This window comes from Xanthomonas sp. F1, from assembly GCF_014199855.1.
Genome location: NZ_JACHOK010000007.1, coordinates 1 through 56,316, shown reverse-complemented (window position 1 = coordinate 56,316; position 56,316 = coordinate 1). Strand labels below are relative to the sequence as shown.

Below are 56,316 nucleotides of genomic sequence, written 5' to 3'. Positions count from 1 at the left end.
GCAAGGCGCAGGTGCAGGTGCGGCTGGAGGACGGCAGCACCTATCCGCACGCCGGCACCCTCGAATTCGTCGGCACCCAGGTCAACGCCGGTACCGGCAACGTCACCCTGCGCGCGGTGGTGCCCAACCCCGAGCACCTGCTGCTGCCGGGCATGTATCTACGCGCGGTGCTGCCGATGGCCACTGACCAGGGCGCGGTGCTGGTGCCGCAGCAGGCGGTGACCCGCGACAGCAAGGGCGAGCCGGTCGTGAAGCTGCTCGACGCACACAACAAGGTGGTGGAGCGGCACATCCGCACCGGCGAGGCGATCGGCCACGACTGGCTGGTGGAATCCGGGCTCAAGTCGGGCGAGCGCCTGATCGTGGTCAACGGCAGCCGCGCCGAACTCGGCAAGCCGGCGCAGCCGTATCCGCTCACCGCCGCCCAGCTCGATGCCGCGCCGGCGCTGCCGGGCGACGACGCCCAGGCCGACTGAGGGCTCCCGCATGTCGCGCTTCTTCGTCAACCACCCGGTGGTGGCCTGGGTCATGGCCATCGTCATCGTCCTGATCGGCATGCTGGCCATTCATGGCCTGCCGGTCGAACGCTACCCGCACATGGCGCCGCCCACCATCACCGTGCGCGCCACCTACACCGGCGCCTCGGCGCAGACGGTGGAGAACACCGTCACCCAGCTGATCGAGCAGTCGCAGCAGAGCCTGGACCACCTGCTGTACATGACCTCCACCAGCGCCTCGGACGGTAGCGCGCAGGTCAATCTGGTGTTCGAGACCGGCACCAACGCCGACACCGCGCAGGTGCAGGTGCAGAACCAGTTGCAGTCGGTGATGTCGGTGTTGCCGCAGGCGGTGCAGCAGAACGGCCTGGTCATCACCAAGTCCAGCGGCTCGCTGTTCGAGGTGGTGGCGTTCACCTCCGACGACGGCAGCATGGACAACTTCGATGTCGCCAACTACATGGAATCGAACATCGACGACCAGATCAGCCGCGTCAGCGGCGTCGGCAACATCCAGCCGCTGGGCTCGGAATACGCCATGCGCATCTGGCTGGACCCGGAGAAGCTGCGCAAGTACGCGCTGATGCCGTCGGACGTGGAGAACGCGCTGCAGTCGCAGAACACCGACGTGTCGGCCGGCGAGATCGGCGGCCAGCCGGCGCTGCGCGGGCAGCGCCTGGACGCCACCGTGACCACCCGCAGCCGCCTGCAGACCCCGGCGCAGTTCGGTGCGATCGTGCTCAAGAGCGACGCGAGCGGCGCCGCGGTGCACCTGTCGGACGTGGCCAGGATTGGCCTGGGCCCGGAGACCTACGACAGCATCACCCGTTTCAACGGCAAGCCCTCGGCCTCGCTGGGCATCGAGCTCAACTCCGACGCCAACGCGGTGGAAACCTCCAAGGCCATCGACCAGCGGCTGCAGGAACTCAAGCAGTACTGGCCGCACGGCTTCAACTACCACATTGCCTTCAGCACCACGCCGTTCGTCACCACCTCGATCAAGGAAGTGGTCATCACCCTGATCGAGGCGGTGTTGCTGGTGGTCGCGGTGATGTACCTGTTCCTGCAGAACTGGCGCGCCACGCTGATCCCGACCATCGCCGTGCCGGTGGTGCTGATGGGCACCTTCGGCGTGCTCGCCGCGTTCGGTTACTCGATCAACACCCTGACCATGTTCGCGATGGTGCTGGCGATCGGCCTGCTGGTCGACGACGCCATCGTGGTGGTGGAGAACGTGGAGCGGGTGATGGGCCAGGAGGGTTTGCCGCCGAAGGAGGCGACGCTGCGCTCGATGCAGCAAATCGGCGGCGCCCTGGTCGGCATCGTGCTGGTGCTGACCGCGGTGTTCGTGCCGATGGCGTTCTTCAACGGCGTCACCGGCGTGATCTACCGGCAATTCTCGATCACCATCGCCGCCTCGATGATCCTGTCGGTGCTGGTGGCGATGACCCTGACCCCGGCGCTGTGCGTGACCATCCTCAAGCCGCTGCACCAGGGTGAGGCGCCGATCGGCTCGCACGGCCGCCTGGGCTGGTTCTTCGTCTGGTTCAACACCCGCTTCCGGCACCTGTCCGAGCGCTACCGCACCCTGGTCGAGCGGGTGCTGGGCAAGCGCGCGCTGGGCCTGGTCGCCTATGCGCTGCTGATCGCGGTCACCGGCCTGCTGCTGTGGCGCCTGCCCGGCGCGTTCCTGCCCGACGAGGACGAGGGCATGCTCAACGTGCTGGTCAAGCTGCCGGCCGGCTCCACCCTGGAGCAGACCCTGGCGGTGACCGACCGGCTGACCAAGGCCGCGCTGAAGGATCCGGGCGTGCGCTCGGTGCTGTCCTCGGCCGGCTTCAGCGTCACCGGTGCCGGCCAGAACGTCGGCATGGCCTTTGTGCGCCTGAAGGACTGGGATGACCGCGACGACGACGCGGCGACCATCGCCGATCATCTGAACAAGGCGCTGGCCGACGTGCCCGACGCCGAGCTGTTCGTGACCTCGCCGCCGGCGATCACCGGCCTCGGCGACGCCTCCGGTTTCACCTTCGAACTGATGGACTACGAAGGCGCCGGCCACGCCGCCCTGGTCGCCGCGCGCGACAAGCTGCTGCGGCTGGCCCAGCACGATCCCAAGCTGATGAACGTGCGCTACGCCAGCCTGGAAGACGCGCCGGTGTACGCGGTCAAGATCGACGACGCCAAGGCGCAGGCGCTGGGCGTGGACCCGGGCGACATCAACGCCACGCTCAACAGCGCGCTCGGCGGCGACTTCGTCAACAATTTCATCTACAAGGGCCGCATCAAGAAGGTCTACGTGCAGGGCGATGCCGACGCACGCATGGCGCCGCAGGACCTGGACCGCTGGACGGTGCGCAACGGCGGCGGCGACATGGTGCCGATGTCGGCGTTCACCCGCTCGCACTGGACTAGCGCGCCGGCCGCGCTGGAGCGCTACAACGGCGTATCGGCAATGGAACTGACCGGCCAGGCGGTGCCGGGGGTCAGCTCCGGCGCGGCGATGGACGCGATGGCCGAACTGAGCAAGCAGTTGCCGCACGGTTTCGGCTACGCGTGGTCGGACATGGCCTACCAGGAGAAGCTGTCGGCCAACCAGGCGCCGGCGCTGTACGCGATCTCGCTGTTGTTCGTGTTCCTGTGCCTGGTGGCGCTGTACGAGAGCTGGTCGATCCCGTTCGCGGTGATGCTGGCGGTGCCGGTGGGCGTGTTCGGCGCCGTGCTGCTGATGACCTTGCGCGGCCTGGAGAACGACGTCTACTTCCAGGTGGGCCTGCTGACCACGGTGGGCCTGGCGGCGAAGAACGGCATCCTCATCGTCGAGTTCGCGCGCGATCTCGAGCACCGCGGCGAAAGCCTGCTCGCCGCCACCCTGCACGCGGTGCAGATGCGACTGCGGCCGATCCTGATGACCTCGCTGGCGTTCCTGCTCGGCGTGCTGCCGCTGGTGTTCAGCAAGGGTGCCGGCTCGGCCGCGCGCCACTCGCTGGGCACCGGCGTCACCGGTGGCACCCTGGCCTCGATCACCCTGGGCCTGTTCTTCGTGCCGCTGTTCTACGTGATCGTGCGCCGGATGTTCCCGGGGCCGGTGGTCGCCCACCCGGAGACGCAGGCATGAGCGCGCTGACCCGCATGAGCGTGGCAGTGGCCACGCTGCTGGCCCTGTCCGGCTGCACCCTGGCGCCGACCTACGTGCGCCCGACGGCGCCGGTGCCGGCCGACCTGGCGGCGGTCGATGGGGCGCCCGCAGTGGGCACCGCCGCCGATACGCTGGCGATGCCGGACTGGCAGCAGGTGTTCCTGGATCCACGGCTGCGCCAGACCATTGCGCTGGCGTTGCAGAACAACCGCGACCTGCGCGTGGCGGTGCTGTCCATCGACAAGGCGCGCGCGCAGTACCGCCTCCAGCGCGCCACGCAGTTGCCGTCGTTCGACGCCAACGCCAGCATGAGCCGCGGCCGCAGCAGCGCCGCCAGCAACGACGACGGCGTCTCCCAGGTCAGCACCAGCGACACCCTGCAGGTCGGGCTCAGCAGTTGGCAACTGGACCTGTTCGGACAACTGCGCAGCCTCAAGCAGGAAGCCCTGCAGAACTGGCTGTCCAGTGCGGAGAACCAGCGCAACGTGCGCCTGACCCTGGTCGCCCAGGTCGCCGCGGCATGGCTGACCGTGGGCGCGGACCAGGAACAACTGGATCTGGCGCAGCAGACCCTGGACAGCCAGACGCATACCCTGCAACTGACCGAGCGCCGGCACAGCATCGGCAGCGCGTCCGGGCTGGACCTGGCGCAGCAGCAGACCAGCGTGGAGTCGGCGCGCGTGGCCGTCGCCAGCGCCGCGACCCAGCTGGCGCAGGCGCGCGATGCGCTGCAACTGCTGGTGGGCGCTCCGGTGGACGCGGCGCTGCTGCCGACCGCGCAAGCCATGCAGGGCAGCGTCGCGCTGGCACCGCTGCCGACGCATCTGTCTTCGACGGTGTTGCTGCAGCGCCCGGACGTGCTTGCCGCCGAGCACAGCCTGCAGGCGGCCAATGCCGACATCGGCGCCGCGCGCGCGGCGTTCTTCCCGTCGCTGAGCCTGACGGCGTCCACCGGGCGCAGCAGCGATGCGCTGTCCACGCTGTTCTCCGCCGGCAGCCGCACCTGGTCGTTCGTGCCCAGCGTCACCGCGCCGATCTTCCACGCCGGCGCATTGAAGGCCTCGCTGGACGCCTCCAAGCTCGGCAAGGACATCGCCGTGGCGCAGTACGAGAAGGCGATCCAGTCGGCCTTCGCCGAAGTGGCCGACGCCCTGGCCACGCGCGACCACCTGCAGGCGCAGCTGACCGCGCAGCAGGCCCTGGTCGACGCCAGCCAGCGCAGCTACACCCTGGCCGACGCGCGCTACCGTGCCGGCCTGGACGGCCACCTGCCGGTGCTGGATGCGCAGCGTTCGCTGTTTGCCGCGCAGCAGGCGCTGATCGCGCTGCGCCTGCAGGACGCCAGCAACCGCGTCACCCTGTACCAGGTGCTCGGCGGCGGCGCCGATGCCCAGGCCCCGGCTCAGGCCGCTGCTTCGCCCTGAGCCAGCTTGACGCCGGCCTGAGGCGAGGGATGAGTCAGACCTGAGACGATCCTGAGCGAGCAGGAGCGTCGCCACCCGCGACGCTCTCCTGTGGGAGGGACTTCGGTCCCGACGCATCGCAGTTGGACGCTGTCCAACTGCCGGCCGAGGCGAGGTCCTGTGCGCCATCCCCATGGCATCCCGCGCGGCCAGCCACCGCGCTGTTTTCCTGGCTGAACCCGGCCGCACGCAACGGCATGCGACGCCCACTTGGCGCGGGAGGAGCTTCTTGTGGGAGGGACTTCAGTCCCGACGCGATGGACTCGGACGGCGCTCCACCCATCGACCCAGGCGCTGCCTTGCGCACCCCGCGGCACTCAACACGACCAGCCCGCGCCGCCCTCTTCATAGCTGAACGCGTCGGTACGCGCGGGCGGACGTCGTAGACAAATGCCGGACATCGCTGCGCCCTGGATCGTTCGTCGCACAGGCCGCAGGCCGGCCCAGATGCATCTTCGGGCACGCTGGCGACACCCTCGACACCGCACAGCGCGTCGGGCGTCGCGCCACGCTTGGGCCATAATCGCGGCGACTCACTCCAGGTATGCCGCACCCGATGAAGATCCCCCCGAGCCTGCAGCCGCTGATCGACGATGGCGTCATCGACGGCGTGCTGCGCCCGCTCAAGAGTGGCAAGGAGGCTGCGGTCTACGTGGTCCAGGCCGGCGACGACGTGCTCTGCGCCAAGGTCTACAAGGACATGGCGCAGCGCAGTTTCCAGGCGCGCGTGCAGTACCAGGAAGGGCGCAAGGTGCGCGGCAGTCGCCAGGCGCGCGCGATCGGCAAGGCCAGCAAGTTCGGCCGCCGCGAGCAGGAAGCGGCGTGGAAGGACACCGAGGCCAACACCCTGTACCAGTTGGTGGACGCCGGCGTGCACGTGCCGCAGCCGCGCGGCTATTTCCACGGCGTGTTGCTGATGGACCTGGTCACCGACGCCGACGGGCAGAGCGCGCCGCGGCTGAGCGAAGTCGAACTGGAACCGGCGCAGGCGCAGGCCTTCCACGCGCAGCTGGTCGGCGACGTGGTCAAGATGCTGTGCCTGGGCCTGGTCCACGGCGACCTGTCCGAATACAACGTGCTGGTCGGCGCCGACGGCCCGGTGGTGATCGACTTCCCGCAGGTGGTCAGCGCCGCCGGCAACAACGCCGCCCGCACCATGCTGCTGCGCGACGTGCACAACCTGCGCGATTGCCTGGGCCGCTTCGCGCCCGAACTCAACGCCACCCATTACGGCGAGGAGATGTGGGCGCTGTACGAGAAGGGCACGCTGCGCCCGGACAGCGCACTCAGCGGCCGCTTCGCCTTCGACACCCGCCGCGCCGACGTGCGCGCGGTGCGCGCCTCGATCGAGGACGCGCGGCAGGAAGCCATCATCCGCCAGCAGGGCCGCGAGGCCGCCGCGCAGGACGATTAGCTGGGGCCTCGAATAACGACGGAGTCCCACTGTAGGAGCGGCTTCAGTCGCGACAAGGCGGCACCGCGAATGCCCGGTCGCGGCGGAAGCCGCTCCTACCAGGGTCACGCCGTGTCCGGCTGCGCCGCGGTAACGCGGGTGATTGAGGTGCCCTGGTGTCGAGTACACCGCGTGGCGGTCATGCGTGTTTGTGTGCGGGAAGCGACGACGTGGACGCCCGGGCGACCGCATGCAGCATGACCGCTGCCGCCCGCAAAACGCCCCAGGGTGTCGGCGAGACTGCGCATACCTGCCGCTTCGCTCGATCAGCGCCTGTTCGATTGCACTGAACCCAGCATCGCCACGCGGTCGCAGGCGCACGCGATCACGCCTTCAGGGTGGGCCTGGAGAACGCGCCGCTGACGCGGAGCAGCTTTCTGAGGCCGGCCCCGCAACGCCAACGGACGCCCGCCAACTCCAACGCGGTGTATTGGGGAATGGGTACAGGACCTGGCGCGAAGCCGCGTTTGCGCAGGCCCATGTTGCGCTGCAATGCGGTGCAGCGGCATGTGCGACACCAGTCACCGCACGCTGCAAGCCGCACCAGGCCTTGCCACGCCTGCATCGGGCACGCCTCTACGCCGCGGCGGCCGGCCGTCTGCCGCTGACCCGTCAGGTGCCGTGATGAGCGTTCCATTTCGCTTATTTGCAGAAATGGTTATTGAAAATAACAATCTGGCCGACGCCGCTTGCGCAGCCGCCCCGGGAGGGCCACCCATGTATTTCGATCCAGACGTCGTCCGTTTCTTCGCCCTGGCGCAGCAGTCCGGGCAGCCGCCGATGGAGGAACTGCCCTTGCCCGAGGCGCGGGCGATGATGCGCGGCGTCGCCGCGCAGTTCGGTTTTCCGCGCGTGGAGATGGCCGAGGTCCGCGACCTGCAGGCACCGGGCCCGGCCGTGCCGATCCCCCTGCGCCTGTACCGTCCGCACGGCCTCGACGCAGGCCCGGCGCCGACCTGCCTCTACGCACACGGCGGCGGTGGCGTGGTCGGCGACCTCGACTCGCACGACGACGTGTGCCGGCAACTGGCCGCGCGCGCCGGCTGCCAAGTATTGGCGGTGGATTACCGGCTGGCGCCCGAGCATCCGGCGCCGGCCGGCATCGAGGACGTGATCGGCGTGCTGTACTGGTTGGCCGCGCACCCGGACGAGGTCGGCGCCGATCCGAAGCACCTGGCCGTCGCCGGCGACAGCATGGGCGGCGCCCTGGCGGCCAGCGCCGCGCTCGACGCACGCGATGCCGGCATCGCCCTGCGCTGCCAGATCCTGATCTATCCGCTCACCGACGTGCGCCCGGACAATCCTTTCCCGTCGCGCGTGCACAACGCCGGCATCCCGCCACTGACCGAAGCGGCGATGCGCTACTTCGATCGCCAACTGCTGCCGGACCCGTCGCTGGCGTCGGACTGGCGCATCTCGCCGGTGGTGGCGCCGGACGTGGCCGGCGTGGCCCCGGCGCTGGTGGTGCTGGCCGACCGCGACGCGCTGCACGACGAAGGCCTGCATTACGCGCAGCGCCTGCGCGAGGCGGGTGTGGAAACCCTGGTGCGTGTCCACCCCGGCATGATCCACGGCTTCATCAACATGGGCAGCGTGATGCGCGTGGCCGGCGAAACCATGGACCTGGCCGCGCTGCTGCTGCGCCAGCGCCTGCTGCCGGTGGCCGCACAGGACTGAGCGCCTCGCTGCAGCGCATACGCCTGCCTGCGATCGTTGCCCGCAGCCGCGCGCTGCCCTGACTGACGCAATGCACCCATCGCGTCGTAGGAGCGGCTTCAGCCGCGACGGGGCGTTGCCGATGCACCTCGGTCGCGGCTGAAGCCGCTCCTAAGCGTGCTGCGCTGTCGCGGGCTACGCCACCCGGCTGCGCCGCGCCCGTTCCAGGTGCACCAGCAGCAGCGAGATCGCCGCCGGGGTCATGCCGGGGATGCGCTGCGCCTGGCCCACGGTCTGTGGACGCACGCGCTCGAGCTTCTGCTGCACTTCGGCCGACAGCCCGCGCACCTGCGCGTAGTCGAAGGCGGCCGGGATCGGGGTGTCCTCGTGGCGCTGCTGGCGGGCGATCTCCTCGCGCTGGCGGTCCAGGTAGCCGGCGTACTTGATGCCGATCTCCACCTGCTCGGCCACCTGCGCGTCGGCCACGCCCGGGCCCAGCGACGGCACCCGCATCAGCGCAGCGTAGTCCAGCTCCGGGCGCTTGATCAGGTCCAGCACGGTGGTCTCGCGGCTCACCGCCACGCCCAGCGTGGCCGCGACCTCGCGGCCCAGCGCGTTGCCCGGCGTGGCCCACAGCGCGCGCAGGCGCTCGTTCTCGCGTGCCACCGCCTCCTGCTTGGCCTGGAAGCGCGCCCAGCGCGTTTCGTCGACGATGCCCAGGTCGTGGCCGATGCCGGTCAGGCGCGCGTCGGCGTTGTCCTCGCGCAGCTGCAGCCGGTACTCGGCGCGGCTGGTGAACATGCGGTACGGCTCGCTGGTGCCGTGGGTGATCAGGTCGTCGATCAGCACGCCGATGTAGGCCTGGTCGCGGCGCGGCGACCACGGTTCCAGCCCGTGCACCTGGCGCGCGGCGTTGAGGCCGGCGATCAGGCCCTGCGCGGCGGCTTCCTCGTAGCCGGTGGTGCCGTTGATCTGCCCGGCGAAGAACAGCCCGGGCATGGCCTTGGTCTCCAGCGAGGCCTTGAGCCCGCGCGGGTCGAAGAAGTCGTATTCGATGGCGTAGCCGGGGCGGGTGATGTGCGCGCGCTCGAAGCCGCGGATCGAGCGCACCAGCTCCAGCTGCACGTCGAACGGCAACGAGGTGGAGATGCCGTTGGGGTAGATCTCGACCACGTCCAGGCCTTCCGGCTCGACGAAGATCTGGTGGCTGGCCTTCTCGGCGAAGCGCACCACCTTGTCCTCGATCGAGGGACAGTAGCGCGGGCCGATGCCCTCGATCTGGCCGGTGTACAGCGGCGAGCGGTCCAGCGCGCCGCGGATGATGGCGTGGGTGCGTTCGGTGGTGTGGGTGATCCAGCACGAGATCTGGCGCGGATGCTCGGCGACCTCGCCCAGGAACGACATCACCGGCAGCGGATCGTCGCCCGGCTGTTCCTCCATCGCCGCGTAGTCCAGGCTGCGCCCGTCGATGCGCGGCGGGGTGCCGGTCTTGAGCCGGTCCACGCCGAAGCGGCCGTCGCGCAGCGCCTGCGCCAGCGCGGTGGCCGGCGGATCGCCGGCGCGGCCGCCGGCGTACTGGGTCTGGCCGATGTGGATCTTGCCGGCCAGGAAGGTGCCGGCGGTCAGCACCACTGCGGCGGCCTCGAAGCGCAGCCCGGTCTGGGTCAGCACGCCGCGCACGCGCTCGCCGTCCATGACCAGGTCGTCCACCGCCGCCTGGAACACGGTCAGGTTCGGCTGCGCCTCGACCAGGCGCCGGATCGCGCTGCGGTATAGGCTGCGATCGGCCTGGCAGCGGGTCGCGCGCACCGCCGGGCCCTTGGAGGCGTTGAGGGTGCGCCACTGGATGCCGGCCAGGTCCGCGGCGTGGGCCATCGCCCCGCCCAGCGCGTCGATCTCCTTGACCAGGTGGCCCTTGCCGATGCCGCCGATGGCCGGGTTGCAGCTCATCGCCCCCACCGTCTCCACGTTGTGGGTCAGCAGCAGGGTGCGGGCGCCGGCGCGCGCGGACGCCAGCGCCGCCTCGGTGCCGGCATGGCCGCCGCCGATCACGATCACGTCATGGCGGTAGAAGGAATCGCTCATCGGGGTCTCGTCGGCCGGCGCGGGGCCGGTGGCAGGGGGCGACACATGGGGTCGGCCAGGGTGTGAACAGGAATTTTAGCGGTTGCATCACAAATTGCAGATCCGGGCCTCAAGTTGGCACGCAATCTGCAGATATTCCTACTGCACCCAACGTGGCAATGCGTCAGGGGCGTATGACTGGAATTGGAACAGGGGCCAGTCACGCGCACGTTGGGGGAGCTGGGGGCCGGTAGTCGGGGGACTACCGGCCCTTTTTTATGCCCGTTTTTCGCCAGTCGCCGGCGCCAGGCCAGCAACGGCAAGGCCCCAACGCGAAAAGCCCCGGCGGACCGGGGCTTTTCGTGGTGAGGCGCCGACGCCCGACAGGGCCGGAACAGGGGGGATCCAGATTTCCCTGTCGGACATCGACATAGACGGTGGGGTCGACCCCTTCGGGTCATAAAGCGACGCAGGCGGTCACCCCGTAGGACGTAGAGTGCGTGCTGGGACAGGCGAACGCAAGCCCTTTCTCAGGGTTCGAGTGTGCGACGTGTCCCATTGCTGCGACCCATATTGCCGGGGCGCGGCGCCGGCGGGCGCTGCATCCCCTCTGGACGCTGCATCGCCGGCCGGGCCGGCTGCATCGACTGCGGTCGCGGCGCCGAGTTCAGCGCGTCCGGACGGCGCAGGCGGTCCATGTCGCGCCAGGGCGACGGCACCCGACCGCCCACGCTGGGCGGCGGCGGTGGGCGCGAACCGCCATCGTCCGGCCGCGGACGCGGCGGCGGGCGGTGGCGCGGGCCGTCGTAGCCACGGTAGTAGTAATACGGCACGCCGTAACCGTAGTAGCCGTAGTACGCCGGGCCATAGCCGTAGTACGGCACCGCGCCGTACGGCGAGTAGTACTCGGAGTAGCCCGCCGGGTAGCGGTATTCGACGGAGGGGGCGCCACGGTAGTAGCCACCCTCACCGCCTCCGGCGTAATCGTAGGTGGCACAGCCGCCCAGTGCGGCCAGCAGTCCAGCGGCGCAGATCAGGCGCAGTTTCATGGCGTTTGCCCTCCAGCAGGCTGGATCACAGGTTCGGTCCGTGGCATTGAATCCCCCCTTAACTTCATCGGCCGCACTTGAACGCTTAAGTTGCGCGCAACGGCGGCGAACCGGCGCACGTCGCGGACGCTGCACGTTGGCGACGATACGCTACCCTTTCGCGCATGGTCTCACGTTTTCTGCCCGAGTTCGGCGACGTCCTGGCGGCCGCCGCACGCATTGCCGCGCACGCGCGGCCGACCCCGGTGCTGCGTTCGCAGGCGCTGGATGCCGCCACCGGCGCGCAGCTGTATTTCAAGGCCGAACACCTCCAGCGTGGCGGCGCGTTCAAGTTCCGCGGTGCCTGCAACGCGGTGTGGGCGCTGGACCCGGCGCAAGCGGCCTGCGGGGTGGTCACGCATTCTTCGGGCAACCACGGCGCGGCGCTGGCCCAGGCCGCGCGCACCCGTGGCATCGGTTGCCATGTGGTGGTGCCGGAAGGCGCGGTCGCCGCCAAGCTCGCCAACATCGCCCGCCACGGCGCCACGTTGTGGCGCTGCGCGCCGAGCATCGCCGCGCGCGAGGCGCTGTGCGCGCAGGTACAGCGCGACACCGGCGCGACCCTGGTGCATCCCTATGCCGATCCGGCGGTGATCGCCGGGCAGGGCACCGCGGCGCTGGAACTGCTGGACGCCAGCGGCGGGCTGGACCTGCTGGTGGTGCCGGTGGGCGGTGGCGGCCTGGCCGCAGGCAGCCGCCTGGCGCTGTCGGCGCGGGCGCCGCAGGCGCAGCTGCTGCTGGCCGAGCCGGCCGGCGCCGCCGACACCGCGCGCTCGCTGGCCGCCGGCGAGCGCCGCGTGGACATGGTCCCGGACACTGTCTGCGACGGCCTGCGCGGGAGCCTGGGCGAGCCGAACTTCACCCTGCTGCACGGTCATGCCGAGGTGCTGGTGGTGGAGGACGCGGCGACCGTGGCGGCGATGCGGCTGCTATGGCAGGTGCTCAAGCAGGTGGTGGAGCCGTCCTCGGCGATCGCCCTGGCGGCGGTGCTGGCGCAGCCGGCGCGCTTTGCCGGGCGCCGGGTGGGGGTGATCCTGTCCGGCGGCAACGTCGATCTGGACGCCCTGCCGTGGGGCGCGGCATGAGCGCGCGCGGCGGCGTCCGCTGGCTGCGCTGGCTGCTGCGCCTGGCGGCGTTGCTGGGGCTGTGGCTGCTGGGCGTGGCGATCTACATCGTCTGGGTCGGCGACCGCGACCAGGCGGCGCCGGCCGACGCGATCATCGTGCTCGGCGCGGCCGCCTATGACGCCAAGCCCTCGCCGGTATTCGAGGAGCGCATCCGCCACGGCCTGGACCTGTACCAGCGCGGCTACGCGCCGACCCTGATCTTCACCGGCGGCTTCGGCAACGGCGCGCGCTTCGCCGAGTCGCAGGTGGCCCGGCGCTACGCGCTGCGCCACGACGTGCCGGCCGACGCGATCCTGATCGAGACGGTGTCGCGCACCACCCGGCAGAACCTGATCGAGGCGCGCCGGCTGATGCGCGAGCACGGCCTGCACCGGGTCATCGTGGTCAGCGATCCGCTGCACATGGCGCGGGCGCTGCGGCTGTGCCAGGAACTGCAGATCGATGCGCTGGCGTCGTCGACGCCGAGCAGCCGCTTCCGCAGCTTCCAGACCCGCTGGCGCTTCCTGCTGCAGGAGCTGTACTTCTTCCATCGCGACCTGCTGGAGCAGGCCGCCTGAGCGCGGTGGCGAGCCGTATGATGGGCCTTTCCACGGCCCGAGGGCGGCAGCCATGAGCAACCACGGAGTTCCTGCGCAGGACCAGGCCATCGCCCTGGTCCAGGCCTATTACGCCGCGTTCAACCGCGGCGACTGGGACGGCATGCTGGGCATGCTCAGCGACGACGTCGCCCACGATCTCAACCAGGGCGCGCGCGAGACCGGCAAGGAGGTCTTCGCCGCCTTCCTGCAGCGCATGAACGCCAGCTACCGCGAGCAGTTGCAGGACATCGTGGTGCTGGCCGCGCAGGACGGTCGTCGCGCCGCGGCCGAGTACGTGGTGCATGGCGAATACCACCACACCGACAGCGGCCTGCCGGAGGCGCGCGGCCAGCGCTACGTGCTGCCGGGTGGTGCGTTCTTCGACATCCGCGACGGCAAGATCGCCCGGGTCAGCAACTACTACAACCTGGAAGACTGGATCGCGCAGGTCTCCGCCTGAGCCGCGCGCCGGCCTGAGGCCGGCGCGTTCGCGCTGTCGCAAAACTGTCCGCCGGCCGTCATCTGCGGCCGCAGGCGCCGCGGCTATGGTCGCCGCGCCGACCGAGAGGACCGCCGATGCGCGCGCTGCTTCGTTCCCCGGCCGTCGCGGTGGCGCTGCTCGCCGGCACGCTCGCCCTGGCCCTGCTGGGCATGCGCGGGATCTGGGACGCCGACGAAGGCCGTTACTCCAATGTCGCGCTGAACATGCTGCACAGCGGCGACTGGCTCACGCCCCGGCGCAGCGAGGACGTGGCGCACTGGACCAAGCCGCCGCTGACCTACTGGGCGATCGCCTCCAGCGTCGCCGTCTTCGGGCCGTCGCCGTGGGCGGCGCGGCTGCCGTCGGCGCTGTCCTACCTGCTGTGCGTGCTGCTGGTCTGGCGCCTGGCGATGCGGCTGTTTCCCGAACGCCCCGCGCTGCCGGCGCAGGCGGCGCTGCTCTACGCGGCCATGCTGGCGCCGTTCGGCGCGGCGCAATGGATCTCCACCGACTTCCTGCTCGCCGCCTGCGAGACCCTGGCGGTGTGGGCCTTCGTCGAGGCGCGGGCGCATCCGCCCGGCCAGGGCAAGCGCTGGATCGCGGCGATGTGGGCCGGCTTCGCCCTGGCGTTCATGACCAAGGGGCCGCCGGGCCTGCTGCCGCTGCCGGCGCTGCTGCTGTTCAACGCGGTGACGCCGGGGCCGCCACGACGCGCGCTGCAACTGTCCGGCATCGTCCTGTTCGTGGTGCTGGCGCTGCCCTGGTACCTGGCGGTGATCCACGGCCATCCCGGGTTGCTGCAGTACTTCGTCGGCGACGAGGTGGTCAAGCGCGTGGCCAGCGATGCGTTCGGGCGCAACGCGCAGTGGTACGGCTGGGCGGTGGCGTATGCGCCGATCCTGGTCCTGGGCACGCTGCCGTGGACGCCGGCGCTGGCGCGCTGGGCCTGGCGGCTGCCGCGGCAGCTGCGGCAGTGGTGGCGCACGCCGGCGCTGCGCCTGCAGCAGGCTGCGCCCTTGTTGCTGACCCTGTGGCTGCTGCTGCCATTGCTGGTGCTGTGCCTGTCGCGCTCGCGGCTGCCGCTGTACGTGCTGCCGCTGTTCGTGCCGCTGGCGTTGCTGGCGGCGTGGCAGCGCGCGCAGGAGGGGCGCGCGCCGTGGCGCTGGCCGTGGCTGCTGGGCTGGTGCGGGCTGCTGCTGGCGCTCAAGCTGGCGTTGGCGCTGCTGCCCACGCACAAGGATGCCGGCGCCTGGGCGCAGGCGATCGCCCAGCGTGCCGGCGCGCCGGTGCGCGAGGTGGTGTTCGTCGAGGACATGGCGCGCTACGGCCTGCGCCTGGAACTGGGCGCGCAGGTGCGCAAGATCCGCCTGGACCCCTTGCCCGACGCGCCGCGCTTCGGTCCCGAGTACGACGCCGACCTGGCCACGGTGCTGCGGCAAGCACGCGTCGGGCGCGTGTGGGTGTGCAAGGACGCGGCCTGGCCGCAGGTGGCCGCGCGCATCGCCGCGCAAGGCGCACAGGCGCAGGCGCTGGGGGCGCCCTACCAGGGCCGGGTGCTGTTCCGGGTGCGGCCCGGCTCAATCGCCGCGGCGGCGGATCGGGATGGCTGACAGCGGCACCGCGGCGATCTCGCCGCCGCCTTCGCGGATCGGCGCGCCCGGCGGTGGTGCCCAGGCGTGCGCGTAGATCACTTCCCAGGTGCTGGGCAGAGTACCGTCGGCGCCGCGCAGCGGCTCGTAGGCGGCGCTGGCGGCAGCGAACCGGCCACGGCCGGTGAGGGTGTGGCGGCGCGCCTGCAGCGCGTTGGTGGCGCCGATCGCGCGCAATTCGCGCATCAACGCGGCGAGATCCGGATAGGTCAGGTTGAACACGTCGCGGTCCAGCACCGGATCGCGGAAGCCCGACAGCATCAGCGCATCGCCGAACTGCGCGATCGGTGCGAAGCGGCTCACGTGCGGCGTGGTCCGGTCGGCCTGGGCAAACGCCTCGCGCAGTTCGATCAGGGTGTCCGGGCCGAAGCTGGAACACAGCAGCAGGCCGCCGGGCTTGAGCACGCGGCGGAAACCGGCGAACACCGCAGGCAGGTCCTCGACCCACTGCAGGCACAGATTGCTGAAGATCACATCGACGCTGTGCTCGGCCAGCGGCAGCGCGCGCGCATCGGCGCAGACGCGGCCGAACGGCTTCCACCAGCCGGCCTGGCGCTTGGCCTGCTGCAGCATCGGCAGGGCCTGATCGAGCGCGATCACCTGCGCGCGCGGCCAGCGCTTCTTCATCGCCGCGGCGGCGTGCGCCGGCCCGCTGCCCACGTCCAGCACCACCTGCGGCACGCGGTCGCCGAGGTAATCCAGCGATTCCAGCAAGCGCCCCTGCACCTCGCGCTGCAGCGCCGCGGCGGCGTCGTAACTGGCGGCGGCACGCGCGAACGCGCGGCGGATATGCTGGGAGTCGAACGCGGAAGGATCCATCCGCGCATTATCGCCGCCCGAGTCGCGCCGCGGCCAGCAATGGCGCGAATCACCGCGTTGCGCACTTCGCGCTGATCAAGCGGCGCGACCGCCGCTATGTATTTCCAATCCCGAGTCCAGCCGGTTCCTCATCGCCGCTTTCCCTCGCGGCCAGCGTCGTCCTCAGATCATCATGTTCAGCGCCTCGCGCCGACCAAGCGGCGCGAGCGCGGCTGTGCATCCCCACTCCCGACTCCCCAATCCCGGCTCTTCAGAACGTCCCCGGATAGCTGCCGCCGTCCAGCAACAGGTTCTGTCCGCTGAGATAGCCGGCCTGCGCGCTGCACAGGAAGGCGCAGGCGGCGCCGAATTCCTCCGCGGTACCGAAGCGCCCCGCCGGAATCTGCCGGCGCTTGCGTTCGGCCAGGTCGGCGGGATCGACGCCCTCGCGCTGCGCGGCATGGGCGATGTTGCCGCGCAGCCGGTCGGTGTCGAACTGCCCGGGCAGCAGGTTGTTGATGGTGACGTTGTGCGCCACCGTGCGCCGCGCCAGCCCGGCGACGAAGCCAGTGAGGCCGGCGCGCGCGCCGTTGGACAGGCCCAGGCTGTCGATCGGCGCCTTCACCGCGGCCGAGGTGATGTTGACGATGCGGCCGAAGCCGCGCGCCTGCATCGCATCGACCGTGGCGCGGATCAATGCGATCGGCGCCAGCATGTTGGCGTCGAGCGCGCGCAGCCAGTCCTCGCGTTCCCAGTCGCGGAAATCGCCGGGCGGCGGCCCGCCGGCGTTGTTGACCAGGATGTCGACCTGCGGGCAGGCGGCCAGTGCGGCGGCGCGTCCGGCTTCGGTGGCGATGTCCGCGGCCACCGCGACCACCTCGCCACCGCCGTCGAGCGCGCGCAACTGCGCCGTGGCCGCATCCAGCCCGGCCTGGCCGCGCGCCACGATCACCACGTGCACGCCTTCGCGGGCCAGCGCCTGCGCGCAGCCCAGTCCCAGCCCCTTGCTCGCGGCGCACACCAGCGCCCACTTGCCAGCGATTCCCAGGTCCATGCTTGCGCTCTCGTTCGAAGGAGTCGCGATGATCGGACATCGTGGCTGCTGCGGCCAGTTGCGCGGCGTGACATGGAGGACAGTTGAGCGCGCAAGACATGTGCAGGAGCGGCTTTCGCCGCGCGGCGTGCGGCTGCCATGCGTCGCGACGGAAGGGCACCTCTAAAAACCTCGATTCAAGGAATCGCGCGCCAGGCGGATCAGTCGGTTGCGAAAGACGCAGATCGAGTTTTCGGGGTCGAGGTGTCCTGAAGTCGCTCTCGCAGGGATGGGGTGGGCATCCTTGTGGGAGGGACTTCAGTTCCGACGACGGAGGGTGTCAGCGGGCTTTTGGTCTCGCTTGTCGCGGCTGCATGACAGTTGAGCTCCATGATGGAGCCGCTTGCATCTTGCTGACGTCGGTACGGGATGCGGGATGCAATGTGGGAGTCGACCGTCATGCGGTCGCGACGAACGGAGTCGGGAAGTCCACCGTCTTCGCACGCGATCGGGATGCCATGCGTCCGCGCGTTGCAGGACTGTCTGAGTGAGAGGAATGGAGGCCGCCAAGTCCAGTCGTCGGGACTGAAGTCCCTCCCACAGTGCAATCGCAATCGCCTGGCGGTCTTGGAAGAATCCCGATTTCCGGCTTTTTGCGGAAGGCGGTTGCGAAAGATGCAGATCGAGTTTTCGGGGTCGAGGTGTCCTGAAGTCGCTCTCGCAGGAATAGGGTGGGCATCCTTGTGGGAGGGACTTCAGTCCCGACGACGGAGGGTGTCAGCGGGCTTTCGGCGTCGCTTGTCGCGGCTGCATGACAGTTGAGTTCCATGATCGAGCCGCTTGCATCTTGCTGACGTCGGTACGGGGTGCGGGATGCAGTGTGGGAGTCGACCGTCATGCGGTCGCGACGAACGGAGTCGGGAAGTCCACCGTCTTCGTACGCGATCAGGATGCCATGCGCCCGCGCGTTGCAGGACCGTCTGGGTGAGAGGAATGGAGGCCGCCAGGTCCAGTCGTCGGGACTGAAGTCCCTCCCACAGTGCAATCGCAATCGCCTCGCGGTCTTGGAAGAATCCCGATTTCGGCTTTTTATGGGATTGGCTTCAGCCGCGACGCGATTGGCCGAACATGTGTCGCGGCTGAAGCCGCTCCTACGGCACGATCGTGAATCGTCCACGCTGCACGACGACGCTAGCCCAGCGTCGCCAGGAATCCGCGCAGCGCGTCGGCCACGGTGTCGGCATGGCCGAGGAACGGGGCGTGGCCGCCGCCGGCGACGATCAGTGCGCGCGCGTTCGGCGCCAGCGCCGCGGCGGCCTCCATGCCCGCGGGCGGTACCAGGCGGTCGCGCTGGCCGCCGATCCACAGGCTGGGCACGCGCAGGCCGGGCAGGGCGCGGCGCAGGTCGGTGCGTTCGAGCAGGGTCAGGCCGTCCTGCAGCACGTGTGTATCGGGCGCGCCGCGGGCGTCGAGTGCTTCGCGCAGGGTGCGCAGTTCGGCGCGGGCGTGCGCCGAGCCGAGCGTGTCCAGGGCCAGGAAGCGCTCGAGGGTGCCGCGGTAGTCCTCGGCCAGATCGCGGCCGAACTGTTCGAACACCTGCGGCTCCACCGCGTGCGGCCAATCGCTGCCGCGCACGAAACGCGGTGTCGCCGCGAGCATCGCCAGCCCGCGCACCTGCGGTTGCGTGGCGGCGGCATGCAGTGCGAACAATCCGCCGAGCGACCAGCCCAGCCACACCGCCGGCGGCGTGGCCGCGGCGATCGCGCTGACCACATGCGGCAGCGCCAGCGGCGTGTCGTTGCCGCGGCTGTGGCCGTGCCCGGGCAGGTCCACCAGGTGCAGGCGGTACTGCGCCGACAAGCGCTCCACCAGCGGCGCGAAGATGCCGCCGTTCAACGCCCAGCCGTGCAGCAGGACCAGATCGGGGCCCTGCCCCAGGGTGTCGATGTGCATCGTCGTCCGTCGTCGCGAAGAAACAGGAAGGCGTGTCGGCCGCGCCTCAGTGCGCCGCGCGCTGCGCCAGCACCTGCGGCAGCAGCAGGCGCCACTGCCGGCGCGGATAGTCGCGGGTGCGCCAGGCGGACACGCGATGCGCACCGCGGCGCTGCCGGATCGCCGCACTCAGCCAGTCGCCGTCGATGCCTTGCCAGGCGCCGGCCGGCGTCAGCAGGTTGGGCGCCAGCCGCGGATGCACGTCGTCACGCAGCATCTGCCACAGCGCGTCGGTGGCGAACGGCGAGGCGGCGAGCACGCCGGCGATATGCGCATGGCGTGCGTCAACCGCATCGTCCAGGTACAGCTCGGCCAGCGCGTCCCACACCGCGCGTCGCGCGGCGAGGTCGGTGGCGCTCACGCCGGCACGCCGGGCGGGTGCGCGGCCACGCGGTCGCGGGCCAGGGCCAGCGCATCGAGCAACGCCTGCACCTGCGCCGGCGTGTGCAGTGCCGACAGGGTCACGCGCAGCCGCGACTTGCCTTCCGGCACGGTTGGCGGGCGGATCGCCGAGACCAGGTAGCCGGCCTGTTCCAGCGCCGCCGACCATGCCAGCGCCGTGCGCTCCTCGCCGCACAGCAGCGGCTGGATCGGCGTGTCCGAGGCCATCAGCTCCAGGCCATGGCGAAGTGCGCCGCCGCGGAACAGGGCGATCAGTTCGACCAGCCGCTCGCGCCGCCACTGGTCGCGCCGCGCCAGCTTGACCGCCGCCAGCGAGGCCGCGGCCTGCGCCGGCGGCAGCGCGGTGGTGTACAGATACGGCCGCGCGGTTTCGGCCAGGTGCCGGATCAGCGCCGCATCGCCGACCACCGCGGCGCCGTAGCCGCCCAGCGCCTTGCCCAGGGTCACCAGTTGCAGCGGCACGTCGTCGACATTCAGCCCAGCCTCGGCGACGCTGCCGCTCCCATGCGGGCCGACCACGCCAACGCCGTGCGCGTCGTCCACGTACAGCAGCGCCTGCTGCGTGCGTGCCACCAGCGCCAGCGAGCGCAGCGGGGCGACGTCGCCGTCCATACTGAACACGCCATCGGTGGCCAGCATCGCCGCGCCGTCGGCGGCGTGTTTGAGCTGGCGCATCGCGCCTTCGGCATCCAGGTGCGGATAGCGGCGCAGGCGGCAGCCGGCCAGGCGGCTGGCGTCGAGCAGGCTGGCGTGGTTGAGCCGGTCCTGCACGCACACGTCCTCTTCCTCGCTCAGCAGCGCCTGCTGCACCGCCAGGTTGGCGATGAAGCCGCTGCCGAACAGCAGCGCCTGCGGATAGCCGAGCCAGTCGGCGATCTCGTGTTCCAGTGCCTCGTGCAGCGCGTGGTGGCCGCACACCAGGTGCGAGGCGGTGGCGCCGGCGCCCTCGCGCGCGGCCGCGTCCTGCAGCGCCGCGACCACTTCGAACTGCTGGGCCAGGCCCAGGTAGTCGTTGCTGCAGAAGCCGGTCAGCCAGCGGCCGTCGAGTTCCAGGCGCACGCCGTCGCGGCGGCCGACGCTGCGGCGCGCGCGCAGGCGCCCCTGCGCTTCGCGCAAGGCGCGCGCGGACTGGATGCGGTCGTGCAGGTCGGGACGGGCCATGGGCGCGGGACGGGCATCTGGCGGGCTAGCGTAGCGCGTCCCCGGCCGGGCCGGGCGCCGCCGGCGATGGACGGCCGGATCGGCGGACGGACGCGTCAGACCAGGGCGGCGGCGATCGCCGGCGTGGGCTGGGCGGTGATATCCGCATGCACGGTGCCGGGATGGTCGTGCGCGTCGGCGTCCACCATCACCTGCATCGGCCGCAGCCCCAGCCGCGCGAACAGCGCCTGGTCGCGCTCGGTGTCCGGGTTGCCGGTGGTCAGCAGCTTCTCGCCGTAGAAGATCGAGTTGGCGCCGGCGCAGAAGCACAGTGCCTGCAGTTCGTCGCTCATGCTCTCGCGCCCGGCCGACAGCCGCACCATCGCCCGCGGCATCGCGATGCGGGCCACGGCAATCGTGCGCACGAACTCGAACGGGTCCAGTTCGACCGTGCCGTGCAGCGGGGTGCCGGCGACCTGCACCAGGCGGTTGATCGGCACCGAATCCGGATGCACCGGCAAATTGGCCAGCGCCTGCAGCAGGCCGGCGCGCTGGTCGCGCGACTCGCCCATGCCGACGATGCCGCCGCAGCAGGTCTTCAGGCCGGCGTCGCGGACATGGGTCAGCGTGTCCAGGCGGTCCTGGTACTGGCGGGTGTGGATGATCGAGTCGTAGAAATCCGGCGCGGTGTCCAGATTGTGGTTGTAGTAGTCCAGCCCGGCCGCCTTCAGTGCCTGCGCCTGGGTCCCGTCGAGCATGCCCAGGGTGGCGCAGGTCTCCAGGCCCAGCGCCTTCACCTCGCGGATCATCTCCGCCACCTTCGGGATGTCGCGGTCCTTGGGCGAGCGCCAGGCCGCGCCCATGCAGAACCGCGAGGCGCCGGCGGCCTTGGCCTGGCGCGCCTTGTCCAGCACCGCCTCGGTGCTCATCAGCTTCTGCGCCTCCACGCCGGTGGCGTAGCGCTGCGCCTGCGGGCAGTACGCGCAGTCTTCCGGGCAGCCGCCGGTTTTCACCGACAGCAGCGTGGACACCTGCACCTGCGCTGGATCGAAGTGTTCGCGGTGCACGGCGGCGGCGCGGTGCAGCAGCTCCGGGAACGGCAGATCGAACAGGGCGAGCAATTCCTGGCGTTGCCAGTCGTGTCGGACGACAGCGGACATGGGGGTTTCCTGACGGTCAGCGGCTGGGAAAGCGGGCAGTCTGGTGAGCATGCAAAGTCCTGTCAACTTCATGAAGGGTGGTTTGGTTGACGGCGGCTGGCGCTGGCTGCAGCGCCGCCTGCTGCCGGAACGCTGCCTGGTCTGCGGGGAGCCCGGCGTGCCGGGCCTGGACCTGTGTGCGGCCTGTCGCGACGGCGTGCCCTGGAATGCGGCGGCCTGTCGCCGCTGCGCGCTGCCGTTGCCGGCCCTGGATGCCGAGCAGGTCTGCGGCGTGTGCCAGCGCCGACCGCCGCCGCTGGAACGGGTCGGCAGCGCCTGCGTGTACGCCGCGCCGGTCGATGGCCTGTTGCGCCGCTTCAAGTTCCACCAGGATCTGGCGGCCGGGCGCGTGCTCGCCGCGCTGCTGCAGGCACGCTGCGCGGCATTGCCGCGGCCGCAGGCGCTGCTGCCGGTGCCGCTGCACCCGGCGCGGCTGCGCCAGCGCGGCTACGACCAGGCGCTGGAACTGGCGCGGCCACTGGCGCGCGCGCTGGCGCTGCCGCTGTGCCTGGAGTTGCAGCGGGTGCGGGCGACCGCGGCGCAATCCGAACTGGACGCCCACGCGCGCCGGCGCAATCTGCGCGGCGCGTTCGCGGTGCCGGCGTCGGCAGGATTGCCTGCACATGTGGCCCTGGTCGACGACGTGATGACCACCGGCGCGACCCTGCACGCCGCGGCAAAGGCGCTGCGCCGTGCCGGCGTCGAACGGGTCGACGCCTGGGTGATGGCGCGGGTGCCGTGAGTGTGGTGCGTCTATCGTGCGTGGTGCAGATGGCTGGCTCCGCTGCAAAGCGCGCGCGTCGCGGTTGTCGCGCGGTTATTGCCTGTCGTGAAAGACAAGCGGTACGCGCCGCGGTGCGTGCGCATCGGCCGACGTGCCGCAGCGGCGATCTCCCAGGCGCCTGCGCCTGTGCGCATGCACGGTCGGCAGGTGCGCGCGGCTTTATGATCGCGACGACGCCAACAACGAAGGAGCGTGCGATGCGCTGGAAGGCTTTGGGTCTGTCGATGGCGCTGTGTGTCTTCGGTGTCGCCGGCTGCGGATACGGCAAGGCGCCGGAGGCCGCCGCTGCCAGCCCGGTCAAGGCGAAGCTCGAATGGCGCCTGGCCAGCCATGCGCCCACCCCCGACGCTGTCCAGGCCGACTACCACGGACAGCCGGTGTACCTTGCACCGCAGGCGCTGCTGGTCGTCGAGGATGCGGCGACCGTATCGCTCGCCGACAACGGCGATGGGCAGCCAGCGCTGGATCTGCGCTTTCCTGGACACGGCCAACGTCTGACCCAGGCCACCGAGCAGAACGTCGGCAAGCCGATCGCATTGCTGGCCGACGGCCGGGTGCTGACCGTGGCCACGATCATGGCGCCGTTGCCGGGCGACAGCCTGCGGATCAGCGGGCTGCAGGACATGCAGGAACAGCAGCGGGTGTTCGCGCTGTTGACCCACGCGCCGGCCGCGTCCGCGCCAGCGCAGGAGGCCAAGCGCTAGACCGCATCGGTGCGAGCAGGCGCGGCGGATGCCGCGTCCTCGTCAGGTTCTGCGTGGAGCGAGTCGGTGGCCTGGCCGGCGTCGGGGGCGCGCCTGGACGTCGCTGTCAGCATGGCGCGTCGGCGGCGCCAGCCTTTTGCCAGGTCTTGGGCAAGTTCAAAGCACGACGCACGCTGCGTGAGCGATGACAGGTCCTAGCCTGCGCGCAGCGCCAGCGCCGCGGCGATGCCGGCGAAGATCGCCAGGCCGACCCAGTTGTTGTGCAGGAAGGCGCGGAAACATGCCGCGCGTTCGCGGTGCCGGGCCATGCGGAACTCGGCGGCCACCATCAGCACCGCCACGCCCAGGCCGGCCCAGTACCACACGCCCAGTTCCGCACGATGGCCGACGAAGGCGAGGGCGACGAACATCAGCGCGTACAGCACGCCCTGGATGACCAGGTCCAGTTCGCCGAACAGGATCGCGGTGGACTTGGAGCCGGCACGCAGGTCGTCCTCGCGATCGACCATCGCATACCAGGTGTCGTAGGCCGTGGACCAGAGGATGTTGGCCGCGTACAGCAGCCAGCCCAGCGCCGGCACCTCGCCGCGCACGGCGGCGAAGGCCATCGGGATGCCCCAGCCGAAGGCCATGCCCAGGTAGACCTGCGGCAGGTAGGTGTAGCGCTTCAGGTAGGGATAGCTGGCGGCCAGGAACAGCCCGACCACGCTCAGGCCGATGGTCAGCGCGTTCATCGTCAGCACCAGCGCGAACGCCACCAGCATCAGCACCGCGAACACCGCCAGTGCCTCGCGGCCGCTGACCGCACCGGTGGCCAGCGGCCGGCTGCGGGTGCGCTCGACCTGCGGGTCCAGCCAGCGGTCGGCGTAGTCGTTGATCACGCAGCCGGCCGAGCGGGTCAGCCAGACACCGGCGGTGAACACGAACAGGGTCCACAGCGGCGGCACCCCGTCGGCGGCCAGCCACAGCGCCCACCAGGTCGGCCACAGCAGCAGCAGCGCGCCGATCGGCCGGTCGCCGCGCAGCAGTTTCCAGTACTGGCCCAGGCGCGCGCGCGGCGGCAGCGCGGCAGGCGTTTCGTAGCGTTCGTAACCCATCGCGCAAGGGTAGCAGCCGCGTCGTGCGGGCGGCAGCACGTGGCGTCGCAGCGGTGGCACGCGTTGCCGTGCCTGGGGCGGCGAAGGTGGGGCGCCCGTTCGCAGAGCTGACAGTATGTCGTCCTTCGTCCGCCTTTGCCTGGACCATGCAGGCAGACCAGGATGCGTGCGCTCAGCACTGCAGGTCGGGTCGCCATGTTTGCCTCGAGGCCAGGTGGCGTGCGGGTGCAGCGTGCCCGGCGGCCGGTCGCAGCCAATGCCATTGCTGGCCAGGACGCGTGGGGGAGACGCGGCCCGCGAATGTCGTTAGAATGCGCGTCCGTTGCGCCCGTAGCTCAGCCGGATAGAGTAGTGGCTTCCGAAGCCATTGGTCGGGGGTTCGAATCCCTCCGGGCGCGCCAACTCAGTACCGCACTGCATGCCCTGCTCGCACTGCGCTTTCCGGCGACCGATCGCCCACCCAGCGTGTTTTCCTCCGCTGGCCGCGATGACTGCCTCGACCCAGAAGCGCCGGAACTGGCAGCATTGCGCGGCTGGAAGGTCGCGCGCGGAGGGCGCCGCACCGGGTTCCACCGAGCATCGGCCTGACGATCCGGTTGCTGGGCCGACAGGCGGGCCAGCGTCGCCACGCCTGCGTCTGCAACACCGCTATCGTATGCGCATGCCTGCACCCATCTTGTTGCTTCCCGTGTCCGCGCGTGTCGCCCGATATCGCAGCACGGACGCCGACACTGACGGCTTTCGCCCGCGCGCCAGGTCTGTTCCGTCGAGCAGCGCAGGGGTATGACCAGTCCGCGGACGCCCTTGCCTAAGCCTGCGGTGCGCCGGCTCGGTGCAGACGACGCGCTGGCTTATCTGCGGGTGGGCGAGGGCGCGCCGGTGCTGCTGGTACATGGGGCCCTGTGCGACTACCGCTACTGGGCGCCGCAGTTGCGCGGCCTGGCCGACCGCTTTCAGCTCAGCGCGTTGAGCCTGGGCCAGTACTACCCGCGGCTGCCGTCGGCGTCGCGGCATGCGTTCGGCTGGCGCTGGCATGCGCAGCAACTCGCCGCCTTCATCGCCGAGGAGGCGCGGCCGGTGCATCTGGTCGGCCATTCCCGCGGTGCCGCCGTGGCCTGGCAAGCGGCGTTGCTGCGGCCGGACGCCATCGCCAGCCTGACCCTGTTCGATCCCGGTGGCCCGCAGCCGCACGGTCTGCCGGCCGAGGTGCAGGCGGTCCGCGCGCAGGCGATCGCGCTGCTGCAGGGTGGCCAGGTCGAGGCCGGCCTGGAATGCTTCGTCGATTCGGTGAGCCAGCCCGGCGCCTGGGCGCGCAGCAGCGCGAGCTTCCGGCAGATGGTGTACGACAACGCGCAGACGCTGGTGCCACAGGTCGGCGATCTGCTGCCGGCCTACCGATCCGAACAGGCTGCCACCCTGGCGATGCCGGTGTTGCTGGTCGCTGGCGAACGCAGCCCGACCCAGTACCGCGACAACGCCGCCGCGCTGGCGGCCTGGCTGCCGCAGGCGCGCCATGAGGTGCTGGCCGGTGCGTCGCACGGCATGACCTTCACGCATGCCAGGCGGTGCAATACCTTGATCGCCGAATGGGTGGATGCTGCGACGAGGAGTTGAGCGCGTACGGCAGAGTGCTGCGCTCAGCGGACGCGACCGCCTGCAGAATGGATGCGGCGCACGCCGGTTGCGACTTGGCTTCACCCTACCAGGCGGCGTGCACCGGGTGGCGTCGGACCCACTGCGTTCGCGGCCGCCTCCCCACGGTCCAACTGCCGGTAAGCGATGGCCTCGGTCATGTGCGCGGTGGCGATGGCGTCGCTGGCGTCCAGGTCGGCGATGGTGCGTGCCACGCGCAGGATGCGGTGCAGCGAACGTGCCGATAGCCGCAGACGCTCGATGGCCTGCTCCAGCAGCGCTTCGTCGCGTGGTTGCAGGCGGCAGTCGCGCAGGGTTTCGCTGTGGCCGAGCTGGCCGTTGGGCCGGCCGGCACGGTCTTGTTGCCGTTGCCGCGCCAGTTCCACGCGCTCGCGCACGGCGGCGCTGGGTTCGCCGGGCGGGGCATCGGCGCGCAAGGCCTGCGGCGGCAGCCGCGGCACCTCCACGTGCAGGTCGATGCGGTCCAGCAGCGGGCCGGAGATGCGCGCGCGGTAGCGCCGCACCGCGTCCTCGCTGCAGCGGCAGCGGCCGCTGGGGTCGCCGGCCCAGCCGCAGGGGCAAGGATTCATCGCCGCCACCAATTGGAAGCGCGCAGGAAACTCTGAGCTGCGCGCCGCGCGCGACACGGTCACATGGCCCGACTCCAGCGGCTCGCGCAGCACTTCCAGCGCATGCCGGTTCCATTCCGGCAATTCATCCAGGAACAGCACGCCATGGTGCGCCAGCGAGATCTCGCCGGGGCGCGGATGGGTGCCACCGCCGACCAGTGACACCGCACTGGCGGTGTGGTGCGGTGCGCGGTACGGGCGTTGCCGCCAGCGCGACGGGTCCACGCCGCGGCCGCTGACCGAGGCGATGGCCGCGCTCTCCAGCGCCTCGGCCTCGCTGGCCTCGGGCAGGATGCCGGGCAGGCGCGAGGCCAGCAGGGTCTTGCCGCAGCCTGGGCTGCCGATCAGCAAGAGGTTGTGATGCCCTGCCGCGGCGATCTCCAGCGCGCGCCGCGCCTGCGCCTGGCCGCGCACGTCGCTCAGGTCGGGAAAGGGCGCGGCGACGGCGGGCGGCGCCATTGCTGGGGGCAGGGTCTTGCTGCCGTTGAGCAATCCGCAGACCTCCAGCAGGGTGCGCGCGGTGAAGGCCTGCACGTGTTGCGCCAGTGCCGCCTCGGCGCCGTTGTCGGCCGGGACGATCAGGGTGCGCCCGGCCTGGGCGGCGGCCAGCGCGGCGGGCAGGACGCCGTCGACCGGGCGCAGCTCGCCGGTCAGGGCCAGTTCGCCGAGGAATTCGTACTGGCCGAGTACCTGCGGGTCGAGCTGGCCGGCGGCGGCGAGGATGCCCAGCGCGATCGGCAGGTCGAAGCGGCCGCCCTCCTTGGGCAGGTCGGCCGGGGCCAGGTTGACGGTGATCCGCCGTGCCGGGAATTCGTATTGCGCGCAGAGCAGGGCGGCGCGGACACGGTCGCGCGACTCGCGCACCGCCGCCTCGGGTAGGCCGACGATCTGCGTGGCCGGCAGGCCGCCGGACAGATGGACCTCGACCCGAACCGGAGGCGCAAGCACCCCCGCGCGGGCACGGCTGTGCACCAGCGCCAGGCTCATGGCGGCGGGTGGATCAGGCGTTGGGGCTGGGCGTGTGCCCGCTGCGCGCCGCTTCCAGCGCGGCGACGCTGCGCTCCAGCGCTTCGAGCTTCTCGCGGGTGCGCAGCAGCACCGCGCGCTGGACTTCGAATTCCTCGCGGGTGACCAGGTCGAGCTTGCCCAGCCCGGCTTGCAGTGCGCTCTTGAAGGTGCTCTGCAGTTCGTCGCGGGATTGGCGCAGGCCCGGCGGCACCAGGTCGCTGAGGCGGCGGGCGAGGTCGTCGAGATGGTTGAGGTCGATCATGGCTGTGCTCCGGCAGGTGGCGTCAGAGTGCGGCACCCGGCAGGTCGGGACCATCGGGATCGGACGCGGCGCGCTGTCGGAAAATTCCGGCGTTGGGGGCGCGCGGCCATTGAACCCGACGGCCGCCGATCGCGCAACCGCGCTATCCTGAGGCCATTGTGATTGGAGAACGCCGCATGAAGATGATCATGGCCGTGATCAAGCCGTTCAAGCTCGACGACGTGCGCGAAGCGCTCGCCGCGCAGGGCGTGGCCGGCATCACTGTCACCGAGGTCAAGGGCTTCGGCCGGCAGAAGGGCCACACCGAGCTGTACCGCGGCGCCGAGTACGTGGTCGATTTCCTGCCGAAGGTGAAGCTGGAAGTGGCGGTCAGCGAGGACCAGGTCGAGCGCGTGGTCGAGGCCATCGTCAAGGCCGCCGCCACCGGCAAGATCGGCGACGGCAAGGTGTTCGTCTACGACCTGGGCACCGTGGTGCGGATCCGCACCGGCGAACTGGATGCGGACGCGCTGTAGCGCGTGCCCGGCCGTCGGTGCCGAGTCCTTGCGGGAGCGAATTCACCGGTAAGGCCCGTCGCGACTGAAGTCGCTCCCACAGTGGCTTGCGGCGAACTCGCCGGGTGCACTGTGGGAGGGACTTCAGTCCCGACGCATTGCGCCATCGAAAAGCACGCCACTTCGCGCGTCGCGGCTGCATGACAGTTGACTCCCACAGGTGATGCGCTTTCTGCGCGTCTGAGATTCCTGTGGGTGAGCCAGGGCGACCGCAACGGCGATCGCCGCGCGGCGGCAGAATGGTTGCACCGGTACGCCCCTGATGGCGCGCACCGGTGTTCACACGTGAATCAGCCGCCCAGCGCCTCGGCCACGAACGGCGGCAGCACCTGGGTGCCGCTGTGCAGGTGCGCGCTGTAGTAGCGGGTGGCGAACGGCTTGGCCCCGGCGTCGTCCTGGCGGAAGTCGAAGCCGCCCTGCTTGCGCGCCATGGTCACGCTCCACCAGCCGGTCGGGTAGCACGGCTGCGGAAACGGCACGGTGTGGAAGCTGGCGAAGCCGGCCTTGCCCATCTCCGCGCGCATTTCCTTGATCAGGTCCAGCAGCGCCAGCGGCGATTCGGACTGCTGCACCAGGATGCCGTCGTCCTTCAGCGCCTTGAAGCAGCTCTCGTAGAAGGCCTTGTTGAACAGGCCTTCGGCCGGGCCGACCGGGTCGGTGGAGTCGACGATGACGATGTCCACGCTGCCGGCCGGGCAGTTGGCCATGTAGGCCACGCCGTCGTCGAACAGCAGCTCGGCGCGCGGGTCGCCGTTGGATTCGCACAATTCCGGGAAGTACTTCTCGGCCATGCGTGTGACCTGCTCGTCGATGTCGCACTGGGTGGCGCTCTCCACGCCCGGGTGCTTGAGCACTTCGCGCAGGGTGCCGCAGTCGCCGCCGCCGATGATCACCACGCGCTTGGGCGCGGCGTGGGTGAACAGCGCCGGATGACTGATCATCTCGTGGTAGAAGAAGTTGTCGCGGGTGGTCAGCATCACCGCGCCGTCGATCACCATCAGCTTGCCCCAGTCGGTGGTGTCGTAGATCTCGATCTTCTGGAACGGCGACTGCACCTCGTCCAGCTTGCCGGTGATGCGGTAGCCGATGGCCGAGCCGGTGGGCTGGAAGTGTTCGATGTACCAGTTGTCGTTGGCGCTCATGCAGATGTCCTAGGAAAGCAAGAAAGAAGCAGCGATTCCTTCTCCCTTCGGGAGAAGGTGGCGCGAAGCGCCGGATGAGGGTCGGGCGCAGCCTCGTGCAGCCAGGCCACGCGAGGCTGTGACCGCACCCTCTCCGGATGAGGGCGAGGCGCAGGCCGCGCCAGGCGCCCGCAAACCCGGCCCGGCTCCACCCGGAGCCGAGGGCGTCGGAACGGCGCGGATTGTAACGGACCCCACGCGTAGCAGGGGTTACAATCCACGCCCTTTTTCCGTCAGCCGAGCCGCCACGATGAGCGATTGGTCCCTCGACCAAGCCCGCAAGACCTACTCGATCCCGCACTGGGCCGACGGGTACTTCGACGTGGACGCGGCTGGCCGGCTGGTGGTGCGGCCGCAGGGTGCCGATGGCGTGGCGATCGCGCTGCCGGAGGTGGTGGATGCCGCGCGCGCGGCCGGCGCCAAGCTGCCGATGCTGGTGCGCTTCCCCGACATCCTCGGCGAGCGCCTGGGCAAGCTGCAGGCCGCCTTCGCCCAGGCCCAGGCCGACTGGGACTACGCCGGCGGCTACACCGCGGTGTACCCGATCAAGGTCAATCAGCATCGCGGCGTGGCCGGCACCCTGGCCAGCCATCAGGGCGAGGGCTTCGGCCTGGAGGCCGGCAGCAAGCCGGAACTGATGGCGGTGCTGGCGCTGTCGCGGCCGGGCGGGCTGATCGTATGCAACGGCTACAAGGACCGCGAGTACATCCGCCTGGCGCTGATCGGGCGCAAGCTCGGCCTGCAGACCTTCATCGTCATCGAGAAGCCGTCGGAGCTGAAGCTGGTGCTGGAGGAGGCGCGCGCGCTGGACGTGAAGCCGGGCCTGGGCGTGCGCATGCGCCTGGCCTCGCTGGGTGCGGGCAAGTGGCAGAACAGCGGTGGCGACAAGGCCAAGTTCGGGCTGTCGCCGCGGCAGGTGCTGGACCTGTGGAAGACCCTGCGCGACACCGAGTACGCCGACGCGCTGAACCTGCTGCACTTCCACATGGGCTCGCAGATCTCCAACGTGCGCGACATCGCCAACGGCATGCGTGAGGCCACCCGCTATTTCGTCGAGCTGTCCAAGCTGGGCGCCAGGATCAGCCACGTCGACGTCGGCGGCGGCCTGGGCATCGACTACGAAGGCACCCGCTCGCGCAGCTACTGCTCGATCAACTACGGCCTGCACTCCTACGCCAGCAACATCGTGCAGCCGCTGGCCAGCGCCTGCGAGGAACACGGCCTGGCGCCGCCGCGCATCGTCACCGAATGCGGGCGCGCGATGACCGCGCACCACGCCGTGTTGATCGCCAACGTGTCCGAGGTGGAGCAGGCGCCGGAAGGCCGCGTGCCCGACGCGCACGACGACGAGCCGGCGGCGATCCGTCACCTGCGCGAGATCCACGCCGAACTGGACCAGCGTCCGGCGGTGGAACTGTTCCAGGAAGCGCAGCATTTCCACGCCGAAGGCCTCAGCGGCTACGCCCTGGGCCAGATCGACCTGACCCACCGCGCGCGCATCGACGACCTGTTCTATGCCATCGCCCATGGCGTGCGGGCGCGGCTGAGCCATGAGGAAAAGAGCCACCGTCCGGTGCTGGACGAGCTCAACGAGCGCCTGGTCGACAAGTACTTCGTCAACTTCAGCGTGTTCGAGTCGATTCCCGACGTATGGGCGATCGACCAGGTGTTCCCGATCGTGCCGATCGAGCGCCTGAACGAGGCGCCGGCGCGGCGCGGCGTGGTCTGCGACATGACCTGCGATTCCGACGGCATGGTCAAGACCTATGTCGAGAACGAAAGCCTGGACAGCTCGCTGCCGCTGCACGCGCTGCGTCCGGGCGAAAGCTATCGCATCGGCTTCTTCCTGGTCGGCGCGTACCAGGAAATTTTGGGCGACATCCACAACCTGTTCGGCGACACCGACGCGGTGGAAGTAGCGGTGGACGGTGACGGCTACCGCATCGCCCAGCAGCGCCGCGGCGACACCACCGACGTGATGCTGGACTACGTCGGCTACCGCCTGGACGACCTGCGCGCCGCCTACGCCGAACGCGTGGCCGCCGCGCAGTTGCCGGCCGCGCAGGCCACCGAACTGGCCGACGCGCTCGAGGCCGGCCTGACCGGCTACACCTACCTGTCGGACGAACCGCTGGGCTGAGAGCGCGCGACCCGCTAAAGCCCCTCTCCCCCCCGGGAGAGGGGTTGGGGTGAGGGTAGGCTCGTGCACGCAATCTTGGGTTGGCCGCCTGACGCCGCAGTTGCGTCTTCTAGGCGCGATCGCACGGACGCCAGTGAACGGCTGCTGCCGCAACCGGCAACATAGCCAGTAAGCTGCGCCCTCCCCACCGTCACCTTCACGCGATGCGATATCCCGGCCTCGACCTGCTGCGCGCCATCGCCATCGTCTGGGTGATGTTGTTCCACTCCTTCGTGGTCGGCGGGCTAGGCCCGGATTGGGAGTGGCTGTCGCGCTATGGCTGGATGGGCGTGGATCTGTTCTTCGTGCTCAGCGGCTTCCTGATCGGCGGCCAGGTGCTGGCGCCGCTGGCGCGCGGCGAGCCGCTGCGCTACGGCGATTTCTACCGGCGCCGCGCCTACCGTATCCTGCCGGCGTACGCGGTGGTGCTGGCGTTGTACCTGGCCTGGCCCGGGTTCCGCGAAGCGCCCGGGATCGCGCCGTGGTGGCTGTTCGCCAGCTTCACCCTCAACCTGGGCATCGACTACGCCAACCAGCAGGCGTTCTCGCATGCGTGGTCGTTGTGCGTGGAAGAACACTTCTACCTGGTGTTCCCGCTGCTGGCGGTGTGGATGCTGCGGCGGCCGTCGGCGCCGCGTTTCGTGGCGCTGTGCGTGGCCGTGGTGCTGGCCGGCATCGCCCTGCGCAGCGCGATCTGGCTGCACGACAGCGCGCTGGATCGCATCGGCGCCGGGCTGCAGCGCAACTGGTTCATCCAGGATCTCTACTACCCCACCTGGAACCGCCTGGACGGCCTGCTGGCGGGCGTGGCATTGGCAGTGCTGAAGACCTTCCGGCCGCGGTACTGGCAGCGGCTGCAGCGCCACGCCACCGCCGCGGCGCTTGGGGGCATCGTGGTCTGTGCGCTGGCGATGTGGTTGTTCTGCGATCGCACTGGCCTGCTCGGCAATGCGATCGGCTGGCCGGTGCTGTCGCTGGGACTGGCGCTGCTGGTCGGCGCCGGCGCCTCCACCCAGGGATGGCTGGGGCGTTGCCGGGTGCCCGGCGCCGCCTGGCTGGCCGCGGTGTCCTACAGCCTGTACCTGAGCCACAAGGCCGCGTTCCATCTGACCCAGGCGTGGTTCGGTGCGTTGCTGGACGGGCGCGGGCCGCTCGCCTTCGCCGCCTATGCCGGCATGGCGCTACTGTTCGCGGCTGTCCTGCACTACGCGGTGGAGCGGCCGTTTTTGCGCCTGCGCGAGCGGCGCGGCGCCGCGGCTGTCGCGACCGCGCATGGTTGAACGTACGGTTTCCGATCCGCGCGGCACGTCCTGGTGAAGCGCGATGGCAATCCTTTAAGACCGCGACCAGCGGCGGCGTCAACATGTTCGCCGGCGGCGTCCTGATCGCCAAGAGGATGCCCTGCAAGGGCGGCAAGTAAGCGCGCGGGATGCGTCACCCATCCCCGGCCAGGGTTGCATGCGCCGCCTGCAGGCGCTGTTGCAGGATCTCCGCCAGCCGCACCACCGCCGGCGGCGGCACGGCGACCGCGCGATGCAGGCTCAGCCCTAGCGCCGGCAACGCGGGCAGGCCGCCGGTGCCGGGCGGGAGCAGGACCAGTCCGGCCGGCACCCCGGCGGGGGTGCGCAGGGTGATGCCCAATCCGGCGCGCACCGCCGCCCATACGCCGCCGAGGCTGGCGCTGGTGAAGGCGATCCGCCACGGGATGCCGGCGCGGTCCAGTGCGGTGGTCGCGGCCGTGCGCAGCAGGCAGGGGGCTTCCAGCATCACCAGTGGCAGTGGTGCCGCGCCGCTCCAGTCGGCCACGTCCGGTGCACTGTGGTCGCCTGCGGCGATCCAGCGCAGCGGCCATGCCGCCTGCGCCTGCCGATGCGCCGAGGCCGCGCCGGAGTCCCAGGCCAGGGCCAGGTCCAGTTGCCCAGCCTCGACCCGCGCCAGCAGTTCCTGGTGGCGGGCGATGCGCGCTTCGATCCGCACCTGCGGATGGGCGCGGGCGAAGCGTCCCAGCACGTCGGGCAGCATGTGTTCGCCGAAATCCTCCTGCAGGCCCAGCCGCACCCAGCCCTGCAGGGCCGTGTCCTGCAGCGCCACGACCGCCTCGTCGTTGAGCTCGAGCAGCCGTCGCGCGTAGCCCAGCAAGGCTTCGCCGGCCTCGGTCAGGGCCAGGCCGCGGCCCTGGCGGCGCAGCACCGGCTGCCCGGCCTGTTTCTCCAGCTTCTTCAACTGCGCGCTGATCGCCGAGGTGGAGCGCCCGCGGCGGTCGGCCGCCCTGGCGAAGCTGCCCAGTTCCACGCCGGCGACGAAGCTGCGCAGCGCATCGAGATCGAAGGTCACCGGGCGCATCGGTCGATCCTGTTTTTCCGGATGGTCATTTCGATATTTTCCGATTTTTCGCAAGGTCCTGCGCGCCTACGCTGTGCCCGTTCCCACTGCGAGACCTCCGATGTCCGACCCTGGTGCACCGTTTCCTTCCCCGCAGGCCGCGTTCGGCGACATCGCGCCGGCCTTCGCCCGCCTCACCGACGAGGTGTTGTTCGGCGAGGTGTGGCAGCGCCCCGGGCTGTCGCCACGCGAACGCAGCCTGATCACCTTGGCGGCGCTGGTGGCGCTGTCCCGCCTGGAGCAGTTGCCGCTGCACCTGGCCCGCGCGCTGGACAACGGTCTGGACCGCGACACCCTGGCCGAAGCCATCACCCACCTGGCGTTCTACGCCGGTTGGCCGTGCGCGGCGTCCGCACTGCCGTTGCTGCGCACCGCCGCCGCGTCGCGGCCGGCCATGCCGGAGACGCGCTGATGCCGTACGCCCGCATCTCGCTGCTGCGTGGCCACCCGCCCGCCTACCTGCGTGCGCTGTCGGCCAGCCTCTACCAGGCCATGCACGAGGCCTTCGAGGTGCCGGCCGGCGACTGTTTCCAGGTCATCCATCAGCACGACCCGGACGAACTGGTGTTCGACCGCCACTACCTGGGTGGACCGCGCTCGGATCGCTTCGTGCTGATCGCCATCACCGCCGGCCGCGACCGCAGCGCCGCCTGCAAGCAGGCGTTCTATCGGCGCCTGGTCGAACTGCTGGCGATCGCCCCGGGAATTTCAACGGAGGACGTGATGGTCACCATCGTCACCACCGCCGCGCAGGACTGGTCCTTCGGCGGCGGCCGCGCCGGCATCGTTGCCGGCATGATCGCCATGCAGTACAGCATCGCGTTGCCGGCGGACTACGACATGGCCATCGTCCGCCGCCGCATCGCCGCCAAAGGACCATTGCTCGACACGCTGCCCGGGCTGCAGTTCAAGGCCTATCTGGTCGCCGATCGCGCCGATCCGGTCCTGCCCGGCGAACAGAACCTGTATGCGCCGTTCTATCTCTGGCGCGATGCTGCGGCGATGCACGCGTTCCTTGCCGGTCCCGCGTTCGCCGCGCTGTGCGATGCCTTCGGCCGTCCGGCGGTGCAGGCGTGGATGGTCGACACTGCGTGGACGTCCGCGGCGCTGCGCACGGCGCGCTACGCCACCCGCGCGCTTCCGGCACCATCGCCTGCCTGCGGAAACGACACTGACGAAATGCACGCGCCTGACCAACGCGTGCTGGCCACGGTGCACGGCTACGAACCGCAGGGATGGACACGGCTGCGCTTTCGGCTGTGGCGCGACTTGCCGCCGGCAGACGACGATGCACAGCGCTATGCCGTGCATCACCTCAGCGCACCCGGCGTGGTCGACGCAGCAGGGTGAGCCGGCGGCGTCGCCTGCTCAGTACATGTTTTTCTTGTAATCGGCTTGCAGTCCTTTGCGCACCACGCCGGGCACCGAGACCGCCGCGCGCAGCAGCGTGGCCTGTGCGCCGCGCACGCCGCTGAGCCGGACGTGGTCGCGGAAGATCGCTGGCGGGTCCAAGTCGTGTGCGGTGGCGGCGGGCGGCCAACGGTCGAAGCGACCTAGCGCAGGGCTGTGCATGTCGTCGAGCACCGCCGGCAGCACCCGCACCGCCAGATGTGGAATGCGCCCATCGACGGCGAGCGCGTTGCGGATCGCCTCGTCGGTGCTGGGGCGGGCGAGCCCTTCGATGCGCACGCAGCGTGCGCTGCCGGGTCGCAGCGCCAGCAGCGCGAGCTGCGGCCGCGCGAGCAGATTGCCAAGGCTGTCGACACGGCGATTGCCCGGCCGGTCGGCGAACCACCAGGCGTCCCGATGCGCTTGCAGCAAGGCCCCGGCGCGATCGCCGCGCGGGCTGACATCGACGCGGCCCTCGGCATCGGCGGTGGCCAGGATCAGCAGCCGGCAATCGGCGAGAAATCCTTCTGGCGTCTCCGGCGGCGTGGCGTCGGTCTGTGTCTCCGCGTGCCACCAGTCGGCGCGGAGCAGCGCCTTGGCGCAGTGCAGATAGCATTCCTCGACGGCGACGAACACGCGCGTGCCGTCGTCGCCGGCGATGCGGCCATTGATCCGCAGCGTTTCGCCCAGGCCGGGCACCAGGAACAGCGAACCGAAACCCGCGCCGACGTGCGTGTCGGCAGCGTCCAGCGCCTGCAGCGGGAGCGACAGCAGGTGCGGGGTGTCGCCGCGCGCGAAGCCGGGCGCGCCGCTGCCTGCGCTCAGCGCCAGGCGCTGGCCGGCGACGCCGGCGAACAGCAGGGGGCTGGCGGCCAGCCAGCGCAGCGCATGCGCGTCCAGGTGGTCGATCACCTTCATGTCGCGCGGGCCGGGCAGGCGGCCCACGCAGTCCTGCAACTGCGCTGCGTCGGTGACGAAATCGGTCATCGCGGCGTCTCCTGGAAACGGAAGACGACGAGGTCGAAAGAAGCGGACGAGGTCATCGCAAAGCACTCCTGTGAACGAGCGGGAGGCTTGCGCGAAGGCTGGCGACGCCTGGAACCGTAGCACATGCGTCGAATGCTGCGTCCAGTGACTGCATGGCCGTCCTTGGCCTGGCAACAGCCGCTACCTGGCACCTTTCCTCATCCTGGGACGCGTCCCGTAGGAGCGGCTTCAGCCGCGACAGGGGCGTTCCCGGTGAAGCCCGTCGCGGCTGAAGCCGCTCCTACGCAGCAAGCCGTGGCGTATACAGGTGATGCAAGGGGCCCTACAGCCGCAGTTCGAACCCGAGGTAGGCCGAGCGTCCGGGCGCTGGCGAGAACATCGGCTGGTCGTTGCCGCCCCAGAAGAAATTGTCGTACCAGACGTAGGCGTAGCGGGCGTCGGTGAGATTCTTGACCTGCAGATCGACGCTGCTGCGCGGGCTGAGCTGGTAGCGCACGCTGGCATCGACCACGTGGAAGCCGCCGTACTTGCCCTGGGTATTGCGTTCGTCGATGTAATAGTCGCCCTGCGCGCGCGCCTGCAGCCCCAACTTCCAGCGCGCGTCGGGCCGGTAGTCGAGGCCGGCGTTGCTGATGTAGCGCGGGGTGGAGAACACCTCGCGTCCGCGCAGCGACTCGCCGGTCGCGGTGAAGGCGCTGACCACCTTGGCTTCCTGGACCGCGTGCGACAGCCACAGCGTCCAGCGCTCGCCCAGTTGCGTGCTCAGCTGCAGGTCCACGCCCTGCCGGCGGGTCTGGCCGAGGCCGACCGTGGTGCCGGTGCTGGGCATGTTGGCCACTTCGTCTGTGGCGTCCTGACGCCAGACCGCCACGCGCGCTTCGGTGCCGGCCACCGGCTGCAGTTTCAGGCCCAGTTCCTTGCCGGTATTGATCGAGGGCCGGAACGCACTTTGCCCGGGCGTCAGGTAGGCCGGCGCGGTCGAGCCGGTGAGGATCTGGAAGGTGCGGCCCCAGTTGGCGTACACGCTCAAGTTCGGGGTCAGCGCGTAGATCACGCTGAGCTTGGGCTGGTCGATCCAGCCGTAGCGCTGCAGCGGCGCATGCACGCCGCCGGGCAGTGCGGTCTCGCCGGAGAAGCGATCGGCGCGGAACGCCGGCACGATCTTCAGCGCATCGGTCGGCTGCAGCACCGCCTGCAGGTACAGGCCGAGGTTGTCCAGGCTGTAGCGGTCGTCGTTCTGCACGCGCGCCGGGGCGCGATCGAAATCGGTCGGTACGCTGTAGGCATAGCGCGAGCGCCGATAACGGTTGTCCTGGTGTTCGGCGTTGAGGCCGCCTTCCACGCTCAGCAGATCGCTGGCCTGCCAGCTGACGGTGCTGAGCAGACCGGTCTGGGTTTCGTCCCATTGCCGGCGTTGCCGCGGCGCGTTGCCGAGCGGGTAGCTGGTGAAGGTGACGCGGCGGTCGTCCTGGTAGCGGTTGAGGTACAGCGTGTTGCGCAGTTGCAGGCCGTCGCCGAGCTTGAAGTCGGCATGCACGCTGGCCTGGCGCATGTCGCGGTCGTCGCCGTCGTGGGCGTTCTTCGGCGGCGACTGCTCGCGGTCCTCGGCCAGCTCGGAGGCGGTGAGGAAGCCCGGTTCGTCGGCCTCGTGGTGGTAGAGGCGGGTGATCAGGCCGATGCGTGCGGCATCGTCGTCTTCGCCGTAGAACCATTTGCCGCCGAGCGTGTACTTGCGCGAGCTGTCGTGCTGGCGGTAGCCGTGCGCGGCCTGCGCGCCGACGAAGTAGTTCTGCGCCAGGCCATCGGCCTCATGGCCGGCGGCATACTGCAGTTCGCGCGTGGCGAAGCTGCCATAGCTCAGCCGCAGGTCCTGGTAGTTGCCGCCCTGGCGGGTGGCGATGTTGAAGTTGCCGCCGATGTTGTGCAGGCCGTAGCGCGGATCGTTGGTGCCGCGCACCACCTCGATGTAGGCGATCTCCAGCGGGAAGATCATGTCGATGAAGCGCTGGTTGCCGCTGTTGACGTTGCTCGGCACGCCGTCGATCAGCACCTTGATGCCGTTGATGTAGCCCTCGCCGTTGAAGGCGCGGAAGGTGACCTTGCCGGATTCGGCGCCCTGCCGGGTTTCGGTGAGCTGCATGCCGGGCATCTGCCCGAGCAGCTCCCAGCTGTTCATGACGTGCTTGTCGCTGATCTGCTCGCTGCCGAGCACGTCGACCGAACTGAGGATGTTGCGGGTGGACAGAGAAGCGGCGCTGTGGCGCCGCGCTTCCACCGTGCCGAGGGTGGTGGTGGTGTCGGTCGACGTCTGCGCGGCGCCGTCACCGGCCGCGAGCCCGGCCAGCACGGCGAGGGCGTGGGTGTAGGTCTTCATGGTGTCTGCGGACAAGGGAGTGGAGACTGGCGGCAGCGGCGGGGCTGCGGGCGAGCGGTGGTGCGCGGTCCGATGCACGAACGCGGCTCCATCTAAGTGATGTTATATCATTTCGTTAAGGGGTTGTCGGAATCGCCAGTCGCCGCGCGATAGGCGCCCGTCTTTGCCGCATGGGTGGCAGAGCGCCTTCGCTGCGCAGGTGCGCGCGGAGAGACGTGGTGGGGCCGCGCGTGGCGGCCCCGCGGCCCGTCAGGCCGGTTGCCGCGCGACCTGGAAGCCGGCGAAGGACTGCGTCACCGGCATGATTTCCAGCCGATTGATGTTCAGATGCGGCGGCAGCGTCGCCACCCAGAAGATCTGTTCGGCGATGTCCTCGGCGGTCATCGGCTGCGCGCCCTGGTAGAGCGTATCCGAGGCCTTCTGGTCGCCATGGGTGCGGACCAGGGTGAACTCGGTCTCGGCCATGCCTGGTTCGATCGCGGTGACGCGCACGCCGGTGCCATGCAGATCCGAGCGCAGGCCCAGCGAGAACTGGCTGACGAAGGCCTTGGTGCCGCCGTAGGTGTTGCCGCCCGGGTAGGGATACAGCGCGGCGACCGAACTGATGTTGATGATCGCGCCGCGACGCTGGATCAGCGTCGGCAGCAGGCGATGGGTCAGCGTCACCAGCGCGGTGATGTTGGTGTCGATCATCGTGCGCCAGTCGTCCAGTTGCGCGGCCTGCGCCGGCGCGGTGCCCTGGGCCAGGCCGGCGTTGTTCACCAGCAGGTCGATGCCGCGGAACGCCTCGGGCAGCGCCGCCAGCATCGCGTCCAGCGCGTCGGTGTCGCGGATGTCGAAGGCGGCGATGTGCACGCGCTCGGCGCCGAAGGCGTCCAGCAGCGGCTGCAGGCGCTCGGCGCGGCGGCCGGTGGCGATCACGCGCCAGCCGGCATCGACGAAGCGGCGCACGGCGGCAGCGCCGAAACCGGAGGTGGCGCCGGTGATCAGAGCAGTCTGGGTCATTGGGGGGCCGGGAATGGGGAGTGGGGAATCGGGAATGGTAAAAGCAAAGCGCGGTCGCGCGCGTCGACAGCGCCGTATGCCTTCGAAGCAAGTCAGCGTAGATGCTTGATTGCGGGCCAGCGCCCGCGCGACAGCGCACACATCCAACGCGCCGTGATGCGCCTACCTGTCGCATGGAACGGAGCGGCGCTCGCCTCTCCAGTTTCCCTGCCTTGCTACGCCCTGCTCGCGGTCGCCGGCAGGCCGCTGTCATCGAGCCGCCGCTTCAGATCAGGGCCTGGGTGGCTCACGTCGGCGGCGGCGACGCATCACACACGCACACGCAAGAACGACACGGAGGCCGCTTCACCCATTCCCGAATCCCGATTCCCGAATCCCGGCTCTACTGCGCCTTGATCGCGATCGCCGACAGCCCGCTGCCGTTCAACTTCTGCTTGGCCTCGGCCAGCTCGCTGGCGGTGCCATAGGGGCCCATGCGCACACGGTAGACGGTCTTGCCGCTGATCTGCGCCGATTCCACGCGTGCCGTCAGGCCCAGCATCGCCAGCTTGGCCTTGGTCGACTCGGCGTCGCCGGAGGCGCCGAACGAGCCGGCCTGCAGGATGTAGCGCGCGGTGTCGGGCGCTGCGGTCGCGGCGGCAGCCGCCGGTGTGGTGGTCGCGGCCGGCGTTGCCGTGGCGGTTGCCGGCTTGGCGGCGGCGGGGGCAGTGCTGGCCGCCACGCTCGGTGTTTCCGGCAGCGGTGTCGGATTGGCCGCGGTCGCCGTCGGCGCGGCAGTGGCCGCTGCCGGGGTGGTCCCGGTCGCGGTGGCCGTCGCACCTGCGGCAGCCTGCGCCTTGGCCTGGCGAACCGCCTCGGCGCGCGCGCTGGCAGCCAGTTCGGCGTCGGACATCTGCACTTCCTTGCCGGGCAGCAGGGTGTAGAAGTCGTACTGGGTCTGCGCGTCCTTCTTCGCCTCCGGCTTGGTGCTGCCGGCCGCGTTGGCGGCGGGCTTGGGCAGATCCGGGGCCGCGTCGACGTCGGCATCGGCCACCGGTGCCGGTTGCGCATCCGGATTGGCGCGCGGGCCGCCCACGCGCAGGAAGTCGCCATCCTTCTTGAACAGGCCCGGCGCGCCGAGGAATACCACCGCGGCGATCGCCGCGCCGGCGATCAGCCACACCCATCCGGGCGTGCCGTTGCCGGTGTTGCGCCGGGCCTGGGTCTTACCGCGTCGTGCTGCCATTTACCGCTTCTCCACTCACATTTTTTCCGGGGCCGAGACGCCCAGGAGATTCAGACCGTTCGCCAGGACCTGCTGCGCCGCCACCGCCAGGGTCAGCTTGGCGTTGCGTTCGCCGGCGTCGTCCACCAGCACCGGGGTGCCGTGGTACCAGGTGTGGAAGGCCGTGGCCAGTTCGCGCAGGTATTGCGCGATCAGATGAGGCTCCAATGCATGCCCCGCATTCTCCACCACTTCCGGGTAGCGCGAGAGTTCCTGCATCAGCTCCAGCGAGGTCGCGTCGTTCAGCCGGTTCAGCTGCGCCTGGCCGTCGGCCTGGTCGTAGTCCAGCTTCTTCTCCTGCGCCTGACGCAGCAGGCTGCACACGCGGGCATGCGCATACTGCACGTAGAACACCGGGTTGTCGTTGCTCTGCTGACGTGCCAGGTCGATGTCGAAGGTGAGCTGCGAATCGGGCTTGCGCGCGATCAGGAACCAGCGCGTGGCGTCGCGGCCGGCTTCCTCGATCAGGTCGCGCAGGGTCAGGTAGCTGCCGGCGCGCTTGGACAGCTTCACTTCCTCGCCGCCGCGCATCACCGTGACCATCTGGTGCAGCACGTACTCCGGCCAGCCCTTGGGGATGCCCAGGTCCATCGCCTGCAGGCCGGCGCGCACGCGCGCCAGCGAGCCGTGGTGGTCGGCGCCCAGCTCGGTGATGGCGCGCACGTAGCCGCGCTGCCACTTGCTCAGGTGATAGGCCACGTCCGGCACGAAATAGGTGTAGCTGCCGTCGGACTTGCGCATCACGCGGTCCTTGTCGTCGCCGAAATCGGTGGATTTCAGCCACAGCGCACCGCCGTCCTCGTAGGTGTGGCCGGAGGCGATCAGCTTCTGCACCGCCTCCTCGACCTTGCCGTCGCGGTACAGCGAGCTTTCCAGGAAGTAGATGTCGAAATCCACGCCGAACGCGGCCAGGTCGTGGTTCTGCTCGTTGCGCAGATAGGCCACGGCGAAGCGGCGGATCGCGTCCAGGTCCTGCGGGTCCTTGGCGCCGCTGACCACGTGGCCCTCCAGGTCGACCGCGGCGCCGGCCATGTAGGCGTCGGCCACGTCCTGGATGTAGTCGCCGCGGTAGCCTTCCTCCGGCCAGTCGGGGCTGTCCGGGGTCTTGCCCTGGGCGCGCGCCTGCACCGAGCGGGCCAGGTTCTCGATCTGGTTGCCGCCGTCGTTGTAGTAAAACTCGCGCTTGGCGTTCCAGCCGTTGGCCTCGAGCAGGCGCGCCAGGCAGTCGCCGATGGCCGCGGCGCGGCCGTGGCCGACGTGCAGCGGCCCGGTCGGGTTGGCCGAGACGTATTCCACGCCCACGGTGCGGCCGTTGCCGACCAGGCTGCGGCCGTAGTCCTCGCCCTGCTTGAGCACGGCCAGCACCTCGCGCTGGTAGGCGCCCGGGCCGAGGTGGAAATTGATGAAGCCGGGGCCGGCGATCTCGACCTTGCTCACGTCGTCGTTGGCCGGCAGCGCGTCCACCAGCTGCTGGGCGAGGGCGCGCGGATTGGTGCGCGCGGCCTTGGCCAGCAGCATCGCCGCGTTGGTGGCGAAGTCGCCGTGCTCGCGGGTCTTGGGCCGCTCGACCACGAAGTCCGGCGGCAGGGTGTCGGCCGGCAGGGTGCCATTGGCGCGCAAGGCTTCGATGCCTTGACCGATCAGGGCGCGGAGTTGGGATTTCACGAGATCTCTGCTTGAAGCGCGGAACCGGCGATTTTACCCGACCCGCCGCCTCCCGGCCCGTCCCGGGTTCAGCCCGACCTCAGCCGTGACGCGGCGACCGCCGTGCGAGCGCGCCCCGGATCCGCTGCCCGCCTGGGTGGATCATGGCCGGCCTCGCCGGGATCCGCACCACACCGGCATGGCGCGGCCAGTCACCCGCCTCGATTCAGGCCCAGCCGCGCGAGGCCATCGAGACCGGCACGCCGTCGCCGACGATGAAGTGGTCCAGCAGGCGCACGTCGATCAGGTCCAGCGCCTGTTTCAGCCGCTCGGTGACCGCGCGGTCGGCAGGCGAGGGCTCCGGGTTTCCGGACGGGTGGTTGTGGCCGATGATCACCGCGGCGGCATTGAGCGTGAGCGCCCGCCGGACCACCTCGCGCGGATGCACCTCGGCACCGTCCACGGTGCCCTGGAACAGTTCCTCGAAGGCCAGCCAGCGGTGCCGGGTATCCAGGAACAGCGCGGCGAACACCTCGTATGGACGCGACCGCAGGCGTTGCGCGAAGTAGCGGCCGGCGGCGACCGGGTTGCTGAGGGTGTCGCCGCGCTGCAGTTCCGCGGCCAGGTGGCGCTGGCCCAGTTCCAGCGCCGCCGACAGCTGGCAGGCGCGTGCCGGCCCCAACCCGGGCAGGCGCACCAGGTCGCCAGGTGTTCGGTCCAGCAGCGTGCGCAATGGCCCGTGCCGCTGCAGCAGGTCGCGCGAGGTGCGCACCGCGTCGCTGCCGGGCAGGCCGGAGCCGAGAAAGATCGCCAGCAGTTCGGCGTCGGAAAGGGCCCGGGGACCGCGTGCGAGCAGCTTTTCCCGGGGACGTTCTTCGCAGGGCCAGTCGGAGATGTGCATATCGCCAGGGTGCCGGCCGACATGGCGCAACGGTATCAGGCCGCCAAAAACCATCGGGTAAGCTAATCGTCCTTGTATGGGTAGGACATTCCCGACGTGACCCCGATTTTCGAGAGGCCCCTGCAGGGGCGACGTGTGCTGTTGTGCGTCGGCGGGGGAATCGCCGCCTACAAGGCGCTGGAATTGGTGCGGCGCCTGCGTGACGCCGGCGCCGAGGTGCAGGTGGCGATGACCGCCGGCGCGCAGCAGTTCGTCACCCCGCTGAGCTTCCAGGCGCTGTCCGGTCATCTCACCCGCACTACGCTATGGGACAGCGGGGCCGAGCAGGCGATGGGCCACCTGGAACTGGCCCGCTGGGCCGAGTACGTGGTGGTGGCGCCGGCCACTGCCGACCTGCTGGCGCGCCTGGCGCACGGACTGGCCGACGACCTGGTGGGCACGCTGTGCCTGGCCAGCACCGCACCGCTGACCGTGTGCCCGGCGATGAATCACCGCATGTGGCTGCACCCGGCCACCCAGGCCAACATCGCCACCCTGCGCGCGCGCGGCGCACAGGTGGTCGGCCCGAACGACGGCCCGCTGGCCGAAGGCGAGTCCGGCCCCGGTCGCCTGGCCGAACCGGAGCAGATCGTCGCCGCGCTCGCTGGGCGTGCGGACCAGGGCGCCGCGTCGGCCACGCCGGCCGCGGCCGCCGTCCCGGCGCGCTCCGGCGCTGGCACCGGCACTGCCGCCCTGCGCGGCCTGCGCCTGCTGATCAGCGCCGGCCCCACCTACGAAGACCTGGATCCGGTGCGCTACCTGGGCAACCGCAGCAGCGGCAAGATGGGCTACGCGCTGGCCGCCGCCGCCGCACGCCTGGGCGCCGAGGTGGTGCTGGTCAGCGGTCCGGTGCATTTGTCTACGCCCGACGGCGTGCAGCGCATCGACGTGCGCTCGGCCGCGCAGATGCGCGAGGCGGTACTCGGCGCGTTGCCGGCGGATATCTACATCGGCACCGCCGCGGTCGCCGATTACACGCCAAAACAGGTGGCCGCGCAGAAGATCAAGAAGAGCGGGGAGACCCTGACCCTGGAGCTGACCCGGACCCCGGACATCCTGTCCGAGGTCGCCGCGCAGACCCAGGCGCTGAAGCTGGTGGTCGGCTTCGCCGCCGAGACCCACGACATCGAGCGCTACGCCCGTGGCAAACTCGCCGACAAGCACCTGGACCTGATCGTGGCCAACCGGGTGGGGGTGGCCGGCAACGGCTTCGAGAGCGACCAGAACGCGGCCACCGCCTATTGGCAGGATGGCGAACGCGACTTCCCGGCGGTCTCCAAGACGCAGCTGGCCGAACAACTGCTGGACCTGATCGCGCAGAGGCTGCACGCATGAGCACTCCCACGCCCCATCCGCTGCAGGTGAAGTTGCTGGATCCGCGCTTCGGCGACAGCTGGCCGCTGCCCGACTACGCCACCGAAGCCAGCGCCGGGCTCGACCTGCGCGCGGCCACCGAGGCGCCGCTGACCCTGGCGCCCGGCGACACCGCGCTGATCCCCAGCGGCCTGTCCATCTACATCGCCGATCCGCAGCTGTGCGCGGTGGTGCTGCCGCGCTCGGGCCTGGGCCACCGCCACGGCATCGTGCTCGGCAACGGCACCGGCCTGATCGACGCCGACTACCAGGGGCCGCTGCTGATCAGCGTCTGGAACCGCGGCCGCGAGGACTTCACCATCGCCCCCGGCGATCGCATCGCGCAACTGGTGGTGATGCCGATCGTGCGCGTCGCCCTGCAGGTGGTGGATACTTTCGCCGACAGCGCCAGGGGAACGGGTGGATTCGGCCATACCGGAGTGCGCTGACAGGGGATCGTCTGCATGAGCGAGGCAACACAAGTGCGGCCGGTGCCGCAGGGTTTGCGCAAGGTGGCGCCTCTGCTGACGGTGCTGCTGGTGCTGTTGGTGGTCTGGTTCGGCTGGAGCGGGGTCGAGCAATGGCGCGCCGAGCAGGCCGCCGCCACGCTGGAGCAGGCGCGCGATGCCGCGGTGACGCAGACCCAGCAGGCGCTGGCGGGCGTGGGCAAACGCCTGTCCGAACGCCTGCAGCAGCCGGCCGTGCAAGCGGCGCTGAGCCGCGGCGACGCCGCGACCGCCGCCCAGGCCCTGCGTACGGACTGGGCGCAGGCCGAGGACGCACAGGTGTTGCCAGCCGATCTGGAGCCGGGCTACGCCGATGCGGCGCACTTCGGCTACGGCCGCCTGGCGCTGCTGGAGAAGGCGCTGATGACCGGCAAGCTCGCCAGTGCGGTGATCCGCGATGGCGGCGGCCCGCGCCTGGGCCTGGCTGCGCCGGTGCCGCTGGGCGGCAGCGCCGGGGTGGTCTACCTGCGCCTGCCGCTGACGCTGCTGACCGATCCTGTCGCGCAGGCGTCGGTGCCGGGCACCGGCTACCTGGCCCTGCGCCAGGGCAGCTACGACGTGATCGCCGCCGGCGACACTGCGCTGCACGACCGCGCCGACGCGATGTCGCGCCCGGTCGGCGACAGCGGCCTGCGCATGGTCGCCTCGCTGCCGGATACCGAAGCCGGTCCGCTGGGCCTGGGCGCACTGCCCTGCCTGCTGGTCGCCGGCCTGTGCGCGGTGCTGGGCGGGCTGCTGTTGCTGGCCGCGCGCGGGCGCCTGCCGCAACCGCGGGTGCGCCGTGCGGGCGCGGCCGCCGCCGAGGAAGACACCTTGCAGCAGAGCCTGCAACGCCAGGAGCCGCCCCCGCCGCCACCGCCGTCCGCCGCCGAGGAGGCCGCGCCGGCCAAGCCGGTGCCGGCATTCACGGTGGCACCGGAGATCTTCCGCGCCTACGACATCCGCGGCGTGGTCGGCCGCGACCTCAGCCCGCAGGTTGCGGCGCTGATCGGCCAGGCGATCGGCGCGGTGATGCAGGAGCAGGGGCTCAACGAGGTGGTGGTCGGCCGCGATGGCCGCCTGTCCGGGCCGGAATTGTCGGCGGCGCTGATCGAAGGCCTGCGCCGCGCAGGCTGCCATGTCACCGACATCGGCCTGGCGCCGACCCCGGTGGTCTACTTCGCCGCGTACCACCTGCGCGCTGGCAGCTGTGTGGCGGTGACCGGCAGCCACAACCCGGCCGACTACAATGGCTTCAAGATCGTGGTCGGCGGCGAGACCCTGTCCGGCGCCGCCATCGCCGACCTGCATGCGCGGATCAGCGCCGGCCGCCTGCCAACCGCCGACGAACCGGGCCGGCTGCAGCAGCGCGACGTCGGCGACGACTACATCCAGCGCATCGCCGACGACGTGCAGCTGGACCGCCCGCTCAAGGTCGTGGCCGATGCCGGCAACGGCGTCGGCGGCGAGTTGGCGCCGCGGCTGCTGGAGGCGATCGGCGCCGAGGTCGTGCCGCTGTATTGCGACGTCGACGGCACCTTCCCCAACCACCATCCCGACCCCAGCGAGCCGCGCAACCTGGAGGACCTGGTGCAGACCGTGCGGCGCTTCGACGCCGACCTGGGCGTGGCCTTCGACGGCGACGCCGACCGCCTCGGCGTGGTCACCAAGGACGGCACGGTGATCTACCCGGACCGCCTGCTGATGCTGTTCGCCGCCGATGTGCTGCAACGCAATCCCGGCGCGCTGGTGATCTACGACGTCAAGTGCACCGGCAAGCTATCCGACTACGTGCTGCGCAACGGCGGCAGCCCGCTGGTGTGGAAGACCGGGCATTCGCTGATCAAGGCGAAGATGCGCGAGACCGACGCCGAGCTGGCCGGCGAGATGAGCGGCCACTTCTTCTTCAAAGAGCGCTGGTACGGGTTCGACGACGGCCTGTACGCGGCGGCGCGGTTGCTGGAAATCCTCGCCCAGCGCGAGGAATCGCCGTCGGAAGTGCTGGCCGAACTGCCCGACAGCGTGGCCACGCCGGAGATCAAGCTGCCGGTGGACGGGCAGGACGCCCACGCGCTGGTCGCCGACCTGGTCGCCCAGGCGCAGCAGGACGGCTCGCCGTTCGCCGGCGCGCGACTGCTGACCATCGACGGCCTGCGTGCCGATTTCCCGGACGGCTGGGGGCTGGTGCGCGCCTCCAACACCACCCCGGTGCTGGTGCTGCGCTTCGAGGCCGACAACGCGGCGGCGCTGGAGCGGATCAAGGCGCTGTTCCGCGCCCAACTGCAGGCGGTGCTGCCGGGCCTGGCGCCAAGCTTCTGAGGAAGCGCCGCGCGCCCGGCCTGGTGCGGGCGCCGGGCCGCGCGGCGGCTCAGCCGCCGGCGGTGGTCGCGGCCGGCGCCGGGCCGTTGCCTCTGGCGGCGCGATAGCGCTGCAGCACGTCCTCGATTTCCTGATCCAGGCCGAGCCGTTGCTGCTCGAAGTTCTTCTGCATGCGCAGTTGCCACAGCAAGGCGCGGTGCCGCTGCTGCACGTCGTCGGCGGTCTTGGCCGGCACGCTCTGCCCGGTCAGCTCGCGCGCGCCGGCGCTGGACAGCAGGCCGACCAAGCCCTGGCGCAGGCTGTCGACGTTGTAGCGGGCGGTGTTGATGTTGTTGTCGACGATGCCGATGCGCTCGGCGAACACCCGGCGCAGTTCGTCCTCGGTCTGGTACGACAGCAGCATCGCCTGGTCGGTGCGCTTGCGTGTCTCCAGCGCGGCCTGGTCGGCGCGCTGCTGCGCGGCATCGGCGGCAGCCGCCACGCGCTCCTCGGCGTTCAGCGCACGCCCGACGGCGGCGCTGCGCATGCCGCTGGTGGCGTTGAACTCGTCGCGTGCCTGGTTGACCGCTTCCGGCGGCAGCGCATCGCTACAGGTGCGTTGGCCGCCCTGGTTCCAGCAATAGAGCTTCTTGGACGGTGCCGACGCCTGTTGCGCGGCGGCAGGCAAGGCCAGCAACGCCAGCACGGCCGGCAGGACGCGATTGCGTGGTCGGATCGGCATCGTGGCAGCCCCCTGCTGTCAGCCAGACGAAGCGCAACCGTAGCGGGCCCGGTAGGCCAGCAACGGTTCGCGGAAGCCGACAAGGTCTGCGTTTCCGTCGATGAATGCAAGCAGGTCGCCCAGATGCGCGACCGAGACCACAGGAACGCCGGCCTCGGCGGCCACCGCCTGCGCCGCCGAGCGGCGATCGTCCTCGGCGGCGATCTCCTGGCGGTCCAGCGCGACCAGGATCGCGGCCGGCTCGCCGCCGGCGGCGCGGATGATGCCCAACGCCTCGCGGATCGCGGTGCCGGCGGTGATCACGTCGTCCACGATCAGCACCCGGCGGCCGGCCAGCGGCGCGCCGATCAGGCTGCCGCCTTCGCCGTGCGCCTTGGCTTCCTTGCGGTTGAACGCCAGCGGCAGGTCGCGCCCGCGCCGTGCGTACTCGCAGGCCACCGCCGTCGCCAACGGGATGCCCTTGTAGGCGGGGCCGAACAGCAGGTCGAAGTCGAGCCCGGCGGCGTCGGCCGCATCGGCGTAGCACGCCGCCAGCCGCGCCATGCTGGCGCCGGAGTCGAAGCGCCCGGCATTGAAGAAGTAGGGGCTGAGGCGCCCGGACTTCAGCGTGAACTCGCCGAAGCGCAGCGCCTCCACGTCCAGGGCCAGTTGCAGGAATCGTTGCCGGTAGTCGGTCATTGGGGGGCCGGGATTCGGGATTGGGGATTGGGGATTCGTAAAAGCGTACCCCATGCGCGGACGCTGCATGGGCGTGACCGGCTATGCTTTCACAAATCCCGTCATCCCCAATCCCGGCTCCTCACCCATGCGCATCATCAGCTTCAACGCCAACGGCCTGCGGTCGGCCGCCACCAAGGGCTTTTTCGAGTGGTTCGCCACCCAGCAGGCGGATGTGCTGTGCGTGCAGGAGACCAAGGCGCAGGAGCATCAGCTGGCCGGGCCGGCATTCCTGCCGGACGGCTACCGGGTCTGGTTCCGCGACGCCAGCACCAAGAAGGGCTACAGCGGCGTGGCCATCTACAGCAAGCGCGAGCCGGACGAGGTGCGCACCGGGCTGGGCTGGCCCGAGTTCGACGAGGAAGGCCGCTACATCGAGGCGCGCTTCGGCAACCTGAGCGTGGTCTCCTTCTACATTCCCTCCGGGTCCTCCGGCGAGCTGCGCCAGGGCTACAAGTTCCAGGTCATGGACTGGCTGCGGCCGATCCTGGTGGAGTGGCTGCGCAGCGGCCGCGACTACGTGCTGTGCGGCGACTGGAACATCGTGCGCTCGGCGCTGGACATCAAGAACTGGAAGTCCAACCAGAAGAACTCCGGCTGCCTGCCGGCCGAGCGCGACTGGCTCAACGGCCTGTGCGCCGACCGTGTCGACGACGCTGACCCGGCCAGCGGCCGCGGCTGGGTCGACGCCTACCGCGCGCTGCATCCGGAGGGTCAGGACTACACCTGGTGGAGCAACCGCGGCGCGGCGCGCGCCAACGACGTCGGTTGGCGCATCGACTACCAGTTCGTCACCCCGACGCTGCGCGAGCGCATGCAGGGCTGTTCGATCTATACCGCGCAGCGCTTCTCCGACCATGCGCCGTTCACGGTGGACTACCGCGAATGAGCGGCGGTGCTGCCGCGGCGCCGGTGTCCTACAAGGGCTGGGCCGGGATCAAGCGCGCCTTCGCCACGCCATCGGCGGCGACGATGGCGCTGCTGGGCTTCGGCAGCGGCCTGCCGTTCCTGCTGATCGCCTCGCAGACCCTGTCCACGCGCCTGCGCGACGTCGGCCTGGACCTGGGCAGCATCGGCCTGATCAGCCTGGCCAGCTTCTTCTACCTGCTCAAGTTCCTGTGGGCGCCGCTGCTGGACCGCTACCGCTTCCCGCTGTTCGGGCTCCTCGGCCGGCGCCGTTCCTGGCTGCTGGTCTCGCAACTGGGCGTGGCCGTCGGGCTGGTGGCGCTGGCGTTCACCCGCCCGGAACTGAGCGTGGGCGCATTGGTGCTGTGGGTGCTGATCGCTTCCTTCGCCGGCGCCACCCAGGACTCGGTGGTGGACGCCTACCGCATCGAGATCGCGCCGCCCTCGGCGCAGGCTGCGCTCGCCGCGACCTACACCTTCGGCTATCGCATCGGCCTGATCCTGTCCGGCGCGGGTGCGCTGTACCTGGCGCAGTTCGGCAACTGGAGGTTGGCCTATCTGGTCATGGCCGGGCTGATGCTGCTGCCGATCGTCACCACCCTGGTGTGCCGCGAGCCGGAGGTGCCGGCGTCGACGGTGGTGCGCAGGATCGACGTGGTCGGCGCGTTCTGGCAGCCGATCTCCAGTTTCTTTTCCAGCAACGGCCTGGCGCTGGGATTGGCACTGCTGCTGTTCGTGGGGCTGTTCAAGTTCCCCGACCAGGTGATCGGGGTCATGTCCGGCCCGTTCTACCTGGACTCGGGCTTCGACAAGGCCGACATCGCTACCGTCTCCAAGCTGTTCGGGGTCTGGATGGGGATTGCCGGCGCCTTCGCCGGCGGCCTGGCGGTAGCCGCGTTCGGCTTCCGGCGCATGTTGCTGGTCGCCGCGCTGGGCGTGGCGCTGTCCAACCTGGCGTTCCTGCTGATGGCGCACAATCCTGGCCAGCTCTGGTCGTTCTACGCCGCGCTCAGCGCCGACAACCTGTTCCAGGGCTTCGCCGGCACCGTGTTGGTCGCTTTCATGTCCTCGCTGACCGACCGCAACTTCACTGCCACCCAGTACGCGCTGCTGGTGTCGCTGGCCAACCTGCCGGGCAAGTTCGTCGGCGGCGTTTCCGGCTACATCGTCGAAGCCACCTCCTACAGCACCTTCTTCGTGCTCAGCGCCTTCACCGTGATCCCGACCCTGCTGCTGCTGGCCTGGCTGTGGCCGCGGATTCGCGAGCAGACCCCACAGGCGGTCGCGTCCAGCGATTGAAAGGGCGTCCTCAGGCAGGGATGATGGGCAGCGGCGCACGTGTGCGCCGCCGTCCGGGAGTCCGCATGAGCGACCTTGTGTTGCGCGATATCGACCCGTTCCTGCTCGAACGCATCCGCCGCATCGCCGTCGCGCGCGGCTGGACCCAGCGCCAGGCGGTGCTGGCGCTGATCGAGCAGGGCCTGTTCTCCAGCGAACACGACGTCCGCAGCGGGTTCGAGCATCGCGAGGTGGATGCGCTGTCGGAGGCGATCGCGGCCTTGCGCGCGCTGCCGGCCGGCAGCGGTTTCTGACCGTCTACGCGTCGCTCAGGCGGGGTGGATCGCACCGAGGATGCGCGGCCCGCGCGCGCCGGTGACCGACGGCAGGTTGCCCGGCAGCCCGGCCAGGGTCTGCCGTGCCAGCCAGGCGAAGCCCATTGCTTCGATGTAGTCCGGGTCCAGGCCCTGCGCCTGGGTCGATAGCACCTGCACGCCCGGCAGCCGCGCCTGCAGCCGCGCCAGCAACAGCGGGTTGTGCACGCCGCCACCGCACACCAGCAACTGCCGCGTCGCCGGCTGCTGCGCGAGCAGCGCGTCGGCAACGGTCGCTGCGGTGAGTTCCAGCAGCGTCGCCTGCACCGCGGCCGGCGCAGGCGCCGGCGTGTCCAGGCAGGCCTCCAGCCAGCGCAGGTGGAATTGCTCGCGCCCAGTGCTCTTGGGCGGCGGCAGCGCGAACCACGGGTCGGCCAGCAGCCGCTGCAGCAGGCCGGCGTCCACCTCACCGCTGGCGGCAAACGCGCCGCCGGCATCGTAGGGCTGGCCGCGATGGCGCTGGCACCAGGCATCGAGCAGCGCGTTGGCCGGTCCGGTGTCGAAGCCGCGCACCGCGCCGTGCGCCGGCAGCAGGGTCAGGTTGCCGATGCCGCCGAGATTGAGCACGGCCCGGTCTTCGTGCGCCGCCCCCAGCATCGCCGCATGGAAGGCCGGCATCAGCGGCGCGCCGTGGCCACCGGCGGCGACGTCGCGGCGACGGAAATCGCAGACCGTGGCGATGCCGGTGAGCTCGGCGATGCGGTTGCCGTCGCCGAGCTGCCAGGTGAAGGCGGGGTCGGCCAGCGGGCGGTGGCGCACGGTCTGCCCGTGCGAGCCGATCGCGCGCACCGCGCCCGGCGCCACGCCGGCGTCGTCGAGCAGGCGCAAGGCCGCTTCGGCGAAGGCGATCGCGACCTCGGCATCCAGTTGCCCCAGCGCATCCAGGGAGGCGATGTCGCCGCCTTCGCCCAGCGCGATCAGCGCCGCGCGCTGCTGCGGTGCCCAGGCATAGGTGCGGCCAAGCTGCAGCTGCGGGCGTCCGTCGTGGCTGAAGCGCACCAGTGCGGCATCGATGCCGTCGGCGCTGGTGCCGGACATCAGGCCCAGGAACAGGGCGTCGTCGGGAACGGCGGAAGGGGAAGACATGCTAGGCACCAGGCGGCGGTCGGCGGCGCAGCGTGTGCCAGGCGCCGCCGCCCGTCAATGCGCGGCGGAGCCGGACGCCAGCGCTCAGCCGGCGTCGTGCGAGGTGGCGGCCTTGGACGAGGCGACGACCTTCTTCTTCTTCGCCCCCGGCGCGTCGGCATCGGCGTAGATCAGCTTCTCCACACGCTGGATGCGCGCCAGCGCCGGCGACGTCTGCGCGCGGAACGCGGCCAGCTCGGCGCCGGCCAGCGGCGTCGGCGGCGGCATCGTCACCGAGGCCGGATTGCGCTGCACCCCGTCCACGCGGAATTCGTAGTGCAGGTGCGGACCGGTGGCCATGCCGGTCATGCCGACGTAGCCGATCACCGTGCCCTGGTTGATGCGCTGGCCGGCCTTGATGCCGCCGAAGCGCGACATGTGTCCGTACAGCGTGCTGTAGCCCTTGCCGTGATCCAGGATCACCACGTTGCCGTAGCCGCGCTGGGTGCCGACGAACTGCACGCGCGCATCGCCGGCGGCCATGATCGGGGTACCGGTCGGCGCCGCGTAATCGATGCCCTTGTGCATGCGCATCGTGCCCAGCACCGGATGCTTGCGCGCGCCGAAGGTGGAACTGATGCGGCTATAGGACACCGGCATGCGGATGAAGCTCTTCTTCAGCGGCCGCCCGGTCACGTCGAAGTACTCGGCCGGCTTGCCGCCGCGCTCGAAGCGGAAGCCGCTGTAGGTCTTGCCGCGGGTGGTGAAGGTCGCCGCCAGGATCTTGCTGGTGTCGATGCGCTCGCCTTCGCGCCAGGTCTCGTCCATGACCACGCTGAAGCGGTCGCCCGGCTGCAGGTCCTTGTCGAAGTCGATGTCGTACTTGAAGATCTCGTCGGTCATCGTGGCGATCGCCGACGGCGACAGCCCGGCCTTGCGCGCGGCCACATACAGCGAACTGGTGATCTCGCCGCTGGTGACCACGGTGCGCGTGCTGGTCTCGCGCTCGATCACCTTTTCCTTGATGTCGTCGTCGAGCAGCGACAGTTCCACCCGGTGGGTGGCATCGCGGTCGAAGCGCAGGGCGCGCAGGCTGCCCCCGTCGGCCAGGTTGAAGCCGATCTCCGCGCCCGGGCGCAGCTTGGTCAGCGCGTCGTGGGTGCCCGGATGGTCGAGTACCCGCTGCATCACCGTGGCCGGAAGGCCGAGTTGCTCGAACACCGAACCCAGGGTCTGTCCGGATTCGATCCGCACCACCTGCCAGTTGTCGGTGTTCGCGGCCAGCTGTTGCTGGGCAAGCGAGATCGGCGGCAACGGCAGTGCCAGCGTCGCCTGCGTGGTCTGCAGCGGCACGTCGATGGCGTTGGAGAAGCCCGGGACGATGGTGGCGACCATCGCGCCGATGGTGGCGAACAGGCTGGCGTGGATCCAGTGGCGGCGCGTCCAGCGGCCGGCGGGAAGATGTTCCTTCAACTTGCGATGCAGCGCAGTGTCGTGGAGAACGTGAAGGCGTTGCTGGAACCGCTGCCGGCGCGCGCGTTCCTGATCACTGTTGGGCATCAAGGCTTCCTCACGAGCCCGAAGCGCGAGCTCAAAACTCGGCTACCATAAACATCGTTCCACAGCGCGTCAAACCATTGAGCCGGCTCGGATTTTCACCTGGCTGCACGGTTAACTCGCTCTTAACGCCATTCACGTTTGTTGACGCCATTCGCCGGAGTTCCTGTTTTGTCCACGATCGAAGAGTCCCTTGCCCTGATCGGCCGCGGTGCCGACGAAATCCTCAAGCGTGAAGAACTGGAGGCCCGCCTGCGCAGCGGCCGCCCGCTTCGGGTCAAGGCCGGCTTCGATCCCACGGCGCCGGACCTGCACATCGGCCACACCGTGCTGTTGAACAAGATGCGCCAGTTCCAGGACCTGGGGCACCAGGTGATCTTCCTAATCGGCGACTTCACCGGGATGATCGGCGATCCCACCGGCAAGAACGTCACCCGCAAGCCGCTGACCCGCGAGGACGTGCTGGCCAATGCGCGCACCTACGAGGAGCAGGTGTTCAAGGTGCTGGACCGCACGCGCACCGAGGTGCGCTTCAACTCCGAATGGTTCGGGCAGATGAGCGCGGCCGACATGATCCGCCTGGCCGGCCAGCACACCGTGGCGCGCATGCTCGAGCGCGACGACTTCGCCAAGCGCTACGCCGCGCAGCAGTCCATCGCCATCCACGAGTTCCTGTACCCGCTGGTGCAGGGCTACGACTCGGTGGCGCTGAAGGCCGACGTCGAGCTGGGCGGTACCGACCAGAAGTTCAACCTGTTGATGGGCCGCGGCCTGCAGGAGCATTACGGGCAGCCGGCGCAGATCGTGCTGACGATGCCGTTGCTGGAGGGCCTGGACGGGGTCAACAAGATGTCCAAGTCGCTGGGCAACTACATCGGCATCAGCGAGCCGGCGATCGACATCGTCACCAAGACCATGAAGATCGGCGATGACCTGATGTGGCGCTGGATCGAGCTGCTGTCCTTCGAGATCGGCGTGAACGAGGCGCAGGCGCTGCAGCAGCAGGTGCAGGCCGGCAGCCTGCATCCGCGCGAGGTGAAGCTGCGCCTGGCGCGCGAACTCACCACCCGCTTCCATGATGCCGCTGCCGCCGAGCAGGCCATTGTCGGCTGGCATGCGGTGGTGACCGGGCAGGGCGACACCACTGCCTTGCCGCTGCAGCAGGTCGCGGTGCCGGCGGAGGGGCTACGCATCGCCGCCTTGCTGACCGCGGCAGGCCTGACGGCGAGCAATTCCGAGGCCACCCGCAAGTTGAAGGAGCGGGCGGTGAGGGTGGCTGGCGAAGTGGTGGAGGATCCGCAGCAGAGCTTTGCCCCCGGCTTCGAGGGCGTCCTGCAGGTCGGCAAGCGCACCTTCGCCCGGGTACAGCTCGTAGCCGCATGAGATTGCCTGCCCGGTTCTGGAGACGGAGCCGGGCCAAGGGCACTGCGGCACCAGCGGCCCGCTCTCTCTATATATAGATTCCGTGGGCCACGCTGGCCGCTACCGACTGAATACGCGCTTGTAGGGGCAGGCAACGGCGTGACAGCGCCTCCGCGACGAAAGAGTGAAAAAAGTTTTCACACCCTCTTCCCAATTGGGCGATTGGGGGCCATACTTTCCCTCCCCTGACGCAACGCCTTCACGGCAAGCAGCAGGGCGTCAAAAACCTCTTCAAAAAGGTGTTGACGAAGTGAAAAAGTCGGCTAATATGGCCGGCTCGCTTCGAGGAAAAGCCTACGGGTTTGGACGAAGAAGCGGCGTCAACCACCTGATCAAAAAGGTGTT

The 56,316-nt window shown here is 70.2% G+C and carries 48 protein-coding genes, 1 tRNA gene and 1 pseudogene (1 of these 50 only partly in view); 27 read left to right on the top strand and 23 right to left on the bottom strand.

The window, feature by feature from the left end; genetic code table 11:
* The 5 genes from GGR71_RS15130 to GGR71_RS15110 all read left to right on the top strand — a co-directional run.
* On the top strand, positions 1 to 476 hold the 3' portion of the coding sequence (locus GGR71_RS15130; protein ID WP_184452089.1) for an efflux RND transporter periplasmic adaptor subunit. It extends 715 nt beyond the left edge of the window; the window shows 476 of its 1,191 coding nt (coding positions 716-1,191); the start codon falls outside the window, past its left edge; it ends in the stop codon at positions 474 to 476.
* 10 nt (positions 477 to 486) lie between these two features.
* Positions 487 to 3,615, top strand: a complete 3,129-nt coding sequence (locus GGR71_RS15125) for an efflux RND transporter permease subunit (protein ID WP_160962566.1) — start codon at positions 487 to 489, stop codon at positions 3,613 to 3,615.
* The gene (locus GGR71_RS15120; RefSeq protein WP_160962568.1) at positions 3,612 to 5,060 is read left to right on the top strand and encodes an efflux transporter outer membrane subunit; all 1,449 of its coding nucleotides are present in this window, start codon (positions 3,612 to 3,614) and stop codon (positions 5,058 to 5,060) included. The genes GGR71_RS15125 and GGR71_RS15120 overlap by 4 nt, the downstream gene beginning before the upstream one ends.
* A 595-nt stretch (positions 5,061 to 5,655) precedes the next feature.
* Entirely contained in the window at positions 5,656 to 6,513 is an 858-nt protein-coding gene (locus GGR71_RS15115; RefSeq protein WP_160962570.1) for a PA4780 family RIO1-like protein kinase, read from the top strand.
* A gap of 756 nt (positions 6,514 to 7,269) precedes the next feature.
* Positions 7,270 to 8,229 (top strand): alpha/beta hydrolase, encoded by a 960-nt coding sequence (locus GGR71_RS15110; RefSeq protein WP_160962572.1) that lies wholly within the window; start codon positions 7,270 to 7,272, stop codon positions 8,227 to 8,229.
* 174 nt (positions 8,230 to 8,403) lie between these two features.
* Here GGR71_RS15110 and mnmG read toward each other — a convergent pair whose 3' ends face one another.
* Together mnmG and GGR71_RS15100 are read right to left on the bottom strand one after the other, a co-directional pair.
* The gene (gene mnmG, locus GGR71_RS15105; protein ID WP_160962574.1) at positions 8,404 to 10,293 is read right to left on the bottom strand and encodes a tRNA uridine-5-carboxymethylaminomethyl(34) synthesis enzyme MnmG; all 1,890 of its coding nucleotides are present in this window, start codon (positions 10,291 to 10,293) and stop codon (positions 8,404 to 8,406) included.
* A 509-nt stretch (positions 10,294 to 10,802) separates the two neighbouring features.
* On the bottom strand, positions 10,803 to 11,321 hold the full coding sequence (locus GGR71_RS15100; protein ID WP_160962576.1) for a hypothetical protein: 519 nt from the start codon (positions 11,319 to 11,321) through the stop codon (positions 10,803 to 10,805).
* Positions 11,322 to 11,485: 164 nt separating this feature from the next.
* On the opposite strand from GGR71_RS15100, the gene GGR71_RS15095 reads away from it, so the two are divergent.
* The 4 genes from GGR71_RS15095 (at position 11,486) to GGR71_RS15080 (ending at position 15,156) form a co-directional block, all read left to right on the top strand.
* Positions 11,486 to 12,445: a pyridoxal-phosphate dependent enzyme gene (locus GGR71_RS15095; protein WP_160962578.1), complete on the top strand. Its 960-nt coding sequence runs from the start codon at positions 11,486 to 11,488 to the stop codon at positions 12,443 to 12,445.
* Positions 12,430 to 13,044: an ElyC/SanA/YdcF family protein gene (locus GGR71_RS15090; RefSeq protein ID WP_160962580.1), complete on the top strand. Its 615-nt coding sequence runs from the start codon at positions 12,430 to 12,432 to the stop codon at positions 13,042 to 13,044. Before GGR71_RS15095 ends, GGR71_RS15090 begins: the two co-directional genes overlap by 16 nt.
* 52 nt (positions 13,045 to 13,096) lie before the next feature.
* The gene (locus GGR71_RS15085; protein WP_160962582.1) at positions 13,097 to 13,525 is read left to right on the top strand and encodes a ketosteroid isomerase-related protein; all 429 of its coding nucleotides are present in this window, start codon (positions 13,097 to 13,099) and stop codon (positions 13,523 to 13,525) included.
* Between the two features lie 116 nt (positions 13,526 to 13,641).
* Positions 13,642 to 15,156: an ArnT family glycosyltransferase gene (locus tag GGR71_RS15080; RefSeq protein WP_160962584.1), complete on the top strand. Its 1,515-nt coding sequence runs from the start codon at positions 13,642 to 13,644 to the stop codon at positions 15,154 to 15,156.
* Here GGR71_RS15080 and bioC read toward each other — a convergent pair.
* The 6 genes from bioC to bioB all read right to left on the bottom strand — a co-directional run bounded on the left by bioC (position 15,124) and on the right by bioB (position 21,720).
* The gene (gene bioC, locus GGR71_RS15075) at positions 15,124 to 16,014 is read right to left on the bottom strand and encodes a malonyl-ACP O-methyltransferase BioC (RefSeq protein WP_160962586.1); all 891 of its coding nucleotides are present in this window, start codon (positions 16,012 to 16,014) and stop codon (positions 15,124 to 15,126) included. The genes GGR71_RS15080 and bioC overlap by 33 nt on opposite strands.
* Before the next feature lie 250 nt (positions 16,015 to 16,264).
* Complete coding sequence (locus GGR71_RS15070) at positions 16,265 to 17,047, bottom strand: SDR family oxidoreductase (protein ID WP_160962588.1); 783 nt, start codon at positions 17,045 to 17,047, stop codon at positions 16,265 to 16,267.
* Between the two features lie 1,170 nt (positions 17,048 to 18,217).
* Entirely contained in the window at positions 18,218 to 18,979 is a 762-nt protein-coding gene (gene bioH / locus GGR71_RS15065; protein ID WP_160962590.1) for a pimeloyl-ACP methyl ester esterase BioH, read from the bottom strand.
* Positions 18,980 to 19,025: 46 nt separating this feature from the next.
* Complete coding sequence (locus GGR71_RS15060) at positions 19,026 to 19,379, bottom strand: DUF7079 family protein (protein ID WP_160962592.1); 354 nt, start codon at positions 19,377 to 19,379, stop codon at positions 19,026 to 19,028.
* Positions 19,376 to 20,581 (bottom strand): 8-amino-7-oxononanoate synthase, encoded by a 1,206-nt coding sequence (bioF, locus tag GGR71_RS15055; protein WP_160962594.1) that lies wholly within the window; start codon positions 20,579 to 20,581, stop codon positions 19,376 to 19,378. Before bioF ends, GGR71_RS15060 begins: the two co-directional genes overlap by 4 nt.
* A 95-nt stretch (positions 20,582 to 20,676) precedes the next feature.
* Entirely contained in the window at positions 20,677 to 21,720 is a 1,044-nt protein-coding gene (gene bioB, locus GGR71_RS15050) for a biotin synthase BioB (RefSeq protein WP_017914166.1), read from the bottom strand.
* A 49-nt stretch (positions 21,721 to 21,769) separates the two neighbouring features.
* Between bioB and GGR71_RS15045 the strand changes: the two genes are divergently transcribed.
* Together GGR71_RS15045 and GGR71_RS15040 are read left to right on the top strand one after the other, a co-directional pair.
* Positions 21,770 to 22,501, top strand: a complete 732-nt coding sequence (locus tag GGR71_RS15045; protein WP_184452087.1) for a ComF family protein — start codon at positions 21,770 to 21,772, stop codon at positions 22,499 to 22,501.
* Positions 22,502 to 22,740: 239 nt separating this feature from the next.
* Complete coding sequence (locus GGR71_RS15040; RefSeq protein WP_160962598.1) at positions 22,741 to 23,247, top strand: SecDF P1 head subdomain-containing protein; 507 nt, start codon at positions 22,741 to 22,743, stop codon at positions 23,245 to 23,247.
* A 194-nt stretch (positions 23,248 to 23,441) separates the two neighbouring features.
* On the opposite strand, the gene ubiA is transcribed toward GGR71_RS15040, so the two are convergent.
* Entirely contained in the window at positions 23,442 to 24,344 is a 903-nt protein-coding gene (gene ubiA / locus GGR71_RS15035) for a 4-hydroxybenzoate octaprenyltransferase (protein ID WP_160962600.1), read from the bottom strand.
* A gap of 324 nt (positions 24,345 to 24,668) precedes the next feature.
* Here ubiA and GGR71_RS15030 point away from each other — a divergent pair.
* Both GGR71_RS15030 and GGR71_RS15025 read left to right on the top strand, forming a co-directional pair.
* Positions 24,669 to 24,745, top strand: a tRNA-Arg gene (locus GGR71_RS15030).
* A gap of 382 nt (positions 24,746 to 25,127) precedes the next feature.
* A complete protein-coding gene (locus tag GGR71_RS15025; protein WP_160962602.1) occupies positions 25,128 to 25,958 on the top strand; it encodes an alpha/beta fold hydrolase in 831 nt (276 codons plus the stop codon).
* Positions 25,959 to 26,038: 80 nt separating this feature from the next.
* On the opposite strand, the gene GGR71_RS15020 is transcribed toward GGR71_RS15025, so the two are convergent.
* Together GGR71_RS15020 and ubiK are read right to left on the bottom strand one after the other, a co-directional pair.
* Entirely contained in the window at positions 26,039 to 27,592 is a 1,554-nt protein-coding gene (locus tag GGR71_RS15020; RefSeq protein ID WP_160962604.1) for a YifB family Mg chelatase-like AAA ATPase, read from the bottom strand.
* 13 nt (positions 27,593 to 27,605) lie between these two features.
* Complete coding sequence (ubiK, locus tag GGR71_RS15015; protein ID WP_160962606.1) at positions 27,606 to 27,875, bottom strand: ubiquinone biosynthesis accessory factor UbiK; 270 nt, start codon at positions 27,873 to 27,875, stop codon at positions 27,606 to 27,608.
* A 176-nt stretch (positions 27,876 to 28,051) separates the two neighbouring features.
* Here ubiK and GGR71_RS15010 point away from each other — a divergent pair, with 176 nt between their 5' ends.
* Positions 28,052 to 28,390 carry a P-II family nitrogen regulator gene (locus tag GGR71_RS15010; protein WP_010341856.1) on the top strand — a complete coding sequence of 113 codons (339 nt, stop codon included), beginning with the start codon at positions 28,052 to 28,054 and terminating at the stop codon, positions 28,388 to 28,390.
* A 329-nt stretch (positions 28,391 to 28,719) separates the two neighbouring features.
* Here the strand turns inward: GGR71_RS15010 and speE are convergent, their stop codons facing one another.
* Positions 28,720 to 29,571, bottom strand: a complete 852-nt coding sequence (speE, locus tag GGR71_RS15005; RefSeq protein ID WP_160962608.1) for a polyamine aminopropyltransferase — start codon at positions 29,569 to 29,571, stop codon at positions 28,720 to 28,722.
* 289 nt (positions 29,572 to 29,860) lie between these two features.
* On the opposite strand from speE, the gene speA reads away from it, so the two are divergent.
* The gene (speA, locus tag GGR71_RS15000; RefSeq protein ID WP_160962610.1) at positions 29,861 to 31,750 is read left to right on the top strand and encodes an arginine decarboxylase; all 1,890 of its coding nucleotides are present in this window, start codon (positions 29,861 to 29,863) and stop codon (positions 31,748 to 31,750) included.
* Between the two features lie 203 nt (positions 31,751 to 31,953).
* Positions 31,954 to 33,069 (top strand): acyltransferase family protein, encoded by a 1,116-nt coding sequence (locus GGR71_RS14995; RefSeq protein ID WP_160962612.1) that lies wholly within the window; start codon positions 31,954 to 31,956, stop codon positions 33,067 to 33,069.
* A 154-nt stretch (positions 33,070 to 33,223) separates the two neighbouring features.
* Here the strand turns inward: GGR71_RS14995 and GGR71_RS14990 are convergent, their stop codons facing one another.
* A complete protein-coding gene (locus GGR71_RS14990) occupies positions 33,224 to 34,132 on the bottom strand; it encodes a LysR substrate-binding domain-containing protein (protein ID WP_160962614.1) in 909 nt (302 codons plus the stop codon).
* A gap of 100 nt (positions 34,133 to 34,232) precedes the next feature.
* On the opposite strand from GGR71_RS14990, the gene GGR71_RS14985 reads away from it, so the two are divergent.
* From GGR71_RS14985 to GGR71_RS14975, 3 genes and pseudogenes are all read left to right on the top strand, one after another.
* Positions 34,233 to 34,583 carry a carboxymuconolactone decarboxylase family protein gene (locus GGR71_RS14985; protein WP_160962616.1) on the top strand — a complete coding sequence of 117 codons (351 nt, stop codon included), beginning with the start codon at positions 34,233 to 34,235 and terminating at the stop codon, positions 34,581 to 34,583.
* Positions 34,583 to 34,927, top strand: a pseudogene (locus GGR71_RS14980) (tautomerase family protein); the annotation flags it as partial. The gene GGR71_RS14985 and the pseudogene GGR71_RS14980, both read left to right, overlap by 1 nt.
* Before the next feature lie 39 nt (positions 34,928 to 34,966).
* Positions 34,967 to 35,521: a DUF4865 family protein gene (locus GGR71_RS14975; RefSeq protein ID WP_184452128.1), complete on the top strand. Its 555-nt coding sequence runs from the start codon at positions 34,967 to 34,969 to the stop codon at positions 35,519 to 35,521.
* Between the two features lie 18 nt (positions 35,522 to 35,539).
* Here GGR71_RS14975 and GGR71_RS14970 read toward each other — a convergent pair whose 3' ends face one another.
* The 6 genes from GGR71_RS14970 to radC all read right to left on the bottom strand — a co-directional run bounded on the left by GGR71_RS14970 (position 35,540) and on the right by radC (position 43,735).
* Positions 35,540 to 36,547, bottom strand: coding sequence for a pyridoxamine 5'-phosphate oxidase family protein (locus GGR71_RS14970; protein ID WP_184452085.1), 1,008 nt, complete (start codon positions 36,545 to 36,547; stop codon positions 35,540 to 35,542).
* 322 nt (positions 36,548 to 36,869) lie between these two features.
* The gene (locus GGR71_RS14965) at positions 36,870 to 38,921 is read right to left on the bottom strand and encodes a TonB-dependent receptor (RefSeq protein WP_160962644.1); all 2,052 of its coding nucleotides are present in this window, start codon (positions 38,919 to 38,921) and stop codon (positions 36,870 to 36,872) included.
* A gap of 249 nt (positions 38,922 to 39,170) precedes the next feature.
* Positions 39,171 to 39,926, bottom strand: coding sequence for an SDR family NAD(P)-dependent oxidoreductase (locus GGR71_RS14960; RefSeq protein ID WP_017917008.1), 756 nt, complete (start codon positions 39,924 to 39,926; stop codon positions 39,171 to 39,173).
* A 382-nt stretch (positions 39,927 to 40,308) separates the two neighbouring features.
* The gene (locus tag GGR71_RS14955) at positions 40,309 to 41,151 is read right to left on the bottom strand and encodes an SPOR domain-containing protein (RefSeq protein ID WP_160962622.1); all 843 of its coding nucleotides are present in this window, start codon (positions 41,149 to 41,151) and stop codon (positions 40,309 to 40,311) included.
* Positions 41,152 to 41,166: 15 nt separating this feature from the next.
* The gene (argS, locus tag GGR71_RS14950) at positions 41,167 to 42,855 is read right to left on the bottom strand and encodes an arginine--tRNA ligase (RefSeq protein ID WP_160962624.1); all 1,689 of its coding nucleotides are present in this window, start codon (positions 42,853 to 42,855) and stop codon (positions 41,167 to 41,169) included.
* A 205-nt stretch (positions 42,856 to 43,060) separates the two neighbouring features.
* Entirely contained in the window at positions 43,061 to 43,735 is a 675-nt protein-coding gene (gene radC / locus GGR71_RS14945; RefSeq protein ID WP_048491563.1) for a RadC family protein, read from the bottom strand.
* A gap of 96 nt (positions 43,736 to 43,831) precedes the next feature.
* Between radC and coaBC the strand changes: the two genes are divergently transcribed.
* Genes coaBC through GGR71_RS14930 form a run of 3 tightly spaced genes read left to right on the top strand, consistent with a single transcriptional unit; the run spans position 43,832 to position 47,931 of the window.
* A complete protein-coding gene (gene coaBC, locus GGR71_RS14940) occupies positions 43,832 to 45,109 on the top strand; it encodes a bifunctional phosphopantothenoylcysteine decarboxylase/phosphopantothenate--cysteine ligase CoaBC (RefSeq protein ID WP_184452082.1) in 1,278 nt (425 codons plus the stop codon).
* Positions 45,106 to 45,576, top strand: coding sequence for a dUTP diphosphatase (gene dut, locus GGR71_RS14935; protein WP_048491565.1), 471 nt, complete (start codon positions 45,106 to 45,108; stop codon positions 45,574 to 45,576). Before coaBC ends, dut begins: the two co-directional genes overlap by 4 nt.
* Positions 45,577 to 45,591: 15 nt before the next feature.
* Entirely contained in the window at positions 45,592 to 47,931 is a 2,340-nt protein-coding gene (locus GGR71_RS14930) for a phosphomannomutase/phosphoglucomutase (RefSeq protein WP_160962626.1), read from the top strand.
* 49 nt (positions 47,932 to 47,980) lie between these two features.
* Here GGR71_RS14930 and GGR71_RS14925 read toward each other — a convergent pair whose 3' ends face one another.
* Positions 47,981 to 48,652, bottom strand: a complete 672-nt coding sequence (locus GGR71_RS14925; protein WP_184452080.1) for a hypothetical protein — start codon at positions 48,650 to 48,652, stop codon at positions 47,981 to 47,983.
* Positions 48,653 to 48,670: 18 nt separating this feature from the next.
* Complete coding sequence (gene pyrE / locus GGR71_RS14920) at positions 48,671 to 49,330, bottom strand: orotate phosphoribosyltransferase (protein WP_160962628.1); 660 nt, start codon at positions 49,328 to 49,330, stop codon at positions 48,671 to 48,673.
* 127 nt (positions 49,331 to 49,457) lie between these two features.
* Between pyrE and GGR71_RS14915 the strand changes: the two genes are divergently transcribed.
* The 3 genes from GGR71_RS14915 (at position 49,458) to GGR71_RS14905 (ending at position 51,867) form a co-directional block, all read left to right on the top strand.
* On the top strand, positions 49,458 to 50,258 hold the full coding sequence (locus GGR71_RS14915; RefSeq protein WP_160962630.1) for an exodeoxyribonuclease III: 801 nt from the start codon (positions 49,458 to 49,460) through the stop codon (positions 50,256 to 50,258).
* Entirely contained in the window at positions 50,255 to 51,574 is a 1,320-nt protein-coding gene (locus GGR71_RS14910; protein ID WP_160962632.1) for an AmpG family muropeptide MFS transporter, read from the top strand. Before GGR71_RS14915 ends, GGR71_RS14910 begins: the two co-directional genes overlap by 4 nt.
* 65 nt (positions 51,575 to 51,639) lie before the next feature.
* Entirely contained in the window at positions 51,640 to 51,867 is a 228-nt protein-coding gene (locus GGR71_RS14905) for a hypothetical protein (RefSeq protein ID WP_026143529.1), read from the top strand.
* Positions 51,868 to 51,882: 15 nt separating this feature from the next.
* Here GGR71_RS14905 and GGR71_RS14900 read toward each other — a convergent pair whose 3' ends face one another.
* A complete protein-coding gene (locus GGR71_RS14900) occupies positions 51,883 to 53,013 on the bottom strand; it encodes an anhydro-N-acetylmuramic acid kinase (protein WP_160962634.1) in 1,131 nt (376 codons plus the stop codon).
* 84 nt (positions 53,014 to 53,097) lie between these two features.
* The gene (locus GGR71_RS14895; RefSeq protein WP_160962636.1) at positions 53,098 to 54,552 is read right to left on the bottom strand and encodes a peptidoglycan DD-metalloendopeptidase family protein; all 1,455 of its coding nucleotides are present in this window, start codon (positions 54,550 to 54,552) and stop codon (positions 53,098 to 53,100) included.
* A gap of 168 nt (positions 54,553 to 54,720) precedes the next feature.
* Here GGR71_RS14895 and tyrS point away from each other — a divergent pair, with 168 nt between their 5' ends.
* Positions 54,721 to 55,932 carry a tyrosine--tRNA ligase gene (tyrS, locus tag GGR71_RS14890; RefSeq protein WP_160962638.1) on the top strand — a complete coding sequence of 404 codons (1,212 nt, stop codon included), beginning with the start codon at positions 54,721 to 54,723 and terminating at the stop codon, positions 55,930 to 55,932.
* Between the two features lie 163 nt (positions 55,933 to 56,095).
* Positions 56,096 to 56,316, top strand: a 221-nt coding sequence (locus GGR71_RS20915; protein ID WP_221237702.1) for a hypothetical protein, incomplete at its 3' end; no start/stop codon positions are given.

Coding starts and splice junctions, on each gene's coding strand:
- GGR71_RS15125 (WP_160962566.1), top strand. CDS start 487: ATGTCGCGCTTCTTCGTCAACCACCCGGTGGTGGCCTGGGTCATGGCC.
- GGR71_RS15120 (WP_160962568.1), top strand. CDS start 3,612: ATGAGCGCGCTGACCCGCATGAGCGTGGCAGTGGCCACGCTGCTGGCC.
- GGR71_RS15115 (WP_160962570.1), top strand. CDS start 5,656: ATGAAGATCCCCCCGAGCCTGCAGCCGCTGATCGACGATGGCGTCATC.
- GGR71_RS15110 (WP_160962572.1), top strand. CDS start 7,270: ATGTATTTCGATCCAGACGTCGTCCGTTTCTTCGCCCTGGCGCAGCAG.
- mnmG (WP_160962574.1), bottom strand. CDS start 10,293: ATGAGCGATTCCTTCTACCGCCATGACGTGATCGTGATCGGCGGCGGC.
- GGR71_RS15100 (WP_160962576.1), bottom strand. CDS start 11,321: ATGAAACTGCGCCTGATCTGCGCCGCTGGACTGCTGGCCGCACTGGGC.
- GGR71_RS15095 (WP_160962578.1), top strand. CDS start 11,486: ATGGTCTCACGTTTTCTGCCCGAGTTCGGCGACGTCCTGGCGGCCGCC.
- GGR71_RS15085 (WP_160962582.1), top strand. CDS start 13,097: ATGAGCAACCACGGAGTTCCTGCGCAGGACCAGGCCATCGCCCTGGTC.
- GGR71_RS15080 (WP_160962584.1), top strand. CDS start 13,642: ATGCGCGCGCTGCTTCGTTCCCCGGCCGTCGCGGTGGCGCTGCTCGCC.
- bioC (WP_160962586.1), bottom strand. CDS start 16,014: ATGGATCCTTCCGCGTTCGACTCCCAGCATATCCGCCGCGCGTTCGCG.
- GGR71_RS15070 (WP_160962588.1), bottom strand. CDS start 17,047: ATGGACCTGGGAATCGCTGGCAAGTGGGCGCTGGTGTGCGCCGCGAGC.
- bioH (WP_160962590.1), bottom strand. CDS start 18,979: ATGCACATCGACACCCTGGGGCAGGGCCCCGATCTGGTCCTGCTGCAC.
- bioF (WP_160962594.1), bottom strand. CDS start 20,581: ATGGCCCGTCCCGACCTGCACGACCGCATCCAGTCCGCGCGCGCCTTG.
- bioB (WP_017914166.1), bottom strand. CDS start 21,720: ATGTCCGCTGTCGTCCGACACGACTGGCAACGCCAGGAATTGCTCGCC.
- GGR71_RS15045 (WP_184452087.1), top strand. CDS start 21,770: ATGCAAAGTCCTGTCAACTTCATGAAGGGTGGTTTGGTTGACGGCGGC.
- GGR71_RS15040 (WP_160962598.1), top strand. CDS start 22,741: ATGCGCTGGAAGGCTTTGGGTCTGTCGATGGCGCTGTGTGTCTTCGGT.
- ubiA (WP_160962600.1), bottom strand. CDS start 24,344: ATGGGTTACGAACGCTACGAAACGCCTGCCGCGCTGCCGCCGCGCGCG.
- GGR71_RS15025 (WP_160962602.1), top strand. CDS start 25,128: ATGACCAGTCCGCGGACGCCCTTGCCTAAGCCTGCGGTGCGCCGGCTC.
- GGR71_RS15020 (WP_160962604.1), bottom strand. CDS start 27,592: ATGAGCCTGGCGCTGGTGCACAGCCGTGCCCGCGCGGGGGTGCTTGCG.
- ubiK (WP_160962606.1), bottom strand. CDS start 27,875: ATGATCGACCTCAACCATCTCGACGACCTCGCCCGCCGCCTCAGCGAC.
- GGR71_RS15010 (WP_010341856.1), top strand. CDS start 28,052: ATGAAGATGATCATGGCCGTGATCAAGCCGTTCAAGCTCGACGACGTG.
- speE (WP_160962608.1), bottom strand. CDS start 29,571: ATGAGCGCCAACGACAACTGGTACATCGAACACTTCCAGCCCACCGGC.
- speA (WP_160962610.1), top strand. CDS start 29,861: ATGAGCGATTGGTCCCTCGACCAAGCCCGCAAGACCTACTCGATCCCG.
- GGR71_RS14995 (WP_160962612.1), top strand. CDS start 31,954: ATGCGATATCCCGGCCTCGACCTGCTGCGCGCCATCGCCATCGTCTGG.
- GGR71_RS14990 (WP_160962614.1), bottom strand. CDS start 34,132: ATGCGCCCGGTGACCTTCGATCTCGATGCGCTGCGCAGCTTCGTCGCC.
- GGR71_RS14985 (WP_160962616.1), top strand. CDS start 34,233: ATGTCCGACCCTGGTGCACCGTTTCCTTCCCCGCAGGCCGCGTTCGGC.
- GGR71_RS14975 (WP_184452128.1), top strand. CDS start 34,967: ATGATCGCCATGCAGTACAGCATCGCGTTGCCGGCGGACTACGACATG.
- GGR71_RS14970 (WP_184452085.1), bottom strand. CDS start 36,547: ATGACCGATTTCGTCACCGACGCAGCGCAGTTGCAGGACTGCGTGGGC.
- GGR71_RS14965 (WP_160962644.1), bottom strand. CDS start 38,921: ATGAAGACCTACACCCACGCCCTCGCCGTGCTGGCCGGGCTCGCGGCC.
- GGR71_RS14960 (WP_017917008.1), bottom strand. CDS start 39,926: ATGACCCAGACTGCTCTGATCACCGGCGCCACCTCCGGTTTCGGCGCT.
- GGR71_RS14955 (WP_160962622.1), bottom strand. CDS start 41,151: ATGGCAGCACGACGCGGTAAGACCCAGGCCCGGCGCAACACCGGCAAC.
- radC (WP_048491563.1), bottom strand. CDS start 43,735: ATGCACATCTCCGACTGGCCCTGCGAAGAACGTCCCCGGGAAAAGCTG.
- dut (WP_048491565.1), top strand. CDS start 45,106: ATGAGCACTCCCACGCCCCATCCGCTGCAGGTGAAGTTGCTGGATCCG.
- GGR71_RS14930 (WP_160962626.1), top strand. CDS start 45,592: ATGAGCGAGGCAACACAAGTGCGGCCGGTGCCGCAGGGTTTGCGCAAG.
- GGR71_RS14925 (WP_184452080.1), bottom strand. CDS start 48,652: ATGCCGATCCGACCACGCAATCGCGTCCTGCCGGCCGTGCTGGCGTTG.
- pyrE (WP_160962628.1), bottom strand. CDS start 49,330: ATGACCGACTACCGGCAACGATTCCTGCAACTGGCCCTGGACGTGGAG.
- GGR71_RS14915 (WP_160962630.1), top strand. CDS start 49,458: ATGCGCATCATCAGCTTCAACGCCAACGGCCTGCGGTCGGCCGCCACC.
- GGR71_RS14910 (WP_160962632.1), top strand. CDS start 50,255: ATGAGCGGCGGTGCTGCCGCGGCGCCGGTGTCCTACAAGGGCTGGGCC.
- GGR71_RS14905 (WP_026143529.1), top strand. CDS start 51,640: ATGAGCGACCTTGTGTTGCGCGATATCGACCCGTTCCTGCTCGAACGC.
- GGR71_RS14900 (WP_160962634.1), bottom strand. CDS start 53,013: ATGTCTTCCCCTTCCGCCGTTCCCGACGACGCCCTGTTCCTGGGCCTG.
- GGR71_RS14895 (WP_160962636.1), bottom strand. CDS start 54,552: ATGCCCAACAGTGATCAGGAACGCGCGCGCCGGCAGCGGTTCCAGCAA.